Source organism: Streptomyces sp. NPDC014764 (assembly GCF_043082785.1).
GTDB lineage: Bacteria > Actinomycetota > Actinomycetes > Streptomycetales > Streptomycetaceae > Streptomyces > Streptomyces althioticus.
On record NZ_JBIBXY010000010.1, the window covers coordinates 1 to 56,614 of the forward strand.

52 protein-coding genes, 7 tRNA genes and 2 pseudogenes are annotated in these 56,614 nt (G+C 72.3%); 46 read left to right on the forward strand and 15 right to left on the reverse strand.

Annotation, left to right across the window (positions count from 1 at the left end; genetic code table 11):
* Window positions 1-146 precede the first annotated feature (146 nt).
* Window positions 147-821, reverse strand: coding sequence for a lysophospholipid acyltransferase family protein (locus ACF1AG_RS22835; RefSeq protein ID WP_093552317.1), 675 nt, complete (start codon window positions 819-821; stop codon window positions 147-149).
* 412 nt (window positions 822-1,233) lie between these two features.
* Between ACF1AG_RS22835 and ACF1AG_RS22840 the strand changes: the two genes are divergently transcribed.
* The 3 genes from ACF1AG_RS22840 to ACF1AG_RS22850 all read left to right on the forward strand — a co-directional run bounded on the left by ACF1AG_RS22840 (window position 1,234) and on the right by ACF1AG_RS22850 (window position 3,555).
* Window positions 1,234-2,412 carry a glycerophosphodiester phosphodiesterase gene (locus ACF1AG_RS22840; RefSeq protein ID WP_359603757.1) on the forward strand — a complete coding sequence of 393 codons (1,179 nt, stop codon included), beginning with the start codon at window positions 1,234-1,236 and terminating at the stop codon, window positions 2,410-2,412.
* A gap of 75 nt (window positions 2,413-2,487) precedes the next feature.
* Complete coding sequence (locus tag ACF1AG_RS22845; protein WP_359603758.1) at window positions 2,488-3,000, forward strand: sigma factor; 513 nt, start codon at window positions 2,488-2,490, stop codon at window positions 2,998-3,000.
* A 57-nt stretch (window positions 3,001-3,057) separates the two neighbouring features.
* Window positions 3,058-3,555 carry a GNAT family N-acetyltransferase gene (locus tag ACF1AG_RS22850; protein WP_359603794.1) on the forward strand — a complete coding sequence of 166 codons (498 nt, stop codon included), beginning with the start codon at window positions 3,058-3,060 and terminating at the stop codon, window positions 3,553-3,555.
* Window positions 3,556-3,602: 47 nt separating this feature from the next.
* On the opposite strand, the gene ACF1AG_RS22855 is transcribed toward ACF1AG_RS22850, so the two are convergent.
* Window positions 3,603-4,031, reverse strand: coding sequence for a hypothetical protein (locus ACF1AG_RS22855; protein ID WP_359603760.1), 429 nt, complete (start codon window positions 4,029-4,031; stop codon window positions 3,603-3,605).
* Between the two features lies 1 nt (window position 4,032).
* Window positions 4,033-4,392 carry a hypothetical protein gene (locus tag ACF1AG_RS22860; RefSeq protein WP_122214976.1) on the reverse strand — a complete coding sequence of 120 codons (360 nt, stop codon included), beginning with the start codon at window positions 4,390-4,392 and terminating at the stop codon, window positions 4,033-4,035.
* A 94-nt stretch (window positions 4,393-4,486) separates the two neighbouring features.
* Between ACF1AG_RS22860 and ACF1AG_RS22865 the strand changes: the two are divergent.
* The 9 genes and pseudogenes from ACF1AG_RS22865 to ACF1AG_RS22905 all read left to right on the forward strand — a co-directional run bounded on the left by ACF1AG_RS22865 (window position 4,487) and on the right by ACF1AG_RS22905 (window position 16,693).
* Window positions 4,487-5,148: pseudogene (locus ACF1AG_RS22865) on the forward strand (HAD family hydrolase).
* A gap of 390 nt (window positions 5,149-5,538) precedes the next feature.
* The gene (locus tag ACF1AG_RS22870; RefSeq protein WP_387796768.1) at window positions 5,539-6,576 is read left to right on the forward strand and encodes a methionine ABC transporter ATP-binding protein; all 1,038 of its coding nucleotides are present in this window, start codon (window positions 5,539-5,541) and stop codon (window positions 6,574-6,576) included.
* On the forward strand, window positions 6,573-7,310 hold the full coding sequence (locus ACF1AG_RS22875) for a methionine ABC transporter permease (RefSeq protein ID WP_391810326.1): 738 nt from the start codon (window positions 6,573-6,575) through the stop codon (window positions 7,308-7,310). The genes ACF1AG_RS22870 and ACF1AG_RS22875 overlap by 4 nt, the downstream gene beginning before the upstream one ends.
* Before the next feature lie 81 nt (window positions 7,311-7,391).
* Entirely contained in the window at window positions 7,392-8,219 is an 828-nt protein-coding gene (locus ACF1AG_RS22880) for a MetQ/NlpA family ABC transporter substrate-binding protein (protein ID WP_391810327.1), read from the forward strand.
* A gap of 130 nt (window positions 8,220-8,349) precedes the next feature.
* Complete coding sequence (locus tag ACF1AG_RS22885; protein WP_359603771.1) at window positions 8,350-8,988, forward strand: GNAT family N-acetyltransferase; 639 nt, start codon at window positions 8,350-8,352, stop codon at window positions 8,986-8,988.
* Window positions 8,989-9,097: 109 nt separating this feature from the next.
* Entirely contained in the window at window positions 9,098-10,309 is a 1,212-nt protein-coding gene (gene cbiE / locus ACF1AG_RS22890; protein ID WP_391810328.1) for a precorrin-6y C5,15-methyltransferase (decarboxylating) subunit CbiE, read from the forward strand.
* A gap of 369 nt (window positions 10,310-10,678) precedes the next feature.
* Entirely contained in the window at window positions 10,679-14,419 is a 3,741-nt protein-coding gene (cobT, locus tag ACF1AG_RS22895; protein WP_391810329.1) for a nicotinate-nucleotide--dimethylbenzimidazole phosphoribosyltransferase, read from the forward strand.
* Between the two features lie 218 nt (window positions 14,420-14,637).
* Entirely contained in the window at window positions 14,638-15,873 is a 1,236-nt protein-coding gene (gene cobA, locus ACF1AG_RS22900; protein ID WP_391810330.1) for a uroporphyrinogen-III C-methyltransferase, read from the forward strand.
* Window position 15,874: 1 nt separating this feature from the next.
* On the forward strand, window positions 15,875-16,693 hold the full coding sequence (locus ACF1AG_RS22905; protein ID WP_359603779.1) for an RNA methyltransferase: 819 nt from the start codon (window positions 15,875-15,877) through the stop codon (window positions 16,691-16,693).
* A 299-nt stretch (window positions 16,694-16,992) separates the two neighbouring features.
* Here ACF1AG_RS22905 and ACF1AG_RS22910 read toward each other — a convergent pair whose 3' ends face one another.
* Window positions 16,993-18,267, reverse strand: coding sequence for a protein kinase (locus ACF1AG_RS22910; RefSeq protein ID WP_359603781.1), 1,275 nt, complete (start codon window positions 18,265-18,267; stop codon window positions 16,993-16,995).
* Window positions 18,268-18,471: 204 nt separating this feature from the next.
* Between ACF1AG_RS22910 and ACF1AG_RS22915 the strand changes: the two genes are divergently transcribed.
* The 4 genes from ACF1AG_RS22915 (at window position 18,472) to ACF1AG_RS22930 (ending at window position 20,654) form a co-directional block, all read left to right on the forward strand.
* On the forward strand, window positions 18,472-18,747 hold the full coding sequence (locus ACF1AG_RS22915; protein ID WP_033275046.1) for a hypothetical protein: 276 nt from the start codon (window positions 18,472-18,474) through the stop codon (window positions 18,745-18,747).
* A gap of 198 nt (window positions 18,748-18,945) precedes the next feature.
* On the forward strand, window positions 18,946-19,125 hold the full coding sequence (locus tag ACF1AG_RS22920; protein WP_019527115.1) for a hypothetical protein: 180 nt from the start codon (window positions 18,946-18,948) through the stop codon (window positions 19,123-19,125).
* A 216-nt stretch (window positions 19,126-19,341) separates the two neighbouring features.
* Complete coding sequence (locus ACF1AG_RS22925) at window positions 19,342-20,268, forward strand: aminoglycoside phosphotransferase family protein (RefSeq protein ID WP_359603783.1); 927 nt, start codon at window positions 19,342-19,344, stop codon at window positions 20,266-20,268.
* Between the two features lie 101 nt (window positions 20,269-20,369).
* The gene (locus tag ACF1AG_RS22930; protein ID WP_078492763.1) at window positions 20,370-20,654 is read left to right on the forward strand and encodes a zf-TFIIB domain-containing protein; all 285 of its coding nucleotides are present in this window, start codon (window positions 20,370-20,372) and stop codon (window positions 20,652-20,654) included.
* A gap of 50 nt (window positions 20,655-20,704) precedes the next feature.
* Here the strand turns inward: ACF1AG_RS22930 and ACF1AG_RS22935 are convergent.
* The 5 genes from ACF1AG_RS22935 to ACF1AG_RS22955 all read right to left on the reverse strand — a co-directional run bounded on the left by ACF1AG_RS22935 (window position 20,705) and on the right by ACF1AG_RS22955 (window position 21,188).
* Window positions 20,705-20,776 (reverse strand) — tRNA-Val (locus ACF1AG_RS22935).
* A gap of 43 nt (window positions 20,777-20,819) precedes the next feature.
* Window positions 20,820-20,891, reverse strand: a tRNA-Val gene (locus ACF1AG_RS22940).
* A 40-nt stretch (window positions 20,892-20,931) separates the two neighbouring features.
* Window positions 20,932-21,003 (reverse strand) — tRNA-Val (locus tag ACF1AG_RS22945).
* Window position 21,004: 1 nt separating this feature from the next.
* Window positions 21,005-21,078: transfer RNA gene (locus ACF1AG_RS22950), tRNA-Cys, on the reverse strand.
* A 37-nt stretch (window positions 21,079-21,115) separates the two neighbouring features.
* A tRNA-Gly gene (locus ACF1AG_RS22955) sits at window positions 21,116-21,188 on the reverse strand.
* 153 nt (window positions 21,189-21,341) lie between these two features.
* On the opposite strand from ACF1AG_RS22955, the gene ACF1AG_RS22960 reads away from it, so the two are divergent.
* Genes ACF1AG_RS22960 through ACF1AG_RS22970 form a run of 3 tightly spaced genes read left to right on the forward strand, consistent with a single transcriptional unit; the run spans window position 21,342 to window position 24,089 of the window.
* Window positions 21,342-22,394 carry a chorismate-binding protein gene (locus tag ACF1AG_RS22960; protein ID WP_359603785.1) on the forward strand — a complete coding sequence of 351 codons (1,053 nt, stop codon included), beginning with the start codon at window positions 21,342-21,344 and terminating at the stop codon, window positions 22,392-22,394.
* Window positions 22,391-23,212, forward strand: coding sequence for an aminotransferase class IV (locus tag ACF1AG_RS22965; protein WP_391810331.1), 822 nt, complete (start codon window positions 22,391-22,393; stop codon window positions 23,210-23,212). Before ACF1AG_RS22960 ends, ACF1AG_RS22965 begins: the two co-directional genes overlap by 4 nt.
* Before the next feature lie 52 nt (window positions 23,213-23,264).
* Window positions 23,265-24,089: a GNAT family N-acetyltransferase gene (locus ACF1AG_RS22970; protein ID WP_391810332.1), complete on the forward strand. Its 825-nt coding sequence runs from the start codon at window positions 23,265-23,267 to the stop codon at window positions 24,087-24,089.
* Window positions 24,090-24,119: 30 nt separating this feature from the next.
* Here ACF1AG_RS22970 and ACF1AG_RS22975 read toward each other — a convergent pair whose 3' ends face one another.
* On the reverse strand, window positions 24,120-24,644 hold the full coding sequence (locus tag ACF1AG_RS22975) for a DsbA family protein (RefSeq protein ID WP_359603790.1): 525 nt from the start codon (window positions 24,642-24,644) through the stop codon (window positions 24,120-24,122).
* 227 nt (window positions 24,645-24,871) lie between these two features.
* Here ACF1AG_RS22975 and ACF1AG_RS22980 point away from each other — a divergent pair, with 227 nt between their 5' ends.
* Complete coding sequence (locus tag ACF1AG_RS22980; protein WP_391810333.1) at window positions 24,872-25,324, forward strand: hypothetical protein; 453 nt, start codon at window positions 24,872-24,874, stop codon at window positions 25,322-25,324.
* A 149-nt stretch (window positions 25,325-25,473) separates the two neighbouring features.
* Entirely contained in the window at window positions 25,474-25,626 is a 153-nt protein-coding gene (locus tag ACF1AG_RS22985; protein ID WP_019523797.1) for a hypothetical protein, read from the forward strand.
* An 82-nt stretch (window positions 25,627-25,708) separates the two neighbouring features.
* Here the strand turns inward: ACF1AG_RS22985 and ACF1AG_RS22990 are convergent, their stop codons facing one another.
* Window positions 25,709-26,269, reverse strand: a complete 561-nt coding sequence (locus ACF1AG_RS22990; RefSeq protein WP_163089437.1) for a CGNR zinc finger domain-containing protein — start codon at window positions 26,267-26,269, stop codon at window positions 25,709-25,711.
* A gap of 379 nt (window positions 26,270-26,648) precedes the next feature.
* Window positions 26,649-27,062, reverse strand: a complete 414-nt coding sequence (locus ACF1AG_RS22995) for an SsgA family sporulation/cell division regulator (RefSeq protein WP_004002642.1) — start codon at window positions 27,060-27,062, stop codon at window positions 26,649-26,651.
* A gap of 191 nt (window positions 27,063-27,253) precedes the next feature.
* Between ACF1AG_RS22995 and ACF1AG_RS23000 the strand changes: the two genes are divergently transcribed.
* The 9 genes and pseudogenes from ACF1AG_RS23000 (at window position 27,254) to ACF1AG_RS23040 (ending at window position 35,452) form a co-directional block, all read left to right on the forward strand.
* Window positions 27,254-27,712: a TIGR02611 family protein gene (locus tag ACF1AG_RS23000; protein ID WP_359603792.1), complete on the forward strand. Its 459-nt coding sequence runs from the start codon at window positions 27,254-27,256 to the stop codon at window positions 27,710-27,712.
* A 100-nt stretch (window positions 27,713-27,812) separates the two neighbouring features.
* Window positions 27,813-27,884 (forward strand) — tRNA-Val (locus ACF1AG_RS23005).
* A gap of 367 nt (window positions 27,885-28,251) precedes the next feature.
* Window positions 28,252-29,541 (forward strand): ABC transporter substrate-binding protein, encoded by a 1,290-nt coding sequence (locus ACF1AG_RS23010; protein ID WP_387796781.1) that lies wholly within the window; start codon window positions 28,252-28,254, stop codon window positions 29,539-29,541.
* Window positions 29,541-30,541: pseudogene (locus tag ACF1AG_RS23015) on the forward strand (carbohydrate ABC transporter permease). Before ACF1AG_RS23010 ends, ACF1AG_RS23015 begins: the two are co-directional and overlap by 1 nt.
* On the forward strand, window positions 30,538-31,428 hold the full coding sequence (locus ACF1AG_RS23020) for a carbohydrate ABC transporter permease (protein ID WP_391810334.1): 891 nt from the start codon (window positions 30,538-30,540) through the stop codon (window positions 31,426-31,428). Before ACF1AG_RS23015 ends, ACF1AG_RS23020 begins: the two are co-directional and overlap by 4 nt.
* An 11-nt stretch (window positions 31,429-31,439) precedes the next feature.
* On the forward strand, window positions 31,440-32,018 hold the full coding sequence (locus tag ACF1AG_RS23025; protein WP_391810335.1) for a hypothetical protein: 579 nt from the start codon (window positions 31,440-31,442) through the stop codon (window positions 32,016-32,018).
* 102 nt (window positions 32,019-32,120) lie between these two features.
* Window positions 32,121-34,856 carry a Tat pathway signal sequence domain protein gene (locus ACF1AG_RS23030; protein WP_391810336.1) on the forward strand — a complete coding sequence of 912 codons (2,736 nt, stop codon included), beginning with the start codon at window positions 32,121-32,123 and terminating at the stop codon, window positions 34,854-34,856.
* 35 nt (window positions 34,857-34,891) lie between these two features.
* Window positions 34,892-35,341, forward strand: a complete 450-nt coding sequence (locus tag ACF1AG_RS23035) for an SRPBCC family protein (protein ID WP_359607255.1) — start codon at window positions 34,892-34,894, stop codon at window positions 35,339-35,341.
* Between the two features lie 39 nt (window positions 35,342-35,380).
* Window positions 35,381-35,452, forward strand: a tRNA-Val gene (locus ACF1AG_RS23040).
* A gap of 141 nt (window positions 35,453-35,593) precedes the next feature.
* Here ACF1AG_RS23040 and ACF1AG_RS23045 read toward each other — a convergent pair.
* A complete protein-coding gene (locus tag ACF1AG_RS23045) occupies window positions 35,594-36,319 on the reverse strand; it encodes a 3'-5' exonuclease (RefSeq protein WP_391810337.1) in 726 nt (241 codons plus the stop codon).
* A 168-nt stretch (window positions 36,320-36,487) separates the two neighbouring features.
* On the opposite strand from ACF1AG_RS23045, the gene ACF1AG_RS23050 reads away from it, so the two are divergent.
* From ACF1AG_RS23050 to ACF1AG_RS23065, 4 genes are all read left to right on the forward strand, one after another.
* Entirely contained in the window at window positions 36,488-37,054 is a 567-nt protein-coding gene (locus ACF1AG_RS23050; protein WP_391810338.1) for a DUF4365 domain-containing protein, read from the forward strand.
* A complete protein-coding gene (locus tag ACF1AG_RS23055) occupies window positions 37,051-38,274 on the forward strand; it encodes a hypothetical protein (protein ID WP_391810339.1) in 1,224 nt (407 codons plus the stop codon). Before ACF1AG_RS23050 ends, ACF1AG_RS23055 begins: the two co-directional genes overlap by 4 nt.
* 93 nt (window positions 38,275-38,367) lie before the next feature.
* Window positions 38,368-40,344 (forward strand): threonine--tRNA ligase, encoded by a 1,977-nt coding sequence (gene thrS / locus ACF1AG_RS23060; protein WP_359605782.1) that lies wholly within the window; start codon window positions 38,368-38,370, stop codon window positions 40,342-40,344.
* A gap of 79 nt (window positions 40,345-40,423) precedes the next feature.
* A complete protein-coding gene (locus ACF1AG_RS23065; protein ID WP_359605780.1) occupies window positions 40,424-40,972 on the forward strand; it encodes an HIT domain-containing protein in 549 nt (182 codons plus the stop codon).
* Window positions 40,973-41,023: 51 nt separating this feature from the next.
* Here the strand turns inward: ACF1AG_RS23065 and ACF1AG_RS23070 are convergent, their stop codons facing one another.
* Window positions 41,024-42,679, reverse strand: coding sequence for a hypothetical protein (locus ACF1AG_RS23070; protein ID WP_359605779.1), 1,656 nt, complete (start codon window positions 42,677-42,679; stop codon window positions 41,024-41,026).
* 217 nt (window positions 42,680-42,896) lie between these two features.
* Complete coding sequence (locus ACF1AG_RS23075) at window positions 42,897-45,095, reverse strand: elongation factor G-like protein EF-G2 (RefSeq protein ID WP_359605777.1); 2,199 nt, start codon at window positions 45,093-45,095, stop codon at window positions 42,897-42,899.
* A gap of 255 nt (window positions 45,096-45,350) precedes the next feature.
* Here ACF1AG_RS23075 and pgsA point away from each other — a divergent pair, with 255 nt between their 5' ends.
* From pgsA to secD, 12 genes are all read left to right on the forward strand, one after another.
* The gene (gene pgsA / locus ACF1AG_RS23080) at window positions 45,351-46,076 is read left to right on the forward strand and encodes a phosphatidylinositol phosphate synthase (protein ID WP_359605784.1); all 726 of its coding nucleotides are present in this window, start codon (window positions 45,351-45,353) and stop codon (window positions 46,074-46,076) included.
* Window positions 46,073-46,999, forward strand: a complete 927-nt coding sequence (locus ACF1AG_RS23085; protein ID WP_387796790.1) for a phosphatidylinositol mannoside acyltransferase — start codon at window positions 46,073-46,075, stop codon at window positions 46,997-46,999. Before pgsA ends, ACF1AG_RS23085 begins: the two co-directional genes overlap by 4 nt.
* Entirely contained in the window at window positions 46,996-48,159 is a 1,164-nt protein-coding gene (locus tag ACF1AG_RS23090; protein WP_359605773.1) for a glycosyltransferase family 4 protein, read from the forward strand. Before ACF1AG_RS23085 ends, ACF1AG_RS23090 begins: the two co-directional genes overlap by 4 nt.
* A 471-nt stretch (window positions 48,160-48,630) precedes the next feature.
* Entirely contained in the window at window positions 48,631-49,173 is a 543-nt protein-coding gene (locus ACF1AG_RS23095) for a hypothetical protein (protein WP_359605771.1), read from the forward strand.
* A 136-nt stretch (window positions 49,174-49,309) separates the two neighbouring features.
* Entirely contained in the window at window positions 49,310-50,221 is a 912-nt protein-coding gene (pdxS, locus tag ACF1AG_RS23100; protein WP_048458196.1) for a pyridoxal 5'-phosphate synthase lyase subunit PdxS, read from the forward strand.
* Window positions 50,221-50,826, forward strand: coding sequence for a pyridoxal 5'-phosphate synthase glutaminase subunit PdxT (gene pdxT, locus ACF1AG_RS23105; RefSeq protein WP_359605767.1), 606 nt, complete (start codon window positions 50,221-50,223; stop codon window positions 50,824-50,826). Before pdxS ends, pdxT begins: the two co-directional genes overlap by 1 nt.
* Window positions 50,827-50,874: 48 nt before the next feature.
* A complete protein-coding gene (locus ACF1AG_RS23110) occupies window positions 50,875-51,627 on the forward strand; it encodes a YebC/PmpR family DNA-binding transcriptional regulator (RefSeq protein WP_033275074.1) in 753 nt (250 codons plus the stop codon).
* A gap of 106 nt (window positions 51,628-51,733) precedes the next feature.
* Window positions 51,734-52,312 carry a crossover junction endodeoxyribonuclease RuvC gene (gene ruvC, locus ACF1AG_RS23115; protein ID WP_359605765.1) on the forward strand — a complete coding sequence of 193 codons (579 nt, stop codon included), beginning with the start codon at window positions 51,734-51,736 and terminating at the stop codon, window positions 52,310-52,312.
* Window positions 52,309-52,914 carry a Holliday junction branch migration protein RuvA gene (ruvA, locus tag ACF1AG_RS23120; protein WP_359605763.1) on the forward strand — a complete coding sequence of 202 codons (606 nt, stop codon included), beginning with the start codon at window positions 52,309-52,311 and terminating at the stop codon, window positions 52,912-52,914. The genes ruvC and ruvA overlap by 4 nt, the downstream gene beginning before the upstream one ends.
* Before the next feature lie 73 nt (window positions 52,915-52,987).
* Window positions 52,988-54,058, forward strand: coding sequence for a Holliday junction branch migration DNA helicase RuvB (gene ruvB / locus ACF1AG_RS23125; RefSeq protein ID WP_391810340.1), 1,071 nt, complete (start codon window positions 52,988-52,990; stop codon window positions 54,056-54,058).
* 165 nt (window positions 54,059-54,223) lie between these two features.
* Window positions 54,224-54,706, forward strand: a complete 483-nt coding sequence (gene yajC / locus ACF1AG_RS23130; RefSeq protein WP_359605759.1) for a preprotein translocase subunit YajC — start codon at window positions 54,224-54,226, stop codon at window positions 54,704-54,706.
* Window positions 54,707-54,841: 135 nt separating this feature from the next.
* Window positions 54,842-56,614, forward strand: coding sequence for a protein translocase subunit SecD (secD, locus tag ACF1AG_RS23135; protein ID WP_359605661.1), 1,773 nt, complete (start codon window positions 54,842-54,844; stop codon window positions 56,612-56,614).

Below are 56,614 nucleotides of genomic sequence, written 5' to 3' on the forward strand. Positions count from 1 at the left end.
ACACCCACCCCGTCGGTATGCGCCCCCCGGGGGGGGGGGTACGGGCGCCACACCCCCCCCCCCCCCCGCGGGTCACCCACAACCCGGGGGGGGCGCGGGGGTAAAACCCCCCGCGGGCCCCCGCCGAGAAGACGGCGTCGGCCCGACTAGGCCGCCTCTTTCGCCTTGCTGGCGTACATGTCCACGTACTCCTGCCCGGACAACCGCATCACCTCGGCCATCACCGAGTCGGTGACCGCCCGCAGCACGTACCGGTCGCGGTCCATCCCCTCGTAGCGGGAGAACTCCATCGCCTCACCGAACCGGACGGTGACCCGACCGGGGCGGGGCAGCCCCGCCCCGCCCGGCTGCAGCTTGTCCGTGCCGATCATCGCGAACGGCACCACCGGCGCGCCGGTCATCAGCGTCAGCCGGGCGATGCCGGTGCGGCCGCGGTACAGCCGTCCGTCGGGGGAGCGCGTGCCCTCCGGGTAGATCCCGAAGACGTTGCCCTCCTCCAGCACCCGGCGCCCGGTCATCAGCGCGGCCACGCCGCCCCGGCCGCCGTCGCGGTCGACGGGGATCATGCCGACGCCGGTGAAGAACCACGCCATCAGACGGCCCTTGAAGCCCTTGCCGGTGACGTACTCGTCCTTGCCGATGAAGAACACCTGCCGGTCGCAGACGAGCGGAAGGATCATCGAGTCGATGAACGTCAGATGGTTGCCGGCCAGGATCACCGGACCGTCGCCCGGGATGTGCTCCGCGCCCTCCACCCGTGGGCGGAACATCAGGCGCATGATCGGACCGAGCACTGCCTTGATGAGCGCGAAGCGGGACAACGGGCCCTCCGGTGGGAAGCGGACGTCGACGAATGCCGTACGAGTCTGTGCAGGTGAGGACATTACTCGCGGTCCGGGGAGTCGCGCACATCGGGCTCGTGGCAGTTAACCGAGGTCTTACGGACTCTTGACCAGGGTTCACCTGCGCGGCCGTGCCCGTGGGCGGCGCGCAACACGGCCGTCACGCTGTGACGCAGCTCGCCCGGACCCGCGCACCGCCCGGGTACCCGCGCCCGCCGGCACGAACCGGACGCGCCGTCACATCCTCGCCGGAATACGACAGACGTACGTCATCCGCAGGAGGGGCGTACGTCATGCGACACCACCCAAGTGTTCGGCCCGGGGTCTCCCGTGCGTCAACCGGGCGCACCTACGATCGGCCCGCACCGCACCAGCCACACAGGAGGCGTTCATGGCGACACCGGAGTCGAACGAACAGGCGAGCGGGACAGGCCGGCGGGCCGTGCTCGGAGCGGCGGTCCTCGGCGCCGGCGGCACCGTCCTCGGACTCGCCGGCACGGCCCGCGCGGCCCGGAACCCCGGACAGGGGCACGGACGCGGCCGGGGCCTCGACAGCCTGCCCGTGCCGACGATCATCGGTCACCGCGGCGCCAGCGGGTACCGGCCCGAGCACACCTTCGGCTCGTACCAGCTCGCCCTCGACATGGGTGCCGACATCGTCGAGGCCGGCGACCTCGTCCCCACCAAGGACGGCCACCTCGTCTGCCGCCACGAGCCGGAGATCGGCGGCACCACGGATGTCGCCGACCACCCCGAGTTCGCCGGGCGCCGCACCACCAAGACGCTGGACGGCGTCGAGGTCACCGGCTGGTTCACCGAGGACTTCACGCTCGCCGAGCTCAAGCGGCTGCGCGCCGTGGAGCGCATCCCCGCCAACCGTCCGCACAACACCCTCTACAACGGCCGCTGGGAGATCCCCACCTTCGAGGAGGTGCTGCGCTGGCAGGACGAGCAGACCCGCAGGCGCGGCAAGCAGGTGTGGATCTACCCCGAGCTCAAGCACCCCACCTACTTCCGCAAGCTGGGCCTCGGCCTGGAGGAGCGGGTGGCGAAGATCCTGCGCCGGCACGGCAAGGACCGCAGGAACTCGCCGGTCATCCTCCAGTCGTTCGAGCCGACGGCCGTCCAGAGGCTCGGCAAGCTGGTCGGCAACCCGCTCGTCGTCCTGCTCGACGCCGCGGGCACCCGCCCCTGGGACTTCACCGAGACCGGCGACCCGCGCACCGTCGACGACCTCATCACGCCCAAGGGCCTCAAGGAGATCGCCTCCTACGCGCAGGGCATCGGCCCCACCCTGAACCTGATCATCCCGCGTGACTCCGCGGACCGGCTCACCGAGCCCACCGGCCTGGTCCGGGACGCCCACCGCGCGGGCCTGATCCTGCACCCCTACACGATGCGCAACGAGAACCCGTTCCTGCCCGCGGAGTTCCGCAAGGGCTCCGACCCCGACGCCTACGGCGACGTCTTCGGCGCCTACCGCGCCTACTTCGCCACCGGCATCGACGGTGTCTTCACCGACCAGCCGGACACCGGGCTGCTGGCCCGCGAGGATTTCGTCAACCGCTGACCCGTCCCGCCCCGGAAGGGGTGAGCCACGCGCGCCCCGGGCAACCCCGCCCGGGGCGCGCGGGTCGTTGCGCACATGAGAACCCACGCGTCTCCCGCCGACGACCTGATCGTCCTGCTCGGCCCGCTCCTCGCCGCGGAGGCCGCCGCCGAGACCTCCGGCAGCGGCGCCGAACCGGACGACCTGGAACAGGCGGTCTGGCTCCGTCTTCTCGAGCACCTCCGCCGTGCCGGACCGCCCGCCGACCCGCCGCTCTGGCTGCGCCGCGCGATCCGTGCGGAGGCCCGCCGCATCCGCCGCACCGCCCGCCGCGAGACGGCACTGACCTGCGAACCCGCCGATGCCGGCCGGCACGACCCGGAGCGGCTCGCGCTCGTGGCCGCCCACCGCCGCGCCCTGCGTGACGCGGTGCGCCGGCTCCCCGGCCGCTGCCCCGGTCTGCTCGCCGCGCTGCTGTCCCCGCGCGATCCGACATACCGGGAAATCGCAGGGGAGTTGGGTATCTCACAGGGCAGTCTCGGCCCGGAACGCTCCAGATGCCTGGGATGTCTGCGTCGTTTACTCGCGGCGGAGGTTGCGGCGGGCTGAGGACGGGGATAGGAGTGGGGGACAACAGGTGATCAGGTGAGCGGGAGGCGTGCGCACATGGGCATGAGCGTGACCATCTCTGCGGCGGCCGAGCAGGACGCGGAGCAGATCTTCAGGTTGCAGTACCTGTGCTTCCAGAGCGAAGCGGCCCTCTATGGCAACTACCGCATCGATCCCCTGATCCAGACCCTCGACTCGGTCCGCGAGGAGGTCGCCCGGGACTGCGTGTTCGTCGCGCGCCTCGGTGACGAGATCGTCGGCTCGGTGCACGGCAGGATCACCGAGGACGGGGCCGCCGCGATCGGCAAGCTCTGCGTCCACCCCCGCCTCCAGGGCCACGGCATCGGCGCCCGGCTCCTCAAGGCCACCGAGGCGGCCCTCGCCGGCGAGCGCGGCGCCCGCACGTTCCGGCTGCACGCCGGTCACCGCAGCGAGAGCAACCTCAACCTCTACAGCAAGGTCGGCTACCAGCGCGTGGGCACGTCCCGCGGCGCCGACGGCGTACCGATGATCGTGCTGGAGAAGAAGGCGGAGACGTACGCGACGACCGCCTGACCGTGACGGCGTGACGTGGGTGGCCGCCCGGGAGGGCGGCCCGCCCGTCAGGCCGCCGGCTCCTGGGCGCGCGACCGGCGCAGCCAGTACACGGCGGTCAGCGGCAGCAGTACCGGGATGAAGAGGTAGCCCATCCCGTAGTCGGACCACACGGTGGCGTCGGGGAAGGCGGACGGCTCCACCAGCGTCCAGGTGCCGACGGTCAGCACGCCCACCAGCTCGGCCGCGCAGCACACCAGCGCCGCCTTGCGGGCCTTCTCCCCGCCGCGCACCAGCGTGTACGTGATGAAGCCGTAGACCACGCCGGCCAGCGCGGACAGCGTGTACGCGAGCGGGGCCCGGTCGAACTCGGTGGCGATCTGGTAGGCCGAGCGCGACACGGCGCCCACCACCATCACCCCGTACAGCCAGACCAGCAGCAGTCCGGGCCCGCTCGCCAGCCGCGTCCGGCCCGGCCTCTCCTGCGTCGCGGTCACCTCAGCCTCCCCAGATGTCGAACAGCCGCACCTCGAGCACGGCCAGCACCACGCCGCTCGCGGCGACGGTCACCGAGCCCCAGCGCGTGCGCTCGCCCAGCGACAGGAAGCCCGCCGCCGGGACGCAGGCGGCCGAGCCGAGCAGATACGCCACGAAGATCGTCGTGCCCTGCTCCGGCTTCTCGCCCCGGGCCAGCTGCACGATCCCGGCCACCAGCTGCACCAGCGCCAGCAGCGTGACCACGGCCATGCCGATGAAGTGCCAGTCCTTCGTCGGCTGGTCACGGTAGGCGGCCCAGCCGCACCAGGCGGCCAGCAGCAGCGCGGCGACAGCGGTCACCACGGTCAGGACATCCAGCATGGCAGGGAGCCTATTACGCCGGAAAAGCCGTGCTCACCCCGGCCCCGCGGCCGCCGTTCCCGGTCAGGGGCGACGGCCCCGTAGGGTCGATGGCATGACCATTCATGCGCGTGCCCTGCTGTTCGACAACGACGGGACCCTCGTGTCCTCCCTGGACTCCGTCAACCGCTGCTGGACCCGGTGGGCCGTGGAGTACGGGCTGACGGCCGAGGACTTCGCGCGGATCGAGCTGCACGGCCGGCCGGCCGCCGAGATAGCGGCCGACCTGCTGCCCGCCCACGTCGTGCCGCAGGCCGTCGCGCGCATCGAGGACCTGGAGGTGGAGGACGTCGCCGACGGCGGGGTGAGCCTGCTGCCGGGGACCAGGGAGTTCCTCACCGGGCTGCCCGCCGAACGCTGGGCCGTGGTCACCTCCGCCACCCGGCGGCTGGCCGAGGCCCGGCTCGGCGCCGTCGGCATCCTGCCCAAGACGCTGGTCGCCGCCGACGACATCACCCGCGGCAAGCCCGACCCCGAGCCCTACCTGCTCGCCGCGCGCACGCTCGGCGTCGACCCCGCCGACTGCGTCGTCTTCGAGGACGCCCCCGCCGGACTCCAGGCCGGCCGCGCCGCCGGCATGACGACCGTGGCCTTGGCCACAACCCACCGCGCCGAGGAGCTGACCGCCGACCTGGTCGTGAAGGACCTGTCGGCAACCTGTCGGCCCTGTCCGCACTGGTCACGGACGCCGGGATCGAGATCGCCGTACGCCCCTGACGTGCGCGCACGGGTGTCCACGGCTGTCCACTATGCGGACAGCCGAGTCCGTTCAGAAGTGAACGTCTGCTTTACTGACCGCATGACCACGACGAGCGACCGCATCCCTGCGACCGAGGCGACGATGACGCCCGGTGCTCGTTGTATGTGTCTTCTCCGAATGCGCGCCTTCTAGAGGGCCCCCGCACCGCCTGAGCCTCGCGCCCCGAAGCGAGAGCCGGCTCACGTCCGCTTCCGTGCCCCGCACGCGCGGCCGAGCCACGCCCCGCGCACGTCTCTCCCCGGACTTCCCCATGTCCACGAGAACCGTGCCGCCCTGCCGCCATTCCCTGCATGCCACGTGCCCGGCGCCCACGACGTGCCGCGCACTCGACAGTGACGGAAACCCACGTGATCACCACCTCGGGCCTCACCAAGGTCTACCGCTCGCGCGGTCGCGAGGTCACCGCCCTGGACGGCGTCGACCTGCACGTCCGCGAAGGCGAGGTCTACGGCGTCATCGGCCAGTCCGGCGCCGGAAAGTCCTCCCTCATCCGCTGCGTCAACCTGCTGGAGCGTCCCACCTCGGGCACCGTGACCGTGGCCGGCCAGGACCTCACCGCGCTCGCCGGCCGCGGCCCCCGCGCCGGCCGTGAGCTCCGCCGGGCGCGCAGCCGCATCGGCATGGTCTTCCAGCACTTCAACCTGCTGTCCTCGCGCACTGTGCAGGACAACGTCGAACTTCCGCTGGAGATCCTCGGCAAGAGCGGGAAGGAACGTTCCCGCAAGGCGCTGGAACTGCTCGACCTGGTCGGTCTCGCCGACAAGGCCAAGTCCTACCCGGCCCAGCTCTCCGGAGGCCAGAAGCAGCGCGTCGGCATCGCCCGCGCCCTCGCCGGCGACCCCAAGGTGCTGCTCTCCGACGAGGCCACCAGCGCCCTGGACCCGGAAACCACCCGGTCGATCCTCCAGTTGCTGCGCGACCTGAACCGCGGGCTCGGCCTCACCGTCCTGCTCATCACGCACGAGATGGACGTCGTGAAGTCGATCTGCGACTCGGCGGCCCTGATGGAGAAGGGCCGCATCGTCGAGTCCGGCACGGTCACCGACCTGCTGGCCACCCCCGGCTCGGAACTCGCCGCCGCGCTGTTCCCCGTCGGCGGCGAGGCGAGCGGCGACGACCGCACCGTCGTCGACGTGACCTTCCAGGGCGAGAGCGCCACCCAGCCGGTCATCTCCCAGCTTTCACGCACCTACAACATCGACATATCGATCCTCGGCGCCGCCATCGACACCGTCGGCGGGCTCCAGGTCGGCCGCATGCGCATCGAACTGCCCGGCCGCTACGAGGACAACGTCGTGCCCATCGGTTTCCTGCGCGAGCAGGGCCTGCAGATCGACGTCGTCGACCACGACGAGCCCACGCTGGTGAAGGAGGGCGCCAAGTGACCTGGTCCGAGATGCAGCCGCTGCTGGAACAGGCCTGTACCGAGACGCTGGTCATGGTCGGCTGGTCCACCCTGATCGCCGTCGTCGGCGGCCTTCCGCTCGGCATTCTGCTGGTCCTCACCGACAAGGGCGGACTGCTGCAGAACACCGTGGTGAACAAGGTCATCGGGCAGATCGTGAACGTCGGCCGCTCGCTGCCGTTCATCATCCTCATGGTCGCCCTGATGAACTTCACCCGCTGGGTCACCGGCACCACCATCGGCAGCGAGGCCGCGATCGTGCCGCTCGCCATCGGCGGCATCCCCTTCTTCGCGCGGCTCGTCGAGACCGCCGTGCGCGAGGTGGACCACGGGCTCGTGGAGGCCGTGCAGGCGATGGGCGGCAACACCTGGACCATCGTCCGCAAGGTCCTGGTCCCCGAGGCGCTGTCCTCGCTGATCGCGTCCACCACCACCACGGTCATCGCGCTCATCGGCTACTCCGCCATGGCCGGCACGGTCGGCGGCGGCGGACTCGGCGACCTCGCCGTCCGCTACGGCTACCAGCGCTTCGAGACCGGCCTGATGTGGATCACCGTGGCGATCCTCGCCGTGGTCATCTCGCTGATCCAGTTCGCCGGCGACTTCGCCGCCCGCGCCCTGCACCGCCGCGGCGCCCGCTCCGGACCCGGTCCGAAGCTGCGGCTGCTGAAGGGCGGGGAACCCGCCACCGCCGAGGTCGGCAAGGTCGCCTGACCCGGCCGCACCACTGCCCCGGCCCCCCAGACTCCCCGTGCACCGAGACGGGGTCGCACCACCCAAGGAAAGGCACTTTTCGTGCGTAACACCGCCAAGATCACCACCGCTGTCCTCGCCGCCGGAGCCCTCACCCTCGGGCTCTCCGCCTGCGGCTCGGACAAGGACGCCGCCTCCGACACCTCCGGCCCGCTGGTCGTCGCCGCGAGCCCCGTGCCGCACGCCGAGATCCTGAACTTCGTGAAGGACAACCTCGCCGAGAAGGCCGGCCTCGACCTCGAGGTCAAGGAGTTCACCGACTACGTCACCCCGAACACCGCGACGGAGGACGGCTCGGTCGGCGCCAACTACTTCCAGACCCAGCCGTACCTCGACGACTTCAACAAGAAGAACGGCACGCACATCGTGTCGGTCGTCGACGTGCACCTGGAGCCGCTCGGCCTCTACTCGCACAAGGTGAAGAAGGCCGACGAGCTGAAGAGCGGCGCCACGATCGCGATCCCCAACGACACCGTCAACGAGGGCCGGGCCCTGCAGCTGCTGGCCGCCAACGGCCTGCTCACCCTCAAGGACGGCGTCGGCACCTCGGCGACCCCCGCGGACATCACGGACAACCCCAATAAGCTCACCTTCAAGGAGCTCGAGGCCGCCCAGACCCCGCGCTCCCTGGACGACGTCGACGCCGCCGTGGTCAACGGCAACTACGCCATCGAGGCCGACCTGAAGCCCGCCGAGGACGCCCTGGTCCTCGAAGAGGCGCAGGACAACCCGAACAGCAACCTCCTCGCGGTCAAGGAGGGCCAGGAGAACGACCCGCGCGTCAAGAAGCTCGCGAAGCTCCTCACCTCGCCCGAGGTGAAGAAGTTCATCGAGGACAAGTACGCCGGCTCGGTGCTCGCCTCCTTCTGATCCGGCCTCGCGCCGGCCACGGGGTCCACTCCGCAGTGAGGGTGGACCCCGTGGTGCGTTCCGGTGCTTTCATGCTGCATGCTGGGCAGTTCAGCAGCACCCGACGGTCTCTCAGGTTACGGAGCGGCGCATGACGAGCACCTTCCCCGACATCTCCCTCAGCACGGAGCGGTTGGTGCTGCGTCCCCTCGACGCGGACGACGTCCCCGCCCTCGCCGCGATGATGAGCGACGAGCAGGTGGGCGCCTGGACCGGCGTCCCGCAGCCGTTCACCGAGGACACCGCCCGCACCTGGATCACCGAGTACGCCCCCGCCGAACGCGCCGCGGGACACGGCCTGGACCTCGTCGTCGCCGAGTTCCTCACCCAGCGCCTGGTCGGCCTCATCCGGCTCACCCGCACCAACTGGCACGTGCGGTCCACGGAGCTGTCGTACATCGTCGCCCCCTGGGCGCGCGGCGAGGGCTACGCCTCCGAGGCCGCGCTCGCCACCGCCCAGTGGCTGTTCCGCGACCAGAAGCTCCAGCGCGTCGAGCTGCGCACCGCCGCCGACAACACCGCCGCCCAGCAGGTGGCCCAGAAGATCGGCTGCATCAGCGAGGGCGTGCTGCGCAACGCCTGCATAGCCAGGGTCCGCGGCGAGGACGGCGGCTGGAGCGAGGTCCGCACCGACTACATCGTGTGGAGCCTGCTGCCCGAGGACATCGACAGCGCGGACGGACAACTGGCCGACAGCGGTGGCTTCCCCGGCTACACCGACTGGAACTGACGTCCGAGGGGCGTACGGCGGCCCGTGCCCGCACCAGGTAATCTCAGCAGACCGCCTCCGGGCGGAACAGCCGACGACGACCTGCGCAAACCTCAGGAGACTGACGACGATGGCCGACCGGGTCACGGTGATCGGCTGGGACGGCTCGCCGCTGACCGATGCGGCGCGCGCCGCGCTCGGCGCCGCCACGCTGGTCGCCGGCGCCGCACACCACCTGGCGCTCCCCGAGGTGCCCGCCGCGGCCGAGCGGATCCGCCTCGGCTCCGTCTCCCTCGCCGCCCGCCGCATCGCCGCCCACCGCGGCACCGCGGTCGTGCTCGCCGACGGCGACCCCGGCTTCTTCGGCGTCGTCCGCACCCTGCGCGCCCCGGAGTTCGGCCTGGAGGTCGAGGTTGTGCCCGCGGTCTCCTCGGTCGCCTCCGCCTTCGCCCGGGCCGGGATGCCCTGGGACGACGCGGAGGTGGTCGTCGCCCACCCGCGCACCCTGCGCCGCGCGGTGAACGTGTGCCGGGCCCACACCAAGGTGGCGGTTCTCACCTCGCCCGGCGCCGGCCCCGCCGAACTCGGCCTGCTGATGGAGGGCGTCCACCGCTCCTTCGTCATCTGCGAGGAACTCGGCACCGAGCGCGAACAGGTCACCGTCGTCACCTCCGACAAGGCAGCCGACCACACCTGGCGCGACCCGAACGTGGTCATCGTCATCGGCGGCCCGGTGGCCTCCGGCGACTCCGCCGGCTGGATCGCGGGACGCAGCCCTTCCGCGGGGCCGCGCGGCTGGACGCTGCCCTCCGGCGAGTACGGCGGCGACCTCGGCGAGGGCGAGCGGGAACCCGTGCGCATCGGCCAACTCGCCCGCCTGGGGCCGGGCCTGGGCGACCTCGTCTGGGACATCGGCTGCGGATCCGGCGCGTTCGCCACCGACGCCGCGCGGGCGGGAGCCGCCGTCATCGCCGTCGACCGCGACCGCCACGCCTGCGCCCGCACGGACTCCGCCGCGCGCCGTCACGGCGTCCAGGTGCAGGTCGTCCACGGCGCCGCGCCGCAGATCCTGGAGGACCTCCCCGAGCCGGACGTGGTCCGGGTCGGCGGCGGGGGAGCGGCCGTGGTCTCCGCCGTGGCCGACCGCCGTCCGCAGCGCATCGTCACGCACGCCGCCACCCGCGACGCGGCCGAACTGATCGGCCGGAACCTGACGGAGCACGGCTACCGCGTCGAGTGCGCCCTCCTCCAGTCCGTCGAACTCGACACCAGGGCCTGGACGGAGAAGGAACGGAGCGTCGCCTTCCTGCTCAGCGGGGTGCTGCCCGCCCGCGGCCGTTGAGCCCCATGGCCGTCCCCGTGATCGGTTTGTCGTACTGCGCGCGGTAAGCTGGCCGATCGTTGTACCGCACTGGTCACCCGACGCTTCGTCGGCCAATGTCCAAAAAGCGCGCCCGTTTTGGGGTGGGTCGTGGTACGGCAGGAACCGGAGGACGCGCAACGTGGCGCAGTCCACAGCGGAACCGTCGCCGATCAAGCTGACGCGACGGCGGTACGCCCGCGACAATGCCAGTGAATGGCTTTGTCGCCTTTTTCGGGCGGGCCGTTCGTGCCGCTGGGGACGCACGCTCGTTCTTCAGTGTGGGGCGGTCGGCGCGCCGTTCCGGGTGAGCTGGTCGTAGGAGCACCAACCGATGGGCGAGGGGTACGCATGACCGACACCGGCCAGGTCCCGGGCGAGGGACTGCCGGAGAACGCAGGCAGGGTGGAGCAGCCGGGCGTCGCCACGCCGGACGCGTACACCTACCTCTCCGACAGTCCCGCCGAGGACGAAGACCTGCTGCTGCCGGGCGCCCAGGGCGCCTGGGGCAACGAGATCGCGCCGCCCGCGCCCGCGCCGGTCGTCGAGACGGTCCACCAGCCGGGCCCGCACGAGACGGACGGCCGCGACAGCGGCTCCGTCGACCTCGGCGGCGTCCGCCCGCCCGAGCCGCAGCAGCAGGCGCCCGCGCCGGCCCCCGCCGCGCCGCGCCGTCCGCTGCACCTCGGCCCGCCGCTGCCCGACCTGTCCGCGAGCCCGGTCCGCTCCCTCGCCGACCGCGGCCCCGCCGACCTGCCGGCCCGCCAGCCGGGCCCGCCGACCCTCGGCCCCGAGTACCTCGACGTCCCGCACGCGCGGGAAGCCACCTCGCCGCAGGCCGCACCCTGGGTCGCCCAGGGCGCGCCGGCTCCGGCCGCCCAGGCCGTGGACGCGGCCCAGGCGGCCGTCGCCCGGGTCGCCACGCAGGCGGTCGGCACGGCGGTCGCCCCCGAGGGCGAGCAGACGCCCGAGGCGGCGTACGGCGAGCAGGGTACGCCGGTACCGGGACCGGGCGCGCCCGTGGACGCGACGGCCGGCGGCGGCGCGGGTGCGCCGACGCCGACGGACGCGGCTGCTGGTGAGGCGCTGGAGGACGCTCAGCCGGCCGGTGTCGCCGTTGCTCCGGAAGCCGTCGCCGACGGAACCAGGACGCCGGAGACCGGCCAGGCTCCGGGTGCCGCCGTGACCGGCCCGGGCGAGTCGCAGGACGCGCCCGCCGCGGAGACGGCGGACGCCGTCGCCTCCGTGCCGTCGCCCGAAAGCGCGGAGGCGCCGCAGGGCGAGGCGGCCCAGGAGCCGCAGGCCGACGCGTCGCTCATCCCGGAGACGGCGCAGGACACCGGAGAGACGGTGGTCGTGCCCGGGCAGGCCCGGGCTCCGGAGTCCGTCGTGGCGGACGGTCAGGACGACGCGGCCCAGGCGGCTGCCGCCGAGACGCCCGCATCGGGGACGGCGGAACCGTCGGCGACCGACGCGCAGGCGGCTGCCGACGAGACCGCCGGTGCGCCGGGCGCCGAGACGCAGGAAGCCCTTGCCGTGGCAGCGGACACCTCCGTGCCCGAGGCCGTCCCGGCCCCCGAGGCGCCCGAAGTGGCCCCGGCGCCGGACCCCGCCGCGGCGCAGGGCGCGCAGACGCCCGGGGCCCCGGCGACGGAGGTCCCCGGCACCGCCGTACCGGCCGTGGAGACTCCGGTGACCCCCGCGTCCCCGGAGCCCGCGCCGGAGGCCGAGGCCGTGGTGGCGGAGCACACCGAGGCAGTGGTCGCGGAGCACACCGCCGAGGCGTCCCCCGCTCCCGGAGCGCCGGTGACCTCCGAGCCCGCACCGGCCACTGCGGGAACCGCGGCTGCGCCTGAGACCCACGCCGTCGCCGAGCCCCGAGTGGTGACCGAGCCGCAGGCCGCCGGAGAGCCGGCGTCCGCCTCCGGGCCCGTGCAGGGCCCCCAGCAGACGCCTGCCCACGCGACCCCGCTCCCCGGCACCCTGCCGCTCGCGCCCGAGGCGGACCAGCCGCTGGGTCGGTTCGTCCCCGTGGACGGCACCCTGCCCTCCGCGCCGCACCTCGCCCCGACCCCGCCGCAGGGCGTGTCGATCCCGGAGGAGGCGGCCCCCGAGGGCGCGCCCGCCGATGCCGCCGCCGCGGAAGCCGCCGTACCGGGGGCCCCCGCCCCGCAGGCCCCCGCCCAGGAGGCCGCGCCCGAGGCGAACTCCGCCACCGCCGACGACCGGGCGCCCGCCGCCGTCGTGCCGCCGGCCCCCGCAGCCGACGCCGGGGCCGAGGTCGCGCAGAACGCCGACGACCTGGACACCCAGGGCGCCGGCGTGGAGCCCGAGCCGGCGCCGCAGGCGCAGCCGGCCGGTCCGGCCGCCCCGGGATACGCGGACGCCGAGCGCGAGGCCGTCCTCAAGGTGATGCGCGAGCGCCGGGACATCCGCAACGGCTTCCGCAGCGACCCGATCCCGCACGAGGTGCTGCTGCGGGTCCTGGAGGCCGCCCACACCGCGCCCTCCGTCGGGCACTCGCAGCCCTGGGACTTCGTCGTCATCCGCTCCGAGGAGACCCGGCGCCGGATGCACGAACTGGCGACGCGTCAGCGCGAGGCCTACGCCAAGACGCTCCCCAAGGGCCGGGCCAAGCAGTTCAAGGAACTCAAGATCGAGGCCATCCTCGACACCCCGGTGAACATCGTGGTCACCGCCGACCCCACGCGCGGCGGGCGCCACACCCTCGGCCGGCACACCCAGCCGCAGATGGCGCCGTACTCCTCGGCGCTCGCCGTGGAGAACCTGTGGCTCGCCGCCCGCGCCGAGGGCCTCGGCGTCGGCTGGGTCAGCTTCTTCGACGAGCGCGAGATGGTCCGAGCCCTGGACCTGCCCGATCATCTGGAGGTCGTCGCCTACCTGTGCGTCGGCTACGTCGACGAGTTCCCGGACGAGCCCGAGCTGATGCAGGCCGGCTGGTCCAAGCGCCGCCCCCTGTCCTGGGTGGTGCACGAGGAGACGTACGGCCGCCGCGCCCTGCCCGGAGAGGACCCCCACGACCTGCTTGCCGAGACCGTCGCGCAGATCCGCCCGCTGGACGCCAAGGCGCTCGGCGAGGCGTGGGAGCGCCAGAAGCGCATGACCAAGCCGGCCGGAGCGCTCGGCATGCTGGAGATCATCTCCGCCCAGCTGTCGGGGCTGTCCCGGCAGTGCCCGCCGCCGATCCCGGAGCCCGCGGCCGTCGCGATCTTCGCCGGCGACCACGGGGTGCACGCCCAGGGCGTCACGCCCTGGCCGCAGGAGGTCACCGCCCAGATGGTGGCCAACTTCCTCGGCGGGGGAGCGGTGTGCAACGCCTTCGCCGCCCAGGTCGGCGCCGAGGTCTGCGTCGTCGACGTGGGCGTCTCCTCCGACCTGCCGGCCACGCCCGGACTGCTGCCGCGCAAGATCCGCGCCGGTACGTCCGACATGACCGCCGGACCCGCGATGACCCGCGAGGAGGCCAAGCAGGCCATCGAGGTGGGCATCGAGACGGCCCGCGACCTGGTCGCCGCCGGCAACAAGGCCCTCCTCACGGGCGAGATGGGCATCGCCAACACCACGGCGTCCGCAGCCCTCATCTCCGTCTACACCGGCGCCGACCCGGCCGAGGTCACGGGCCGCGGCACCGGCATCAACGACGAGACGCTCGCCCGCAAGACCGACGTCGTGCGCCGCGCCCTCGACCTGCACCAGCCGGACCCGTCCGACCCGCTCGGCGTGCTGGCCGCGGTCGGCGGCTTCGAGCACGCGGCGATGGTCGGCCTGCTGCTCGGCGGCGCGTCCCTGCGGACGCCGGTCATCCTGGACGGCGTCAGCGCCGGCGCCGCCGCGCTCGTCGCCCGCGCCATCGCGCCGGAGGTCCTCGCGGCCTGCATCGCCGGCCACCGCAGCGCGGAGCCCGGCCACGTGGCCGCGCTCAACAAGCTCGGGCTGCGCCCGCTGGTCGACCTCGACCTGCGGCTCGGGGAAGGCACGGGCGCGCTGCTCGCGCTCCCGCTGGTCCAGAGCACGGCCCGCGCCATGCACGAGGTCGCCACGTTCGACTCGGCGGGCGTGACGGAGAAGTAGGAGACGGACGTCCCCGCCCGCCCCCCGTCGACCAGGGGCGGACGGGGACGCCGTGCGTGGCGGCCCCGCAGGCCCGCGCATCGAGGACGGGTGAGACCCGTCCCACTCCCCGGACCCTCCCCACCCCCGCCGCCCGCGGGCATAAAATGCCACGTCAGGCCCGCTCCGACGCCGCAGCGTGCCCGCTGACCCATCGCTCGTCCGAGGAGCCCCAGCTGATGGCCGAACACCCGCCCTACCCCGTAGGCCTCCGCCTCATCGGACGCCGGGTCGTCGTCCTCGGCGGCGGCCAGGTCGCCCAGCGGCGTCTTCCCGCCCTGATCAAGGCGGGCGCCGACGTCCACCTCGTGTCACCGGAGGCCACTCCCTCCGTGGAGGCGATGGCGGACGCCGGTGAGATCACCTGGCACCGCCGCCCCTACGCCGAAGGCGACCTCGCCGACGCCTGGTACGCGCTGATCGCCACCAGCGACCCCGACGCCAACACCGCCGCGTCTGCCGAGGCGGAGACCCACCGCGTCTGGTGCGTCCGCTCCGACGACGCCGACCGGGCCACCGCCTGGACCCCGGCGACCGGCCACAGCGAGGGCGTCACCGTCGCCGTGCTCACCACCGACGCCCGCGGACGCGACCCCCGGCACACCGCGGCCGTCCGCGACGCCGTGGTCGAGGGCCTGCGCGACGGTACCCTCGTCGCCCCGCACTTCCGCACCCGTACCGCGGGCGTCGCCCTCGTCGGCGGCGGCCCCGGCGACCCGGACCTCATCACGGTGCGCGGGCGGCGTCTGCTCGCCGAGGCCGACGTCGTCATCGCCGACCGGCTCGGCCCGCGCGACCTGCTCGCCGAACTCCCGCCACACGTCGAGGTGATCGACGCGGCGAAGATCCCGTACGGCCGGTTCATGGCCCAGGAGGCCATCAACAACGCGCTGATCGAGCACGCCAAGCAGGGCAGGTCCGTGGTCCGCCTCAAGGGCGGCGACCCGTACGTCTTCGGGCGCGGCATGGAGGAACTGCACGCCCTCACCGAGGCCGGCATCCCCTGCACCGTCGTCCCCGGCATCTCCAGTTCCATCTCCGTGCCGGGCGCGGCCGGCATTCCCGTCACCCACCGGGGTGTGGCGCACGAGTTCACCGTGGTCAGCGGGCATGTCGCCCCCGACGACGAGCGGTCCCTGGTCGACTGGCCGTCGCTGGCGAAGCTGACCGGCACCCTGGTGATCCTCATGGGCGTCGACAAGATCGGCCGGATCGCCGAGACCCTGGTTGCGCACGGCAAGTCCCCGGACACCCCGGTCGCGCTGGTCCAGGAGGGCACGACCTCCTCCCAGCGGCGCGTCGACGCCACCCTTGCCACCGTCGCGGAGACGGTCGTCGCCCAGGACGTGAAGCCCCCGGCGGTCATCGTCGTCGGCGACGTGGTGGCCGTCGGCCCGGACGGGACGGCCGGCTGACATGGGCGAGATCATCACCGTCGACGATCCGGCCGACCCGCGCCTGCACGACTACACCGACCTCACGGACGTGGAGTTGCGCCGCCGCCGCGAACCCGCCGAGGGCCTGTTCATCGCCGAGGGCGAGAAGGTCATCCGGCGCGCCGGGGACGCGGGTTACGGCATGCGGTCCATGCTGCTGTCGCAGAAGTGGGTCGACGTCATGCGGGACGTCATCGACCGCTCCGACGCCCCGGTGTACGTCGTGGAGCCCGCGCTCGCCGAGCAGGTCACCGGCTACCACGTGCACCGCGGCGCGCTGGCCTCCATGCGGCGCCGGCCGCTGCCCGACCCCGCCGGCGTGCTGCGCACGGCCCGCCGTGTCGTCGTCATGGAGTCGGTCAACGACCACACCAACATCGGCGCCATCTTCCGCTCGGCCGCCGCCCTCGGCATGGACGCGGTCCTGCTCTCCCCGGACTGCGCCGACCCGCTGTACCGCCGCAGCGTCAAGGTCTCCATGGGCGCCGTCTTCTCCGTCCCGTACGCCCGCCTGGAGATCTGGCCCAAGGACCTGACGACGGTCCAGGACCTGGGCTTCACCGTCCTCGCCCTCACCCCGGACGAACGCGCCCACACGCTCGACGAGACGGCCCCGCACCGCATGGACCGGGTGGCCCTGATGCTGGGCGCGGAAGGCACGGGCCTCTCGCCCCGCGCCCTGTCCGCCGCAGACACCTGGGTCCGCATCCCGATGTCCCACGGCGTGGACTCCCTCAACGTGGGCGCGGCAGCGGCGGTCGCCTTCTACGCGGTGACGGCGGGACGCCCACAGGAGTAGGCGCCCCTCGGAGGGACGGGCGGGCGACTCCACCTCGCCGGACGGGTGGGCGCCCCGAACCCGCCGGACGACCGGACGATCGCGCCCCTTGGGCGCGCGGCGACCACGCCCGTCGCCGCGAGGGGCGGCGCCGACCGGGCCGACGCATGAAGGGCTTCGCCCTGGGGGAGACTCGCCCGGCCCTCGGCCGGGGCTGCCGGCCTGCCGTACGGCTGAGAGGTCCGGCCCCGTGCGGGTGAAGGCGGGTGCAGCGACGGCCCCCCGCCGACCGGCTCGGCGCCCCGCCCGGCAGGCGTCCGTCAGGAGGGCCCCTGGCACCCCTGCACCAGCGCGATGCCGAACGCCACCACCAGCGTCACCACCACGAACACGAACAGCCGCTGCCTCAGCAGCCGTGGATTCGCCGGCCGAAGACCCGAGCCCGTGCGGGAGGCCGGGCGGCGGGCGCCCGTGCCCGGGCGGGTGCCACCTCGCGACGGGGTGCCGGTGCGTGGCCGGGGGCGGGCCGGTGTGCCCTGGCGGGGCGCCCCGTTGCGTCCGGAGCCGCCGCCCCGGGACGGGGGCACGCTGCGACCGCCCCGTGAGGACGAGGGGCCGCCGGCCCGGGAGGCGGAGCCGCCGCGCGGGGGAGTGGCCCGGCCACCCTGGCGGCGGGCGTCCCGGTCGGGGTAGGTGTCCGCGAGCCGGCCGCTCGCCCGTTCGGACTCGGGGGTGCGCGGCGCCGGCGGACGCACGTCGGCGAGCCCCTGGGCCTCCCGCGCGGCGATCTCCTTGAGCCGCAGCGACAGTTGCAGCGTGCTCGGCCGCTCCTCGGGGTCCTTGGCCAGACAGGCCCGCACGAGCGGGGCCAGCGCGTCGGGGACGCCCTGCAGCTGGGCCTCCTCGTGCACCACGCGGTACAGCATCACCTCGGAACTGCCGTGCCCGAAGGGCGAATCGCCCATCGACGCGTACGCGAGCGTGGCGCCCAGCGAGAACACGTCCGTGGCGGGCGTGACGGCCGCACCGCGCACCTGCTCGGGCGCGAGGAAGCCGGGCGAGCCGACGGCCGTGCCCACGTGCGTGAGCGTCGACGCGCCGGTGGCCCAGGCGATGCCGAAGTCGATGATCCGCGGCCCCTTCGGGGACAGCAGGATGTTGGACGGCTTGAGGTCGCGGTGCACCACCCCCGCCTCGTGCACCGCGACCAGCCCCTCGGAGAGCGCGGCGCCCACGGCGGCCACCTCGGCGGCGCTGAGCGGACCCTCGTCGGCGACCTTGTCGTGCAGCGACGGGCCGGGCACGTACTGGGTGGCGAACCAGGGGCGGTCGGCCTCCAGGTCGGCGGCGACCAGCCTGGCCGTGCAGCCGCCGCGGATGCGCCGGGCCGCCGACACCTCACGGGCGAACCGTGAGCGGAACTCCTGGTCCTCCGCCAGATCGGGGCGGATGACCTTCAGCGCGACCCGCTGCCCCTTCTTGTCGGAGCCCAGATAGACCACGCCCATCCCGCCCGCGCCGAGCCGTCGGTGAAGCCTGAAAGAGCCGACGACGCGCGGGTCCTCGCGCCTCAGGCGCATCATCGCCATGTTCATCCCCGCTGCCCGGTCCTGTGACGTGCCACAGCTTACGTTTCCACAGCCGTCCGTGCGCAGAGGCCGCGCCCTCTCCCATCGACGGATTGTCAGTGGCCGGTGGGAGACTTGAAGAGTGGTCAGGGAGGCCGTGAACAGGCCGGGTTCGCGCGAGGGCGGACCTGTCCGGTCCCAACCACCCGACGCCGAAGGGGGATTGATCACGTGAAGGGTGACCGGGTCGAGATCGTCGTGGACGCGGGGGACACGACGCGTACATACGAGGTGGTGGCCTCGCGGGCGGGCCGCAGGGTCGAGACGGCGGTACGACGAGGGGTGGTCGAAGTGAGCGAAGTCACCCGAACCGGGGCTGTGGTGCGGACCGCGCGTTTCATGGCGAACCGGGTGCTCGCCCTGGTGGAGCAGCCCGTCCCGCGCCAGGACACCTCGGAGGGAGCGGGCCGCGGCGGCCGTCCCCTCGGGGATGTCCCCGAGTCGTAGGACGCCGTCTCCACCCAGGGGAGTACGGCGCGGCGTCCCGCTCATCCTCGGGGAGGCCCACGGATCGGTACGAGGGCATGACGTGCAGTGAGCGGGAAACCCCTAGATTCGATGTCGAGCGGCGGGTGCAGCACTCGTCCCCCGAGGTCGGACGCCCGCCGCTGTCAAGGACAACAGAAACGGTCAGGAGAAGGGGCCATGGCGTACACGGCACCGCGGACACTGCTCCGCACGCGGGATCGCGGCGAGGGCCGCCGGCACCCGCTGGTGGCGACGCTCATGGCCCTGCCCCTGGCGGTCCTGCTCCTCCTCGTCTTCGACGGGTGGGAGCTGGTGACCACACAGGCGTCGTCCGTGGGCGAGATGCTGGGGCGCTGACTTCAGCGACCCCCAGGCCCGGAAGAGCGGTCCGGGCGGGGACATCCACCCATGAAACCCCGTGGGGACGGGGGTGCGGCGGACGGCAAGATGCCGGCGCAGCTGGGGAGCTGCGCCGGCATTGCTTTTCCCCGGCGTCTCTTGCCGGTGCCCGCGAGGGCGTCCGTCTTCCGCCGGTGCCCGGGAGGCGCCCGTCCGTCCGCGTAGCCTCACCCCGTGACCGAGGACCTCCTCCCCGCCCTGACCGCCCGCGCCGCGGAGGCGGCCCACACCCGCGACCCGGCCTGCCCGTGCACCACGGCCACCCTCGCCCACCGCGAGGACACCACCGTCGTCCGGCACGCCGCCACCGTGGCCAAGGCGCACGCCCCGGACACCGACACCGCCGCGCTGGCCGTACGGACCACTGTCGCCGCCCGGCTCGCCGGCATCCTGCTGCCCCCGCTCGCCCCGGCCCCGGACGAACTGCACGCCCGCCCGGTCACCTACTGGCCGTACGGCACGCCCGTGGACCCGGAGGATCCCGACGCCGCCCCCTGGGAGGAGGCGGGTGTCCTCCTCGCCCGCCTGCACCGGACCCCGCTCCCCGAGACCGTCCCTCCCATGCGCGGGCCGGAGAAGGCCGCCCGAGCCGTGGCGCTCCTCGGGGACCTCACCCCGCGCCACCCGGCGGCAGCCGCCGTGCTGGACGCCTGGGCGGACCTGCCGCCGTGGGCCCGTGGCGAGGCGCCCGCGCCGGGACCCGTACGCCTCTGCCACGGCGACTTCCACCTCGGCCAGCTGATACGCGACCCGGCGCCCGGCAGCCCGTGGCTGCTGATCGACGTGGACGACCTCGGCGCGGGCCCGCCGGTCTGGGATCTGGCCCGCCCCGCCGCCTGGTACGCCGTGGGGATGCTCGACCCCGACGCCTGGCACCGCTTCCTGACCGCGTACCGCGCCGCCGGCGGCCCCGCCGTACCGCCCGACGGCGATCCCTGGCCCGCACTGGACGTCCCGGCCCGCGCCCTCACGGCGCAGACCGCCGCCCGCGCCGTCACCAAGGCGGCCGCGGCGGGCCGGCCGCTGGACGAGGTGGAGGAGTGGCTGGTCGACGCCTGCACCCGTATGCGGTCCGTGCCGGCCGCCGCCCCGGCGGACTGAGACGAATATCCCCGACGTAGGGTGCAACCGGCCCGCGGCCGGACAGAGTCTGTCCAGCTGATACGCGAAGCAGGAACGACCGGCGAGGAGTTGACCCGACCATGCAGTGTCCGAAGTGCCGTGCCCCCATGCACACGTACAACCGCAACGGTGTCCAGATCGAGCAGTGCAGCGGGTGCCGGGGGATCTTCCTCGACTACGGCGAGCTGGAGGCGCTGACCCGGCTCGAGTCCCAGTGGTCGCAGCCCGCCCCGCCCCCGCCGGCCGCGCCCCAGGCGTACCCGGCCGCGGCACCGCAGGCCCCGGCGTGGGGTGCGCCGCACGGCGGTCACTACGGCGGTCACCGACGCCACAAGAGCTTCGGGCACATGCTCTTCTCCAGCTGACGGGCACACGAAGAAGCCCCCGGTCGCAGGACCGGGGGCTTCGAGCCGTGTGGACGATACTGGGATTGAACCAGTGACCTCTTCCGTGTCAGGGAAGCGCTCTCCCGCTGAGCTAATCGTCCTCGGGACCACGACCACTCCGCGGAGCGGATCATGGGCACTGCGTGCGCGATACTGGGATTGAACCAGTGACCTCTTCCGTGTCAGGGAAGCGCTCTCCCGCTGAGCTAATCGCGCGGGGTTCGGATCTTCGCAGATCCAGGATCCGGAGATCCAGTGGACGATACTGGGATTGAACCAGTGACCTCTTCCGTGTCAGGGAAGCGCTCTCCCGCTGAGCTAATCGTCCTTGGAGGTGGAGACGGGATTTGAACCCGTGTAGACGGCTTTGCAGGCCGTTGCCTCGCCTCTCGGCCACTCCACCAGGAGTGCAGGGGGCCGGGAAGCCCCCTCTTCCTTCGAGCGGACGACGAGGCTCGAACTCGCGACCTCAACCTTGGCAAGGTTGCGCTCTACCAACTGAGCTACGTCCGCCTGTCGTTTCGGTCCGCTTCCGCGTCCCGGCGACGAACTGAACTCTAGCGGATTCCGGGGCCAGTACAAAAACCCGTTTGCGCAGCGTGCTGCGCTGCGCCTGCTCACGGGCGTGGTCACGTCACCCGGGCGCCCCCGCCATAGACTCGAGGCGTGCTCGACCTGCCACCTCTCGCGCGCTTCGGTGACCGCGTCGCCACCGGCCTCGCCGACGTCACCGACGACCCCGCCGCCCTGGACTCCTCGGGCTTCTGGGCCGTCGCCGCCGACTTCGAGGGGCGCCTGACCTGCGCCCGGTTCCGGGACGTCCGCACCGAGCCCGTGCCGCCGCCCGCCCCGGGCGCCTGGCGGGGACCGGCGGCCGGCGACTGGACGTCCTCCCTCGACCGCGCCGCGTACACGGCGGGCGTGCGCCGCATCCGCGAGCACATAGCGGCGGGCGAGGTCTACCAGGCCAACCTCTGCCGCGTCCTGTCCGCGCCGGTGCACGCGGACGCCGACGTGGACGCCCTCACGGCCCTGCTGGCCCGCGGCAACCCCGCACCGTACGCAGGAACGATTCGGCTGCCGTGGCACGGCGTGGAGATCGCGACCGCCTCGCCCGAGCTCTTCCTCCGCCGGGACGGCCGGGTCGTCGAGTCGGGCCCGATCAAGGGCACCGGCCGCACCGAGGCGGACCTGCTGGAGAAGGACTACGCCGAGAACGTCATGATCGTCGACCTGGTCCGCAACGACGTCGGACAGGTCTGCGCCACCGGCACCGTCACGGTCCCCGACCTCTGCGCCGTCGAGAAGCACCCGGGCCTCGTCCACCTCGTCTCCACGGTCCGCGGCGAGCTGCGCGACGGCGAGGGCTGGCCCGGGCTGCTGCGCGCCGCCTTCCCGCCCGGCTCCGTCACCGGGGCGCCCAAGTCCAGCGCGCTGCGGATCATCGACGCGCTGGAGACCGCGCCGCGCGGCCCCTACTGCGGCGGCATCGGCTGGGTCGACGCCGACCGCGGCACCGGCGTGCTCGCGGTCGGCATCCGCACCTTCTGGATCGACCGGGACGCGGACGGCGCGGCCGTGCTGCGGTTCGGCACCGGCGCCGGCATCACCTGGGGCTCCGACCCCGCGGGGGAGTGGCGGGAGACCGAACTGAAGGCTTCCCGGCTGCTCGCGGTAGCGTCGGGGACGTACCAGGTGAGCGAAAGGATCCAGCCGTGAAGATCTGGCTCGACGGCGCGCTGCGGGACTCCGAGTCCGCCCGCGTCTCCGTCTTCGACCACGGACTGACCGTGGGCGACGGCATCTTCGAGACCGTGAAGGCCGCGGCCGGCCGGCCGTTCGCCCTCACCCGGCATCTCGACCGGCTGACCCGCTCGGCCCGGGGCCTCGGGCTTCCCGACCCCGACCTCGACGAGGTCCGCCGCGCCTGTGCCGCCGTCCTCGAGGCCAACCCCGTGCCGCTCGGCCGGCTGCGCCTCACCTACACCGGCGGACACGGCCCGCTCGGCTCCGACCGGGGGGACAAGGGCCCGACCCTCGTCGTCGCCCTCGGCGAGACCGCCCGCCGCCCGGACACCACGGCCGTCGTCACCGTGCCCTGGACCCGCAACGAGCGCGGTGCGCTCACCGGCCTGAAGACCACCTCGTACGCCGAGAACGTCGTCGCCCTCGCCCGCGCCCACGAACACGGCGCCACCGAGGCGCTGTTCGGCAACACCGTCGGACAGCTCTGCGAGGGCACCGGGTCGAACGTCTTCGTCGTCCTCGACGGCGAGATCCACACCCCGCCGCTGCACTCCGGCTGTCTCGCGGGCATCACGCGCCAGTTGGTCGCCGAGTGGACCGGCGCCAAGGAGACCGACCTGCCGCTGGACGTCCTGCGCGAGGCCGACGAGATCTTCCTCACCTCCACCCTGCGCGACGTGCAGGCCGTGCACCGCGTCGACGGCCGTGAACTGTCCGCCGCGCCCGGCCCGGTGACGGCCAAGGCGATGCGGATCTTCGACGAGCGGTCCGCGGCGGACATCGACCCGTGAGGGGCCGGAAAACCGGCTGAAGCCGGGGGCGCGGCGGGGTAGAACTCCGGTGATGACCACCACCCTGCGGCCGACCGAGCCGCTCCAGCGGAACCCCGACGGGACGCGTTCGCGTCATTTCCACATCTGCGTGAACAGCCGTCCCGTGGGGGAGGTGCGCCTCGGCACGGACCCCGTCTTCGGCGACGCCGTGGCCCGGATCGCCAGCCTGCGCATCGACGAACCCGACCGTCGGCGCGGCCGGGGCACGGTGGCCGCCCTCGCGGCGGAGGAGGTGGCCCGCGGCTGGGGCTGCCGCCGCATCGAGGTCACGGTCCCCGCCGAACCGGGCACCCCCCTCGCCCTCGCCACCGCGCTCGGCTACGTCGTGCGCAACCGGAACATGGAGAAATCCCTCGGCGGCACCCCGCCCGCCCTGCCGGACTCCACCCGCGCCCGGCCCATGACCGAGGACGAGTACGTCACCTGGCAGGCCGAGAGCTCCGCCGACTACGCGCGCGAGTGGGCGCGGCGCGGGGTGCCCGAGGCGGAGGCGCGCGCCAAGGCCGCCGCGGACCAGGCGGCGCTGCTGCCCGACGGCCTCGCCACGGAGGACATGGTCCTCAGCGTCCTCGAACACGAGGGCGCCGTCGTCGGCACCCTGTGGCTCGCCGTGCGCGGGGAGCGCGCGTACGTCTTCGACGTGGAGACCCTGCCCGCCCACCGGGGCCGGGGCCACGGGCGCAGCCTCATGCTGCTGGCCGAGGCCCAGGCGGCCGCCTCGGGCAACCGGACCATCGGCCTCAACGTGTTCGCGGGCAACACCCCGGCCGAGCGGCTTTACGACGCGCTCGGCTACACCACGACCCGGTACTCGCTGTACAAGCCGCTGGTGTAGCCCGCCGGGGCGTAGGGGGCGGACGCCGGGTCAGGCGTCCTGCCCGGCCAGCAGCCGGTCCGTGATCTCCTCGATCCGCTCGCGCAGCCCTTCCTGGCTCTTGCCGCCGTCGAGCCGCTCCCCGCCCACGACGTACGTCGGCGTCCCGGTCACCCCGATCGCCTTGCCCTCGGCCTGGTCGGCGTCGACGACCAGGATGTGCCGCCCGTCGATCAGGGCGGTGTCGATCTCGTCGGCGTCGAGTCCCAGCTCACGGGCGACGTCGACCAGGACCGCCTCGCCCCGGCGCTCCAGCTCCTCGACCCGGCCGAGCACGGCCTCCGCGTAGTCCCAGCCCCGGCCCTGCTCCCACGCCTCCTCGGCGGCCTGGGCCGCGGCGAAGGCGTGCTTGTGCTTCTCCAGCGGGAAGTGCCGCAGCCGGATGTCCAGCCGGTCGCCGTACCGGGCCCGCAGGGCGCGGAGGTCGTCCAGGGCGGTCCGGCAGTCGGAACACTGCAGCTCGCACCACACGTCGAGGACGGGGGCGGCGGGGCGGGCGGGGGAGGAGTCACTCATGGCCGACAGTCTTCCAGCCGCGCCCCGGCACCACCCAATCCGGCCCCGGACCCGCGTCCTCGCACCCTCCAGGTGTGCGTCCACCGGCACCTGCGGAGGAGCCCGGACCCGGAGATGTCCCTGATGTCCGCCCCGGGCATGGCCGCTCGGGGCCCGGCGGGTGCAGGATGGAAGGGACGGAGCCGCACCCCGTCGTGACCGCACGCACGCTGCCCTGGAGGACCGGGATGATTGCCGAGACCGTCTGCTCCGCCGTCGCCGCGGCAGGCCTGGGCATCGCGGTGGTCACGGCCTACCGCAAGCGCTACCTGACGGCGACCCGCATCGCCGCGTACGCGCTGGTGCCGCTCGGTCTGGTGATGACCGGCGTCGTCGAGTGGCTCGCGGACACCGCTTTCAGTCCGGTCGCCTGGGCGGGCTTCGGCGTGCTGGGCCTGTCCTGGCTGATGTTCGCCACGACCCGCACGGTGGAGCGCCGGCGCGGCGGCACCCGCAAGGAACGCAAGGCCGCAGCACGGGAGGCGTCCGCCCCAGCCGCCACGGCGCCCGGCGCCTCGGCGCCCGCACTGGGACAGACGTCCACCGCCGGTCAGAGCCCCGCACCCCGGCAGAAGCCGGCCGCACAGGGGGACGACGACTTCAGCGACATCGAGGCCATCCTCAAGAAGCACGGCATCTGACCACCCGGGACCACATACGTCACAGGGCGCCCCGGACCGCGCGGAAGTGATCACGCTCTGACCGGTAGACCGCGCTTTCCGTGTGCGCGGAAGCTTTCCACGAGTGTTGATCGCGTCCGGCCCGTCCGATGCGTCATCATCGCGGCGAGATGCTGGACACGACACAGAGCGATGCCGCGCCGCAGCAGGACGAGCCGCGCGGATGCCTCTTCGCCCTATCCCAGCCACCGCTGATGATCTTCCTTGCGGTGATCGGGTGTCTGCTGCTCACGGCCGCCTTGCACGACCTGCTGTGGCTGTGATCCGTACCCGCGGCTCCCGGCGTCACCCGTCGGGGCCGCGTCGGCGGCATCTCCCGTCACTCCCCGTGGCGGACGGGGCGGATCAGCCCGCCGCCTCCTTGCGGCGCGCCCGGTAGGCGGCGACGTGCAGCCGGTTGCCGCAGGTACGGCTGTCGCAGTAGCGGCGCGAGCGGTTGCGGGACAGGTCCACGAACGCGTGCCGGCAGTCCGGGGCCTCGCAGCGGCGCAGACGCTCCTGCTCGCCTGCGACGACGAAGAACGCCAGCGCCATCCCGCAGTCGGCGGCCAGGTGGTCGGCCACGGAGGCGCCGGGGGCGAAGTAGTGCACGTGCCAGTCGTAGCCGTCGTGGTCGGTGAGCCGGGGTGTGGTGCCGGCGGCCGCGATCAGCTCGTTGATCATCGTGGCGGCGCTGCGGGCGTCGGGAGCGGCGAACACCGCGGCGAACCGGGCGCGGATCTTGCGCACCGCGGCCAGGTCGAACTCGGTGAGCACCCCGACCTCGCTGACCTCGTGGTCCCGAACGAACGCCTCGAGGGCGGAGACGTCCGCCAGTCCGTCCGGAGTCGTGTCGTCCTCCGGTGCGGTGTTCACCAGATCCACCACGGTGTCCAGCGCGCACCGGGTGTCATGGGTGATCAGCACGATTCGCTCCCTGGCCTGAGGGTCGGGCGGGCGCCCGCCGATGCTGGCCGATGGTAGTGGCTCCACGCCACCCAGCACCTCTCCGCTCCGCACACGGCTTCGATTCCAACGCGGAAGGCACACCAGGGGTTCCCACCCCAACGCAGGAGCGACGCCCCGAACGGGCGCGGGGAAACTGCGCCCCCAGCCCCCGACGGCCCGCAGCCGCCGGCGAATCCCGGACCATCCGCCCCCTGGGCGCACCTGCGTGCACGCCCCCGCACGGCACACCGGCGCCGACCCACGGCAAGAAGGCCCGTGGCGTCGACGCCGGTGCATCCAACTGGTCCAGGCCCGCGCCGTCACCCCGAGTCGACGGCGCCGGGCGGCTTCGAGGCGGCTAGCTCTCCGCCAGGATGTGCGAGAGCTCCTGATCGAGATCGAAGTGCCGGTGCTCCGTGCCGGGCGGCACGGCGGCGTCTGTGCGCTTCAGGAAGGACTCCAGAGCCCGCGCCGGGGCCTCGAGCAGGGCCTCCCCCTCCGGGGAGCTCAGGGCGATGCACACGACGCCCTGACCATGACTGCGCGACGGCCAGACGCGGACGTCGCCGGTGCCCGTGGGGCGGTGAAGTCCCTCGGCGAGGAGGTCGCGGGCGAACACCCACTCGACGGTTTCCTCGGCTCCGGTGTGGAAGGTGGCGTGCACGGCGTAGGGGTCGGCCGTGTCGTACCGCAGGCCTGCGGGGACAGGCAGGGAGGACTCGCTCGACACAACGAGGCGCAGGTGCAGCTCGCAGCTGACCGTGGTGTTCATAAGCGCCAGGGCCTTTCGCTCAGTGTGCGCTCGGGGATTCGCACGTCGGCGAAATCGACATGCCACCTACGGTGCCGTTGTAAACCCCTCTGCGTGTTTTGCGTGGGATTACGTAACTCTTCCGGCCGAGAGATCGTTCGGGCCCTGCGCCCATTCCGGTGATGTGTTCGGCTCCGGTAGTGTTGGGCTGCATGAACACGGGGAGTAACGAGACCGGCGAGGTCGTGACCGCGGCCCACGGGGTGACGGTGGACGAGGGCGAGCGTCGGGACGAGCGGGGGCTCGGGTCGAGGGCGCCCGAGTTCGTGAAGGCGCGGCGTGCGCTGCATCTGAGCTGGCAGGTGGGGGTCTTCGTCGTCGGTCTGGCCGTGGTGGTGACCGGCGTGATCATGCTGCCGCTGCCCGGCCCGGGCTGGGTCGTGATCTTCGGCGGCATGGCGATCTGGGCGACCGAGTTCGTGTGGGCCCAGCTCGTGCTGCGCTGGACCAAGCGCAAGGTCACCGAGGCTGCCCAACGGGCGCTCGACCCGCGGGTGCGTCGCCGCAACATCATCCTGACGTCGGTCGGCCTGGTGATCATGGCCGCGCTGGCCGGCTTCTACCTGTGGAAGTTCGGTCTGCAGATGCCCTGGAAGATCAAGGATCAGTGACCCGGGCCGGAGGGCGCGCGAGCTCCACGAGCTCCCGCCCTTCGTCGGTCGAGGTGGTCACGGGCACCCCCTGACATGGGGTAATGTTCTCCCTGCGCCCGGGCGATTAGCTCAGTGGGAGAGCGCTTCGTTCACACCGAAGAGGTCACTGGTTCGAACCCAGTATCGCCCACCGGGATCAGGCGGCCCGGCTCACCGACAGTGAGCCGGGCCGCTTCGTCGTTCCCGCGGCGGCCTGACGGCGCCGCCCTCCGCCCCGTTCCGCTTCGCCCGCGCGTCACCCGACCGTGACCTGCCGCGGTCCCCGCCACGGCCGCCGCCGTTCTGTTCGACCGGTCGGCCGCGACGCCAGGGACCTGCCGCTTTCCTTCCCGGCCCGGACGAGTGCCGGACACCTCCGCCGCCCGGCGCCCGCGAGGCTTCGCCACCAATTCCTGTCCGAATCATTGACGCGCCCCAGGGCCCTCCGTACCTTGTGCCAGCAAGCGCTTACTTGAAACGATTCATGAAGCGGTCGGGACCGTCGCGGGGAGGCTCGTATGCAGCAGCGCAAGGGTGTGGAGAGGCGGACGGTCCTCAAAGCGGCGGGGGCCTCGCTCGCCGTCACGGGGCTCGGCGCGACGGCGACCGCCTGTGGCGGCGGAAGCGGTTCCGGAGACGGAACGGTGACGATCCGTTATGCGTGGTGGGGTGCCGAGGACAGGGCGCAGCGCATCAACAAGACCATCGATCTCTTCGAGAAGAAGTACCCGAAGATCAAGGTCAAGACCGACTTCCAGCCGTACACGGATTTCTGGAAGAAGTTCAACACGCAGGCCTCCGGAGGGAATCCGCCGGACGTCTTCCAGAACGCCGTCGGATTCCTCCGCAAATACGATGCGAAGAATGTGCTCCTGGACCTCCATGAGCAGGTGAAGGCCGGCAACCTGCGCATGGAGGGATTCCGGGCGGGCCTGGAGAAGTTCGGCGAGATCGACGGCAGACTCCTCGGCGTGCCCGTGGGATCCAACTCCATGGCCCTCGTCATCGACAAGCCTGTCTACGCCCGCGCCGGAGTCACCCCCGAAACGGGCTGGACCTGGGACGACTTCGACGAGGCGATGGCCCGGGTGCGCGACCGCACGGGCCGCGCCGGCGACAGCGGCATGTACGGCGTCATGTACCTCTACGACCTGTACCTGCGTCAGAACGGCAAAGCGTTCTTCACCGAGGAGGGTCTCGGTTTCGCCGAGGCGGATCTGACCCGGTGGTGGACGAAGGCCGAGAAGGGCGTGAGGTCCGGCCTGTTCGCCGACCCCAAGAAGGTCGCCCAGATCAAGCCCAAGTCGGCGCTCTCCGCCGAACTCGCGGGCTCCGAGTTCACCTGGGACAACTTCACCGTCCGCTACACCTCCGAGGGCAGGAGCGAGTACGGTCTCGCGCCCATCCCCACCACCGACGGCAAACGGACAGGCCAGTACCTCGGCTCGCTGATGCTGAGCGCCTCCAGGCGCACCCAGCACCCCGTGGAGGTCGCGAAGTTCATCGACTTCATGGTGCACGACCCCGAGGTCGCCAAGATCATGGGCTACGACCGGGGCGTCCCCGCCACCACGGCGCAGTACGAGGCGTACCGGCCCACCGACCCGGTGAACAAGGCGATCGCCGCCTACGAGGAGTCCCTCGTGAAGGCGGGCGTGCTGGAGCCCATCACCCCGCACCCGAACGGCGCCGACATCTGCGAGGCCGCCTTTCTGCGCATCGGCGAGGAGCTGGGGCTGGGCAAGCGGTCGGTGGCCGATGCCGTCGAGCAGTTCTTCAACGAGTCGAAGACCGCCCTCAGCAGCTGATGGGAACCGCCGTGACACACGCCCCCGCGACGGATGCCCGGGCGAAGGACACCGAGCCGCGGCACGGTCCGGGCACACCTCCCCGTCCCGCCGGCCCGAAGCGGCGGGGCCGCCGGGAGAACCTGGCCGGCTATCTCTTCATGTCACCGTGGATCGCCGGGTTCCTGCTGCTGACGGCGGGCCCGATGGCCGCCTCGCTGTATTTCGCGTTCACCGACTACAACCTGTTCGACGCCCCGCGCTGGATCGGACTGGACAACTTCTCCGAGATGTTCGGCGACCCGCGCTGGCGCCACTCGGTGCGGATCACCCTCTGGTACGTCGTCGTCGGCACGCCGGTCAAGCTGCTCGTGGCGCTCGGCGTGGCCCTGCTGCTCGCGCAGAAGCGGCGGGCCAGGCCTTCTACCGGGCCGCCTTCTACGCGCCGTCGCTGATCGGGGCGAGCGTCTCCGTCGCCATCGTCTGGAAGGCCATCTTCTCGGACGACGCGATCGTCGACCGGACGCAGAAGGTCTTCGGCATCGACGCCGGCGGCTGGACCGGCGACCCGGACCTCATCATCTACAGCCTGGTCGCCCTGACCGTCTGGCAGTTCGGCGCGCCGATGGTCATCTTCCTGGCCGGGCTGAAGCAGGTGCCGCGGGAGCTGTACGAGGCGGCCGACGTCGACGGGGCAGGCAAGCTGCGGCAGTTCTGGAACATCACCCTGCCGATGATCTCGCCGGTGCTGTTCTTCAACGTCCTGCTGGAGACCATCCACTCGTTCCAGATCTTCAGCTCCGCCTACATCGTCGGCGGCGGTGCGGGCGGCAACGCCTGCGGTCCGGCGGACGGCTCCATGGTCTACACCTGCTACCTGTACGTCCAGGGCTTCGAGAACAGCCGGATGGGCCTGGCCTCCGCCATGGCGTGGATGCTGCTGATCGCGGTCGCCATGGTCACGGCGGTGCTGTTCTGGTCCCAGAGGCGCTGGGTGCACTACGAGGAGGGCGGCCGATGACCGCACAGGCCGGCGACATCACCCGCACCCCGTCGGCGAAGGGCGCCCTGCGCCGCCGGCTGCCCGGCTCGCTCGCCTGGCACATCGGGGCGCTGGCACTCCTCGCGGTGATCCTCTACCCGGTGGTGTGGGTCGTCGGCGGGTCGTTCAAGGCGAGCGAGGACATCGTCGGCAGTCTGGACCTCTTCCCGGCCGACCCGATCGTGTCCAACTACACCAGCCTCGCCGACGGCATCGCCGACATCTCCGTCTTGACCTTCTTCTCCAACTCGCTGTTCCTCGCCGTGGGTTCGGTGATCGGCATCCTGATCTCCTGCTCGCTCACCGCGTACGCCTTCGCCAAGATCCGGTTCGCGGGACGCAATCTGCTGTTCACGCTGATGATCGGCACGCTGCTGCTGCCGTACCACGTGCTGCTGATCCCGCAGTACGTGCTGTTCCGCAACCTGGACATGATCAACACGTACACCCCGCTGCTGCTGGGGAAGTACCTGGCGACGGAGGCGTTCTTCGTCTTCCTGATGGTGCAGTTCATGCGGAACCTGCCGCGGGAGCTGGACGAGGCGGCCCGGCTCGACGGGTGCGGGCATCTGCGCATCTACTGGTCGATCGTGCTGCCGCTGTGCCGGCCGGCGCTGATCACCAGCGCCATCTTCACCTTCATCAACGCCTGGAACGACTTCATGGGCCCGCTGATCTACCTCAACGAGCCGGGCAAGTACACGGTCTCCCTGGGGCTGAAGATGTTCGTCGACCAGGAGGGACTCGCCAACTACGGCGGCATGATCGCCATGTCGCTGGTCGCGCTGCTGCCCGTGCTGGCCTTCTTCCTCGCCTTCCAGCGCTATCTCATCGACGGCATGGCGACCTCCGGACTGAAGGGCTGAGTGAGCTGACGATGTCCCTGGCACGCACCGATTCGAGGGCCTGGGGGAGGTTCGCGCTCTTCGCCGAGTGCCTGCTGACCGGCGTGTGGATCGCGCTGGCCGCGCTGCCGCTGGTCACCTACCCCGCCGCGCTGGCGGCGGGGACCCGGCACCTGCGCCGTCACCTGGCCCACGAGCCGGGCGGATGGCGGGAGTTCGCGGCCGACTTCAGGACCGCGGTGCGCGGCGGCTGGCTCGTCGGGCTCGCCGGATGGGCGGCCGTGGCCGTGGTGTGGACCGACCTGCGCGCCGTACGGGCCGGACTGCCGGGAGGTCCGCTGGTCGGAGCCGTCGGGGTGCTGGCCCTCCTCGGAGCCGCGGCGGCGCTGCTGCGGGCGGCGGCGCTGTGGCGGCCCGGCGTGTCCTGGCGGCCGCTGATGGCACGGGCCGGGCGGCACACCGCCCGTGACCCCGCCGGGTCCTTCCTGCTCATCGGGGGACTGGCCGTCACGGTCTGCTCCGCCTGGTTCAGCACGCCTCTCGCGGTCCCCGTGCTGGGGGCCGTCGCGGCGGCCGCCGTCGCCGTGGAGGAGCGTCACCGGCACCGCTGACGGGCGGTGCCCCCCGACAGGGTGGGCGCTTCGACGCCACACCTCTGTGTGTCATGCACCTGACAGCAATCGTGCACCCCGCAGCCATGGAAAGGACCGGCCATGTCCCCCGTTCCCCGCAGAACCCTCATCAAGGCGGCCGCCGTCGCCGGAGCCGCCACCCGGACCGGCTGGACCCTGGGTGAGAGGGAGGCCGCCGCGGCGCCCGCCGCCGCGCCCACCGGCGCCGACCCGGTGACCCTGGACTGGCTGGAGGAGGGCGGCCTCGGCGCCGCCCCCGGCTCCACCGTCGGCGTCCCCTGGCCACGCGGCGCCCACCCGGAGGACCGCACCTTCGCCGTCACCGACGCCGACGGCAACGCCGTCCCCGTCCAGACCTGGCCGCTCGCCTACTGGCCCGACGGTTCCCTCAAGTGGACGGCGCACGCCGTCAGTTCCGGCACCGGCCGGCTCACCCTGACGACTGGCACGCCCGCCGCGCCGGGCAAGGAGGTCACCGTCATCCGGCGCGGCGCCACCGTCACCGTCTCCACCGGCGTCATCACCGCCCGGATCGGCACCGGCGGCGACACCCTGGTCCGCTCGGTCACCCGCGGCTCCACCGAGATCGCCCGCGACGGACGCCTGGTCGTGCTGCGCCAGCCCGAGATCGAGGACGGCGACCGCACCGCCGTCCGCACCGAGCGGTTCGACGGCACCGTCTCCGGCGTCACCGTCGAGCAGGACGGCCCCGTCCGCGCGGTCGTCCGAGTCGACGGCACCCACCGCAAGGGCCGCGACACCCTGCTGCCCTTCTCCGTGCGCCTCTACTTCTACGCGGGCGCCGAGTCCTTCCGCATGGTGCACACCATCACCTATGACGGGAAACAGGAACCCGGGCGCGCCAAGGGGGACTTCGTGCGCGGCATCGGCGTCCGCTTCTCCGTACCGCTGCGCGACGCGACGTACGACCGGCACATCCGGCTCGGCGGCGAGGGCGACGGGATGCTCCGGGAGGCCGTCAAGGGCATCACCGGACTGCGCCGCGACCCCGGGATCGCCGTGCAGGAGGCCCAGTTCGAGGGTCGCAAGCTGCCCGACCCGACCACCTGGGACCAGCGCGTCACCAGCCGCCTGCAGTACATCCCCGAATGGGGCGACCACACCCTCTCCCAGCTCTCCGCCGACGGCTTCACCGTCCGCAAGCGCACCAGCACGGGCCATGGCTGGATCGGCGCCGGCGGCGGGCGGCGCGCCTCCGGCTTCGGCTACGTCGGCGGCGTCAGCGGCGGCCTCTCCTTCGGGCTGCGCGACTTCTGGGAGAAGCACCCCGCGCAGCTCGACGTCCGCGACGCCCACACCGGCACCGCCGAGGTCACCCTCTGGCTCTGGTCACCCGAGGCCCAGCCCATGGACCTGCGCTTCTACCACGACGGCATGGGCCAGGACACCTTCCCCGAACAACTCGAGGGCCTCAACATCACCTACGAGGACTACGAGCCGGGCTTCGGCACCCCCTACGGCATCGCCCGCACCTCCGAGCTGCTGTTCTGGGCCGAGGCCGCCACCCCGGACGCCGAGCAGCTCGCCGCCCGCGCCCGCGCCGTGCGCGTGCTGCCGCAGCTCGCCGCGCCTCCCGCGCAGCTGATCGCCGCCGGCGTCTTCGGCAAGGGCCTGTTCGCCGAGCCCGACCGCTCCACCCCCGCCAAGGAGAAGATCGAGAACCACCTCGACTTCCTCTTCACCTACTACAAGGACCAGGTGGAGCAGCGCCGCTGGTACGGCTTCTGGGACTACGGCGACATCATGCACACCTACGACACCGTCCGGCACCAGTGGCGCTACGACGTCGGCGGCTACGCCTGGGACAACAGCGAACTCTCACCCGACCTGTGGCTCTGGTACGCCTACCTGCGCTCCGGCCGCGCCGACATCTTCCGCTTCGCCGAGGCCATGACCCGCCACACCGGCGAGGTCGACGTCTACCACCTCGGCGAATGGGCCGGACTCGGCACCCGCCACGGCGTCCAGCACTACGCCGACAGCGCCAAACAGCAGCGCATCGCCAACACCACCTACCGGCGCTTCTACTACTTCCTCACCGCCGACGAACGCACCGGCGACCTCATGCACGCCAACGTCGACTCCGACGAGACCTTCCTCGCCCTCGACCCGCTGCGCAAGATCCGCACCGAGCCCTACACCCCTGACCGCAACGCTCTGTCCATCGGCTTCGGCACCGACTGGAGCGGCCTGGTCTCCGCCTGGCTCACCGAGTGGGAGCGCAAGGGCCCCAAGTGGCGGAAGGCCCGGGCGCGCGTGCTCTCCACCATGGAGACCATCGCGGCCCAGCCCAACGGCTTCGTCCAGGGCAGCGGCCTGTACGACCTCGACACCGGCCGGTTCGCAGTCGCGGACACCCCGAAGGTGGAGGTCTCCCACCTGTCCGCCGTCTTCGGCCTCAACGAACTGTGCGCCGAACTCGTCGACCTCGTCGACATGCCCGAGTTCGAGGAGGCGTACTACGACTACTGCCGTTACTTCAACGCCACCAAGGCCGAACAGACCGCCCGCTACGGCTCCGACTTCGGCAGCCTCATCCTCTTCCAGGGCCACTCCCGCCTCGACGCCTACGCCGCCGTACGCACCGGCGACGAGAAGCTGGCACAGCGGGCCTGGGCGAAGTTCTACGACTCCGACGGCTACAAGGAGTCCGCGCCCTGGAAGACCGAGAAGGTGAGCGGCCCCACCGCCCTGGTCGCCGGCAGCGAGGCCCCCTGGGTCTCCACCAACGACACCGCCCTCTACGGACTCGCCGCCATCGAGAACCTCGCACTCCTCGGAGACCGCATGCCGTGACGCACGAGGAGGGCGCGGGCGGGCACACTCCGTACATGGACCGGAACCATTACCGCTTCCGCACCGTGTGGACGCTGTCCGCGCCGGCCGCCACCGTGTACGGCGTGCTGGAGCGGATCGAGGACTACCCCCGGTGGTGGCCGCAGGTGCGGGAGGTCGCCCGCCTCGACGACACCACCGGCATCGTCACGATCCGCTCCGTCCTCCCGTACGACCTCACCTTCTCCCTGCGGGAGGGGCGCCGGGACCGGGAGGACGGCGTGCTGGAGGCGGGGCTGTCCGGCGACATCGACGGCTGGGCGCGGTGGACCGTCACCGACCTGGGCGCGCACGGCTGCCTCGCCCACTACGAACAGGAGGTCGACGTCCGGGCGCGGCTGCTGCGGCTGCTCGCCGTGCCCGGACGGCCGCTCTTCCGGGCCAACCACGCGCTGATGCTGCGGGCCGGGCGGCGCGGACTGGCGGCGCACCTGCAAGCAGTTTGAACGAAGCCAACCAGGACCTGTATTGTTCAGTGCGTTCCCGGGCGATTAGCTCAGTGGGAGAGCGCTTCGTTCACACCGAAGAGGTCACTGGTTCGAACCCAGTATCGCCCACGCTCGGGAGAGCGACGTGTGTCCGCCGAAAACGCGGACCACGTCGCTCTCTTTGTGTTCTGCGCGGCCTCGCCGTGCGTTGTGGGGGCTCCGTTACCCAGTCCCCGCCCACGGCGTTCTCGCGGGCCGGAGACACAAGGGTCACGCCGCCGCCGGCAGGTCCGGGCGCAGGGGCCAGGCCGGGTCGACGATCTCCTCCGTGCCCGTGCGCGCGAACCACGCCTGGAGGCCCCGCGCCTGCGCCGCGTGCCACACCGCCTGCAAGGTGTGCAGCTCACCCGGTGACAGACGCTCCAGCCGGGACGCGAACCGGCGGCCCACCGCCCGCGTGACCTCCAGCGCGGCCGCCGCGTCCGCCGCCGCGTCGTGCGCCTCCTCCAGCTCCACCTCGTACTGCGCGCACAGGTCGGCCAGCGTCCGGCGGCCCTTGCGGTAGCGGTCCAGATGCTTGTCCAGCACCCGCGGGTCCAGCACCAGCAGCGGCGACCGCTCGAACCAGCGGCTCAGCGAGGACGCCCGGTGCCGGCGCAACTCGCGGTCCAGCAACGTCAGATCGAACGGCGCGTTCATCACCACCACCGGACGGCCCACCGCCGCCTGCTCCGACAGCGCCTGCGCCACCTCGTACATCACCGCCGCCGGCCAGCGGCCGTTGCGCTGCAGATGCTCCTGCGTCAGCCCGTGCACCTCGGTCGCCGCGGCCGGCACCGGCACGCCCGGATTCACCAGCCAGCGGGTCGCCCGCGGCCGGGTGCCCGGCGCGTCCTGGACGACGAGCGCGGCCGACACGATCCGGTCGGTCTCGACGTCCACACCCGTGGTCTCCGTGTCGAAGGCGGCCAGCGGCCCCTCGTACCAGCACGTCATACCCACCAACCCCTCGCTCACCACGAGCAGTTGACGTGCCGTCCACTGCTCGCAGCGGTGATACCCGCCCTGTTTGCGCACTACGCAGGGAGGAGACAACAGGAGTACGGGTCTTTGCAGTTCAGCGACCCGCGCATGGGAATCGACTGTCCTGGAAGGCTGTTGGTCATGGCCATCGCGCAGCCCGAACGGGGCGGGCTGCTGCCGGAGCGCACACCGGCCGCTCGCGGCACCCTCGCCACCACCGCCTGCATGGAGACCCTGCAGGTCGGCTATCTCCACGCCGTCGCCGCGGCGGCGGGCTGCTCGCTGTCCCAGCCCTTCCCGGACAACGGCATCGACTGGCACGTCAGCCACAGCGCGCCCGGACACCTCGTCGACGACGAGGTCACCATCAAGGTGCAGCTCAAGGCCACGTCACAGATCGCCCCGCACCCCCGGGGACGCTCCTTCTCCTTCACCCTGGAAAACGCCCACCTGGAGAAGCTCGCCCGCACCCCGGTCTCCGTGCACAAGATCCTCGTCGTGATGATCCTGCCGCGCTCCCAGGACGACTGGCTGCGCGCCGGACACGACCGGCTCGACCTGCGCCACTGCTGCTACTGGGTCAACCTCGCCGGGCACCCCGTCACCGGCCGCCGCCGCACCACCGTACGGATCCCCACCTCACGCATCTTCGACGACCGGGCGCTGTGCGAGATCATGACCCGCGTCGGCAGGGGAGGCAGACCGTGACCCACCGCCCCACCGGCGAACCCGCCCGGCCCGTACGCCCGCACCCCGCCGACCCCTTCCCCGACACGCGGCCGTCCGAGGCCGCCGGCGCCGACCCCGCGGTGCTCACCGCCCTGCTGCGCCGGCACGGCTGGCAGCGGCGCGGCGGCGCCCCCGGACGCTACGGCCGCTGGGCCCCGCCCGGCCCGGGCACCGGCACCAGCCTGCTCGTCCCGGCCGGCCGCACCTTCCCGGACAGCGAGGACCTGCTCGCCGAAGCGCTGGACGCGCTGTCCCGCAGCGGCACGCCCTCCGCCCGCGAGATCCTGCTCGCCCTCGCCGTGCCCAGCGACGAGATCCGCTGGTCCCGCGACCTGCCGCCCGGCCCCGGCGACGCCGTCGCCTGGACCGCGGAGGAACAGCTGAGGACCGCGGCCCGCCGCACCCTGCTCGCTGCCGCGCTCGCAACCCGCGCCCGCGCCGGCTATCACGGCGCGCGTCACCGCCGCCCGGCCGCCGCCGCGCTGGACGGTGTGCTGGTGGGCCCCGCCACGGACGGCCGCGGCCTCACCGCCTTCGTGCCCGTCGCCGCCGGCCGTCCACTCACCGTGTGCCTGTTCCACGCCTTGCGCGCCGCCCGCGAGGCCGTCGACCACAGTCGGGCCACCGGCTCGACGGACGCCTTCGCCGCCGCCGTCGGCGCGGGCGTCAGCCACGAGCTCACCGAGGCCCTCGTCGCCCTGGCGCGGGGGACCCGGGGCGCCCGGGTCGGCGTGGACTGGGCGCCGGCGGCAGGGGTGCCCGACGGGTGCGCGGCCACCGGGCCCGTGGAGTTCTCGCCCGGCGACCTGCCCGTGCTCCTCGAGGCCGGGCGCCTCTACCGGCGCGCGGAGCCCTCCGTCACCGTCACGGTCACCGGGGCGGTCGTGCGGATGTACCGGGCACAGGCAACGGGCGACGGCCTGGTGCGGCTGCGGGTGCTCGCGGGCGCCGAGGTCGGGCACCTCCGGGTCACGCTGAGCGGGGAGGACTACCGCATCGCCGGCCATGCCCACCTCATGGGGCTGCCGGTGCGGATGCGCGGGCGGCTGGCCGGACGCAGCGGGTTCCGGCGTCTCACCGAGGTCCGCGAGGTCGCTCCGGTCCAGGTCGACGAGGCCGAACGGGACCGGCTGCTCAAGGTGCTCCAGGAGAGCGCGGACGACTTCGGCCAGGCCTTCGGCCCGGCCCGCGACGGCTGATTTCGCCTGCACCGGTCCCGGGTCGGTACGATCGCACCCATGCGTGCGCTCCGGTATGGCGCCGCGACCACAGCCTTCAGTCAGGAGAGACCGGTGTCAGACGTCCGTGTGATCATCCAGCGCGATTCCGAGCGGGAAGAACGCGTGGTGACGACGGGCACTACGGCCGCCGAGCTCTTCGCGGGCGAGCGCTCGGTCATCGCCGCTCGGGTGGCCGGCGAGCTCAAGGACCTCTCGTACCAGGTCCAGGACGGCGAGATCGTCGAGGGCGTCGAGATCTCCTCCGAGGACGGCCTCAACATCCTGCGCCACTCCACCGCGCACGTGATGGCCCAGGCCGTGCAGGAGCTGTTCCCCGAGGCCAAGCTGGGCATCGGTCCGCCGGTCCGGGACGGCTTCTACTACGACTTCGACGTGGAGAAGCCCTTCACGCCCGAGGATCTCAAGGCCGTCGAGAAGAAGATGCAGGAGATCCAGAAGCGCGGCCAGCGCTTCTCCCGCCGCGTGGTGACCGACGAGGCCGCCCGCGAGGAGCTCGCCGACGAGCCGTACAAGCTGGAGCTGATCGGCCTCAAGGGCTCCGCCTCGCACGACGACGGCGCGGACGTCGAGGTCGGCGCCGGTGAGCTGACGATCTACGACAACATCGACGCCAAGACCGGCGAACTGTGCTGGAAGGACCTCTGCCGCGGTCCCCACCTGCCCACCACCCGGAACATCCCGGCGTTCAAGCTGATGCGCAACGCGGCCGCCTACTGGCGCGGCAGCGAGAAGAACCCGATGCTCCAGCGCATCTACGGCACCGCCTGGCCCTCCAAGGAGGAGCTGAAGGCGCACCTGGAGTTCCTCGCCGAGGCCGAGAAGCGCGACCACCGGAAGCTCGGCAGTGAGCTCGACCTGTTCTCCATCCCGGAGCAGATCGGCTCCGGCCTCGCCGTCTTCCACCCCAAGGGCGGCATCATCCGCCGGGTCATGGAGGACTACTCGCGCCGCCGGCACGAGGAGGAGGGCTACGAGTTCGTCTACACCCCGCACGCGACGAAGGGGAAGCTCTTCGAGACCTCGGGCCACCTGGACTGGTACGCCGACGGCATGTACCCGCCCATGCAGCTCGACGAGGGCGTGGACTACTACCTCAAGCCCATGAACTGCCCGATGCACAACCTGATCTTCGACGCGCGCGGCCGGTCCTACCGCGAACTGCCGCTGCGTCTCTTCGAGTTCGGGACCGTGTACCGGTACGAGAAGTCCGGCGTGGTGCACGGCCTGACCCGTGCCCGCGGCTTCACCCAGGACGACGCGCACATCTACTGCACCCGCGAGCAGATGTCCGAGGAGCTCGACAAGACCCTCACCTTCGTCCTGAACCTGCTCCGCGACTACGGCCTCACCGACTTCTACCTGGAGCTGTCCACCAAGGACCCGGAGAAGTTCGTCGGCTCGGACGAGGCCTGGGAGGAGGCGACCGAGACGCTGCGCCAGGTCGCCGAGAAGCAGGGCCTGCCGCTGGTCCCCGACCCGGGCGGCGCCGCCTTCTACGGCCCGAAGATCTCCGTGCAGGCGAAGGACGCCATCGGCCGTACCTGGCAGATGTCGACCATCCAGCTCGACTTCAACCTGCCGGAGCGCTTCGACCTGGAGTACACGGCCGCGGACGGCACCAAGACCCGCCCGGTCATGATCCACCGCGCGCTGTTCGGCTCCATCGAGCGGTTCTTCGCGGTGCTCCTGGAGCACTACGCGGGCGCCTTCCCCGCGTGGCTCGCCCCGGTCCAGGCGATCGGCATCCCGATCGGCGACGCCCACGTCGAACACCTGGAGAAGTTCGCGGACGCGGCCCGCAAGCAGGGTCTGCGCGTCGAGGTCGACTCGTCCTCCGACCGCATGCAGAAGAAGATCCGCAACGCCCAGAAGCAGAAGGTGCCCTTCATGGTCATCGCGGGCGACGAGGACATGGCGAACGGCGCGGTGTCCTTCCGCTACCGCGACGGCTCGCAGGAGAACGGCATCCCCGTCGACGAGGCCATCGCCAAGATCGCGAAGGTCGTCGAGGAGCGGGCGCAGGTCTGACCCGCGCACGCGAAAGCCCCCGGGAGCGATCCCGGGGGCTTTTTGCCGCGGTCCCGCGGTCACGCCATATGCTGCACGCATGACGAGTGAGCCGGAGCAGCAGTTGGGAGTGGGGACGCAGGACGCGTTCCAGCGTCTGTGGACGCCCCACCGGATGGCCTACATCCAGGGCGAGAACAAGCCGAGCGGCCCCGGCGCCGCCGACGGCTGCCCCTTCTGTTCCCTTCCGGCCCGGTCCGACGAGGACGGGCTGATCCTGCGCCGCGGGAAGCTGGTGTACGCGGTGCTCAACCTGTACCCGTACACCGGCGGCCATCTGATGACCGTGCCGTACCGGCATGTGGCCGACTACACCGAACTCACGGTCGAGGAGACGGCGGAGCTCGCCGCGCTCACCAAGCAGGCGATGACGGCGCTGCGCACGGCGTCGGGCGCGCACGGCTTCAACATCGGCATGAACCAGGGCACGGTGGCGGGCGCGGGCATCGCCGCCCATCTGCACCAGCACGTCGTCCCGCGCTGGGGCGGCGACACCAACTTCATGCCGGTCATCGGCCACACCAAGGTCCTGCCGCAGCTGCTGGCCGACACCCGCAAGATGCTCGCGGAGGCCTGGCCCGCGGCCTGACGCCCTCACCGGAGGGAGGCGGGGCCCGCAGCGGCGCACCCCGCCGGCCGTCTACGCGTCGTACAGGTCGGCCTTGCTCGGCGTCGCCTCCTGCACCGCCGTGGACAGGGAGGACGAGCGGGAACCGAACTTGGTGGTGTCCACGCCGTTCTCCTCGAGCACCTTGATCGCCGCGGAGTGGACGACGCGCAGCACCGGTGTCGCCGCCCGCAGCGCGTCGTCCGCCATGAAGCGGTGCCGCCAGGGCTTGTCCGCCCAGGCGTGCCGCAGCCCGAAAGGCTCGGGCAGGGTCAGCTTGCCGCCGAGCCAGTACAGCAGCGGCGGGTACTTGGTCAGCGGTGCACGGGCGGTCAGCCGTACCACCTCGTCCGAGTCGACCAGCGGGAGCTTGATCTTCCGGGTCTCCCAGAACTTGATCGACTTCTGGACCTCCTTCTCCTTCGCCGCCGGTTTGGTGGTGAAGAGGGGGTGCACGGGACCCAGGGCGTGCCCGGTGACCTCGATGCGCAGTGTCTCGTGCAGCACGGTCACGGTGATCAGCATCGTGATCACCAGCTGGCCGTCCCACAGGGTCCACTGCACGCCCAGGTAGTGCCGGTCGCCCGCGCCGAACTGCTGCTTGTTGCAGATCTCCTGCACGGCGTGCTGCTTCACCTGGTACGCCTCGACGTCCGTGCCCTCGGGCCGGGTGACCGCCGTGGCGTTCTCCCCGATGGGGGTGACGATCCAGTGGCGTATCGACGGCTTGGGGAAGCCGCCCGTGTTCAGCGGGCCGCGCTCCAGCATGCGCAGCCGGTCGTGGATGGCCTTGATGACGTCCCAGCTGCGGAACGGGTGGATCTCGCGGTCGGCGTCGGCCGGCACCAGGTCCTCGGCCAGTTGCCAGCTGCCCCAGCGGGTGCCCATCCCGAGGATGCCCTTGGGGCCGGCGTAGAAGACGGAGTTGGACTGCTGTTCGGCGCTGAGCCGGGCCAGCGACTGGCGCAGCTGCTCGGCCGCCGTCTCGCCGGGGCTGCTCGGCACCGCTTCGGGCACCTTGGCGCCGATGCTGCTGCCCGACAGCAGACTGTCCCAGCGTTCCCGCAGGTCACGGGCGGTGCGCTCGCAGATCTGCTTGGCCCAGAACCAGCCCAGCACCGGGGCCACGACCGACGCGCGCGCGTACCAGGCCCAGAACCCGGTGAACGGCATACGCAGCAGGAACAGCACGGCCAGGGCGCCGACGCCGACCAGCAGGGCGGTGGCGAGCGCGCCGGCCCGCTTGTCGTCGCGCTTGGTCATCGTCGTGCGGATCTGGAAAACCAGCAGCCACACGAGCAGGCCGGGCAGGAACAGCAGCCCGCACAGCACCATCACGGCGGTCAGCCAGTTGTCGCGCTCGCGGCGGATGCGGTGGGCCGCCAGCGAGTGCTCCACCACGACCTGGGGCTGGGTGCCGAAGGACTGGATGAGCGGGGCGCGGCCGGAACCCAGCATCCGGTCGATGATCGCCCGGGAGAACGCCTCGCCCAGATTGGGCCGGAACAGCTTGACCCGGGGCTTGCCGACCTCCGACTTGTGCCACTCGCTGTTGGCCTTGAGTATCTCGTCGGCCTCGTTGTCCCGGTAGGCAGCCGAGGCCAGGGCGAACGTGGGCGTCTGGCCCTCGTCGCCCGTGCGCGGCACCTGCGGACCGAAGAAATCCGCGTAACCGCTCTCAACGGTCATTCCCGCCCCCGATCGCCGCGACTGTCGTCTTGCGGCCTTCCCGACTTCCGTGCTGCGCACACCTGTTGATCAGGTCTTCAGCGTATAGGCAGCCACCGCCGTCCGCCGGGGGTCGTTCCAAGCCGTTCTCCGGTACGGGGGAGGTGTCGAGGAGTGAAGCGGAAGCGCGACCGCGCACACGAGCGCCCGCCGGAGTGAGCGGCGGGCGCCCGGCGCGTCAGGAGGCCGCGTGCGCCTCCCCCTTGACCCGTTCCGCGACCTGCGGCGGCATCGGTTCGTGGCGGACGTAGCGGCGGCTGAAGCGTGCGGTGCCGTGCGACAGCGAGCGCAGGTCCACGGTGTACCGGCCGATCTCGATCTCCGGGACCTCCGCCCGGATCAGCGTGCGCCCGCCGGGCGACTGCTCGGTGCCCAGGACCCGGCCGCGGCGCCCGGACAGGTCGCTCATCACCGCGCCCACGTAGTCGTCGCCGACCAGCACGGACACCTCGGCCACCGGCTCCAGCAGATGGATCCTCGCCTCCGCGGCGGCCTCCCGCAGCGCCAGCGCGCCCGCCGTCTGGAACGCGGCGTCGGAGGAGTCCACCGAGTGCGCCTTGCCGTCCAGCAACGTCACCCGCACGTCGACCAGCGGATGCCCCGCCGCAACTCCCTTCTGCGCCTGGGCCCTCATGCCCTTCTCCACCGACGGGACGAACTGCCGCGGCACGGCGCCGCCGACGACCTTGTCCACGAACTCGATGCCCGAGCCGTTCGGCAGCGGCTCCACCTCGATCTCGCAGATCGCGAACTGCCCGTGCCCGCCGGACTGTTTGACGTGCCGGCCGCGTCCCGACGCCCTGCCGCCGAACGTCTCCCGCAGCGACACCCGGTGCGGCACCACGTCGACCTGCACGCCGTACCGGCTGCGGAGCCGCTCCAGGGCCACGTCCGCGTGCGCCTCGCCGAGACACCACAGCACCACCTGATGGGTGTCCTGGTTCTGCTCGAGCCGCATCGTCGGGTCCTCGGCCACCAGCCGCGCAAGTCCCTGGGACAGCTTGTCCTCGTCGGCCTTGCTGTGCGCCTCGATGGCCAGCGGCAGCAGCGGGTCGGGCATCTCCCACGGCTGCATGACGAGCGGGTCGTCCTTCGAGGACAGGGTGTCGCCGGTCTCCGCGCGGGACAGCTTCGCCACGCACGCCAGGTCGCCCGCGATCACGTGCGACACGGGCCGCTGCACCTTGCCGAAGGGCGTGGACAGCGCGCCGACCCGCTCGTCGACGTCGTGGTCCTCGTGGCCCCGGTCGGTCAGTCCGTGCCCGGAGACGTGCACGGTCTGGTCGGCGCGCAGCGTCCCGGAGAAGACCCGGACCAGCGACAGCCGTCCCACGTAGGGGTCGGACGACGTCTTCACGACCTCCGCGACCAGCGGGGCGTCCGGGTCGCACGGCTTCAGCTCGCGCGGCCTGCCGTCCAGCGTGGTCACCTGCGGGGTGCCGTGCTCCAGCGGGGTGGGGAAGCCGTTCGTGACCAGGTCGAGCAGCTCCACCGTGCCGAGTCCCTGACGGGCGCCGGGGGCGGCGGGCGCGGCGGCCAGGACGGGGAAGAAGACGCCCCGCGCCACCGCGCGTTCCGCGTCGTCGATCAGCGTCTTGACGTCGACGTCCTCACCGGCGAGGTAACGGTCCATGAGGGTCTCGTCCTCGCTCCCGGCGATGATCCCCTCGATCAGCCGGCCGCGCGCCTCCTCGATCAGCGGCACCTGGTCCCCGACCGGCTCGTTCGCCACGCGCTCGCCGCTGGAGTAGTCGAACAGCTTGCGCGTCAGCAGCCCGATCAGCCCGGTCACCGGCGCGTGCCCGTCCGGCCCCTCGGGGCCGCGCAACGGCAGGTACAGCGGCAGTACGGCGTCCGGGTCGTCCCCGCCGAAGGTCTCCGCGCAGATCCGGGTCATCTCCTCGAAGTCGGCGCGGGCCGCCTCCAGGTGTGTGATCACGATCGCGCGCGGCATGCCGACCGCCGCGCACTCCTCCCACACCATGCGGGTCGAGCCGTCCACGCCGTCCGCGGCCGAGACGACGAAAAGGGCCGCGTCCGCCGCTCGCAGACCGGCCCTCAGCTCCCCGACGAAGTCGGCGTAGCCGGGGGTGTCGAGAAGGTTGACCTTGATGCCGTTCCACTCCACCGGCACCAGGGAGAGCTGCACCGAACGCTGCTGCCGGTGCTCGATGTCGTCGTGGTCGGAGACGGTGCCGCCGTCCTCCACGCGGCCCGCCCGGTTCACCGCCCCCGCGGTCAGCGCGAGGGCCTCCACCAGCGTCGTCTTGCCCGATCCGGAGTGGCCGACCAGCACCACGTTCCGTACGGACGTGGGACGGTCGGCCGCCTGTGCCCTGCCGGCGGCCCCGGGGTGTGTGTGCGCCTTGTCGCCCATGATCCTGCCTCCCGTGCACGGTGAGGTCACTGTGGGCGCGGACCCGTGGAAGCCTTCCCCGGACCCCGTCCGGGGGCATCGCCTGCGGTGCGGCTCCGGCGGCGCCCGCGGTCCTTCGAGCTTTCCACTCCCGTCACGGCGCGTCCATACGAAGGACGTGATCCCCGCCTCGGCCCCGGCCGGGTGGACACTCCGCGACGCCCCGCGCGCGGCGGTCCGGGTGCCCCGCAGCCACGCCCCCGCGCGGTGACTACGATGGGCCCGCCGGTGGCCAGCAGGGGCCACGCGGCCACACCGACCGTCGGGAAGGCCATGCTGAACAAGTACGCGCGTGCATTTTTCACGCGTGTCCTCACACCGTTCGCCGCGTTTCTCATCCGGCGGGGGGTCAGCCCCGACACGGTCACGCTCATCGGCACCGCGGGCGTGGTGGCCGGCGCGCTGGTGTTCTATCCGCGCGGCGAGTTCTTCTGGGGCACGGTCGTCATCACGCTGTTCGTGTTCTCCGACCTGGTCGACGGCAACATGGCGCGCCAGCTGGGCCGTTCCAGCCGCTGGGGCGCCTTCCTCGACTCCACCCTGGACCGGGTCGCCGACGGCGCGGTCTTCGGCGGCTTCGCCCTCTGGTACGCGGGCTCCGGCGACGACAACGTGCTGTGCGCCGTGTCGATCTTCTGCCTCGCCAGCGGCCAGGTGGTGTCGTACACCAAGGCGCGCGGGGAGTCGATCGGGCTGCCTGTCGCCGTCAACGGGCTGGTGGAGCGGGCCGAGCGGCTGGTGATCTCCCTCGTGGCGGCCGGGCTCGCGGGCCTGCACGCGTTCGGGGTGCCCGGCATCCAGTACCTGCTGCCGATCGCCCTGTGGGCGGTCGCCGTCGGCAGCCTCGTCACGCTGGTCCAGCGCGTGGTCACCGTGCGCCGCGAATCCGCCGAGGCGGAGGCCGCCGAGCATCAGGCGCAGGGGAGCGAGGCCGCCCAGTGAGCGCCCAGGAGCGGCTCACCGACGCCCTGTACGGCGCGGGCTGGGGCACCGTGAAGAAGCTGCCCGAGCCGGTTGCGGTGCGCCTCGGGCGGACCATCGCCGACGTGGCCTGGAAGCAGCGCGGCAAGGGCGTGCTGCGGCTGGAGAGCAACTACGCGCGCGTGGTGCCCGACGCCGGCCCCGAGCGGCTCGCCGAGCTGTCCCGCGCGGGGATGCGGTCGTACCTGCGGTACTGGATGGAGTCCTTCCGGCTGCCCGCCTGGAGCCCGGAGCGCATCGCCGACTCCTTCGGCCCGAAGGACCTGCACCATCTCACCGAGGGCATGGCGGCCGGCAAGGGCGTGATCCTCGCGCTGCCGCACCTCGCCAACTGGGACCTCGCGGGCGCCTGGGTCACCACCAAGCTCGGCATACCGTTCACCACCGTCGCCGAGCGCCTGAAGCCGGAGACGCTGTACGACCGGTTCGTCGCCTACCGCGAGGGCCTCGGCATGGAGGTCCTTCCGCACAGCGGCGGCTCCGCCTTCGGCACGCTCGCCCGGCGGCTGCGCGACGGGGGCCTGGTCTGCCTGGTCGCCGACCGCGACCTGTCCGCGTCCGGCGTCGAGGTGAGCTTCTTCGGCCACGCCGCCCGCATGCCCGCGGGGCCCGCCCTGCTGGCCCAGCACACCGGCGCGCGGCTGCTGCCCGTGACGCTCTGGTACGACGGGCCCGTGATGCAGGGCCGGGTGCATCCCCCGGTCGGGGTTCCGGCGTCAGGTACGCGCGCCGAGAGGACGTCCGTGATGACACAGGCGCTGGCCGACGCCTTCGCCACGGGAATCGCCGAGCATCCGGAGGACTGGCACATGCTGCAGCGCTTGTGGACCGGGGACCTCGACCCCGCGCACGCCCCCGAGCACGACCGGGAGGGCACGGCGTGAGGATCGGCATCGTCTGCCCGTACTCCTGGGACGTGCCGGGCGGCGTCCAGTTCCACATCCGCGACCTGGCCGAGTACTTCATCCGCCAGGGACACGAGGTGTCCGTCCTCGCCCCGGCCGACGACGACACCCCGCTGCCCCCGTACGTCGTCTCCGCGGGCCGCGCGGTGCCCGTGCCGTACAACGGCTCGGTGGCCCGGCTGAACTTCGGGTTCCTGTCCGCCGCGCGGGTACGGCGCTGGCTGCACGACGGCTCCTTCGACGTGGTGCACATCCATGAGCCGTCCTCGCCGTCCCTGGGCCTGCTGACCTGCTGGGCGGCGCAGGGCCCGCTGGTGGCGACCTTCCACACCTCCAACCCGCGCTCCAAGGCGATGATCGCCGCGTACGCCATCCTCCAGGCCGCCCTGGAGAAGATCAGCGCGCGGATCGCGGTCAGCGAGTACGCCCGGCGCACCCTCGTCGAGCACCTCGGCGGCGACGCGGTGGTCATCCCCAACGGCGTCGACGTCGACTTCTTCGCCAAGGCCGAGCCCAGACCCGAGTGGCAGGGCGGCACCATCGGCTTCATCGGCCGCATCGACGAGCCCCGCAAGGGCCTGCCGGTGCTGATGCGGGCCCTGCCGAAGATCCTCGCCGCCCGCCCGGGGACACGGCTGCTGGTGGCCGGGCGCGGCGACGAGGAGGAGGCCGTCGAGTCGCTTCCCGCGGAGCTGCGGTCGCGGGTGGAGTTCCTCGGCATGGTCAGCGACGAGGACAAGGCGCGGCTGCTGCGCAGCGTGGACCTGTACGTGGCGCCCAACACGGGCGGCGAGAGCTTCGGCATCATCCTGGTCGAGGCGATGTCGGCGGGGGCGCCGGTGCTGGCCTCCGACCTCGACGCCTTCGCCCAGGTCCTCGACCAGGGCGCGGCGGGCGAGCTGTTCGCCAACGAGGACGCGGACGCGCTCGCCGACGCGGCGGTGCGACTCCTGGGCGACCCCGAGCGCCGTGAGGAACTCCGCGCGCGGGGCAGCGCGCATGTGCGCCGTTTCGACTGGTCGACGGTCGGGGCGGACATCCTCTCCGTCTACGAAACGGTCACCGCGGGCGCGGCGGCCGTCGCCACGGACGACCGCGCCACGGGACTGCGGGCGCGGCTGGGGCTGGCGCGGGACTAGCCCTCGAACAGGGGGGCCTGTCCGCGGACGCCCGTGGGGGCGCGGGGAACTGCGCGACCGGCCAGGGCCGGCCTGCAGTGGGCGTACGGCGCTGTCGGCGGGGCCCGCCGAGGGGGTGCCGCCTGCGCCCGCCCGTGCCGCCCTTGCGGGACGATTGCCCGCGGTCGGCGGGGGGTGAACGCCCTTCAGGGGCGCGGGGAACTGCGCAACCGGCCAGGGCCGGCCCGCACTCGGCGTACGACGGCGGGAGGCAGGCTCTTGGCCGCGGGTGCGGTGCGGCAAGCGGGGCCCGCCGAGGGGGTGCCGCCTGCGCCCGCCCGTGCCGCCCTTGCGGGACGATTGCCCGCAGTCGGCGGGGGGTGAACGCCCTTCAGGGGCGCGGGGAACTGCGCGACAGGCCAGGGCCGGCCCGCACCCGGGGCGCAGCCCCAGGGACAGCAACCGGCGCCGCCGGTACTAGCCTTGCCGCCCGTGACCCCAACCCTCATCTGGATCCTCGTCGTCCTCGTCGCCGTCGGCCTGTACCTGAGCTGGACGGCCGGGCGCCTGGACCGGCTGCACGCCCGGATCGACGCCGCCCGTGCCGCGCTCGACGCGCAACTCCTGCGCCGCGCCTCCGTGGCGCAGGAACTGGCCACCTCCGGGGTGCTCGACCCCGCCGCCTCGATCGTGCTGTACGAGGCCGCGCACGCGGCACGGCAGGCCGTGGAGGAGCAGCGCGAGGTCGCCGAGAGCGAGCTGAGCCAGGCGCTGCGGGCGGTGTTCGCCGACGCCCAGCAGGTGGACGCGGTCCGGGAGGCGCCCGGGGGAGAGGAGGCCGCCCTCGAGCTCGCCGAGGCCGTCCGCAGGGTCCCGATGGCCCGCCGCTTCCACAACGACGCCGTGCGCGCCGCCCGCGCCCTGCGGCTGCACCGCAAGGTGCGCTGGTTCCGGCTGGCCGGACACGCCCCGTTCCCGATGGCCTTCGAGATGGACGACGAGCCGCCGGCGGCGTTGATCGAGCGGGCCGCCTGACAGCGGTTTCCGGCCACGCGGCCCGCCGTCCCCGACCGAAAACGAGCCACAGGCTCATCATTGGCCCTTGCTGTGGCCTGCTCCGGTCACGTTTCCTCAGTGCTGCAGAATCCCCTTCACCTCAGCGAGGTCATTCGTGTCCAGCACGCTCTCCGAAAACCAGGGTCCCGAGACCGGCACCGCGCGCGTGAAGCGCGGCATGGCCGAGCAGCTCAAGGGCGGCGTGATCATGGACGTCGTCACGCCGGAGCAGGCGAAGATCGCCGAGGACGCGGGCGCCGTCGCCGTCATGGCCCTGGAGCGCGTCCCGGCCGACATCCGCAAGGACGGCGGTGTGGCCCGTATGTCCGACCCGGACATGATCGAGGGCATCATCGACGCCGTGTCCATCCCGGTGATGGCGAAGTCCCGCATCGGCCACTTCGTCGAGGCCCAGGTGCTCCAGTCCCTCGGCGTCGACTACATCGACGAGTCCGAGGTGCTCACCCCGGCCGACGAGGTCAACCACTCGGACAAGTGGGCGTTCACCACTCCCTTCGTCTGCGGCGCCACCAACCTGGGCGAGGCCCTGCGCCGCATCGCCGAGGGCGCTGCGATGATCCGCTCCAAGGGCGAGGCCGGCACCGGCAACGTCGTCGAGGCCGTCCGCCACCTGCGGCAGATCAAGAACGAGATCGCCCGTCTGCGCGGCTACGACAACCACGAGCTGTACGCCGCCGCCAAGGAGCTGCGCGCCCCGTACGAGCTGGTCAAGGAGGTCGCCGAGCTGGGCAAGCTGCCCGTCGTGCTGTTCTCCGCCGGCGGTGTCGCCACCCCGGCCGACGCCGCGCTGATGCGCCAGCTCGGCGCCGAGGGCGTCTTCGTCGGCTCCGGCATCTTCAAGTCCGGCGACCCCGCCAAGCGCGCCGCGGCCATCGTGAAGGCCACCACCTTCTACGACGACCCGAAGATCATCGCGGACGCCTCCCGGAACCTGGGCGAGGCCATGGTCGGCATCAACTGCGACACCCTGCCCGAGACCGAGCGCTACGCCAACCGGGGCTGGTGATGACCGCTCCCGTGATCGGAGTGCTCGCACTCCAGGGCGACGTACGGGAGCATCTGACGGCCCTGGCCGCGGCGGACGCCGTGGCCGGGCCCGTCCGCCGCCCCGAGGAGCTCGCCGAGGTCGACGGCCTGGTGATCCCGGGCGGGGAGTCCACCACGATCTCCAAACTGGCCGTGCTTTTCGAGCTGATGGAGCCCCTGCGCGCCCGCGTGCGCGCCGGTATGCCCGTCTACGGCACCTGCGCCGGCATGATCATGCTCGCCGACAAGATCCTCGACCCGCGCTCCGGGCAGGAGACCGTCGGCGGCATCGACATGATCGTGCGCCGCAACGCCTTCGGACGGCAGAACGAGTCCTTCGAGGCCGCCGTCGAGGTCGAGGGAGTCGCCGGGGGACCCGTCGAGGGCGTCTTCATCCGCGCCCCCTGGGTGGAGTCCGTCGGCGCGTCCGCCGAGGTGCTCGCCGAGCACGGCGGACACATCGTCGCGGTCCGCCAGGGCAACGCGCTGGCGACGTCCTTCCACCCGGAGCTGACCGGGGACCACCGGGTGCACCGCCTCTTCACCGACATGGTGCGGGCCGTCCGGCGGGGCGAGTCCTTGTAGGATTCCTGCGTTCGTTGCAGAGATGGGTTACGCGAAGGAGACAGGCAGATGTCCGGCCACTCTAAATGGGCCACGACGAAGCACAAGAAGGCCGTGATCGACGCCAAGCGCGGCAAGCTCTTCGCGAAGCTCATCAAGAACATCGAGGTCGCGGCCCGGATGGGCGGAGCCGACCCCGAAGGCAACCCGACGCTCTACGACGCCATCCAGAAGGCGAAGAAGCAGTCGGTCCCCAACAAGAACATCGACTCGGCGGTGAAGCGCGGCGCCGGCCTGGAGGCCGGTGGCGCCGACTACGAGACGATCATGTACGAGGGTTACGGCCCCAACGGCGTCGCGGTGCTCATCGAGTGCCTCACCGACAACCGCAACCGCGCCGCCTCGGACGTGCGCGTCGCGATGACGCGCAACGGCGGCTCCATGGCCGACCCGGGTTCCGTGTCGTACCTGTTCAACCGCAAGGGCGTGGTGATCGTCCCCAAGGGCGAGCTGTCCGAGGACGACGTCCTCGCCGCCGTCCTCGACGCGGGCGCCGAGGAGGTCAACGACCTCGGTGAGTCCTTCGAGGTGCTCAGCGAGGCCACCGACCTGGTCGCCGTGCGCACCGCGCTGCAGGACGCCGGCATCGACTACGAGTCCGCCGACGCCAACTTCGTCCCGACCATGCAGGTCGAACTGGACGAGGAGGGCGCCAAGAAGATCTTCAAGCTCATCGACGCGCTGGAGGACAGCGACGACGTGCAGAACGTCTTCGCCAACTTCGACGTGAGCGACGAGATCATGGAGAAGGTCGACGCCTGACGCGTATCGGGGCGGCGGGCCGACGGGACACACCCCGTCGGCCCGCCGCTTTGTCGGTGGCACCCGATAGCCTGCACAAACAGGTGATCGAGCAAGGGGGCGACGCGTGCGCGTGCTGGGGGTGGACCCGGGGCTGACCCGGTGCGGTGTCGGCGTCGTCGAGGGGGTTGCGGGACGCCCGCTGACCATGCTCGGCGTGGGCGTGGTCCGCACGCCCGCCGACGCCGACCTCGGGCACCGTCTGGTCGCCGTCGAGCAGGGCCTGGAACAGTGGCTCGACGAGCACCGCCCGGAGTTCGTCGCCGTGGAGCGCGTCTTCAGCCAGCACAACGTGCGCACGGTGATGGGCACCGCCCAGGCCAGCGCCGTGGCGATCCTCTGCGCCTCCCGCCGCGGCATTCCCGTCGCGCTGCACACGCCGAGCGAGGTCAAGGCCGCCGTCACCGGTTCGGGCCGCGCCGACAAGGCCCAGGTCGGCGCCATGGTGACCCGCCTGCTGCGGCTCGACGCACCGCCGAAGCCCGCCGACGCCGCCGACGCCCTGGCCCTCGCCATCTGCCACATCTGGCGCGCCCCCGCCCAGAACCGGCTCCAGCAGGCCGCCGCCGCCCACGCGGCGCGGACCCCGCCGACCACCCCGCGGACCCCCGCGGCCCGCCACGCATCGAAAGGCCGTACGGCATGATCGCCTTCGTCAGCGGCACGGTCGCCGCCCTCACCCCCGACACCGCGGTGGTCGAGGTCGGCGGTGTCGGCATGGCCGTCCGGTGCACGCCGGACACGCTGTCCACGCTCCGCGTCGGACAGCCCGCGAAGCTCGCCACCTCCCTCGTCGTCCGCGAGGACTCCCTCACGCTGTACGGCTTCGCCGACGAGGACGGCCGCCAGGTCTTCGAGCTGCTCCAGACCGCCAGCGGCGTCGGCCCCCGGCTGGCCCAGGCCATGCTCGCCGTGCACAGCCCCGACGCCCTGCGCCGCGCGGTGGCCACCGGTGACGAGAAGGCGCTGACCGCCGTCCCCGGCATCGGCAAGAAGGGCGCTCAGAAGCTCCTCCTCGAACTGAAGGACAGGCTCGGCGAGCCCACCGGCGCCCCCGCCGTCGGCGCGCCCGTCACCACCGGCTGGCGCGACCAGCTGCACGCCGCCCTGATCGGACTGGGGTACGCGACCCGTGAGGCCGACGAGGCCGTGGCCGCGGTCACCCCCCAGGCGGAGGCCGCCGAGGGCGCCGTACCGGTGGGGCAGCTGCTCAAGGCGGCCCTCCAGACGCTGAACCGCGCCAGATGACCGCGGACCGCGACCGCCGCCCGCGGGTCCACGAACGCGCCCGAGTCCGTACGGAGAGCTGAGGCACACGCACATGAACTGGGACGACACGAACGACACCACCGCCTCCGAGCGGCTGGTGGAATCGGTCGCCGACCGCGAGGACCAGGCCGTCGAGGCCGCGCTGCGCCCCAAGGACCTGGGCGAGTTCATCGGCCAGGAGAAGGTCCGCGAGCAGCTCGACCTGGTATTGCGCGCCGCCCGCGCCCGCGGCGCCACCGCCGACCACGTGCTGCTCTCCGGCGCCCCCGGCCTCGGCAAGACCACCCTCTCCATGATCATCGCGGCCGAGATGGAAGCCCCCATCCGCATCACCTCGGGCCCCGCCATCCAGCACGCGGGCGACCTCGCGGCGATCCTGTCCTCCCTCCAGGAGGGCGAGGTCCTCTTCCTCGACGAGATCCACCGGATGTCCCGGCCCGCCGAGGAGATGCTGTACATGGCGATGGAGGACTTCCGCGTCGACGTGATCGTCGGCAAGGGCCCCGGCGCCACCGCCATTCCCCTGGAGCTGCCGCCCTTCACCCTGGTCGGCGCCACCACCCGGGCCGGCCTGCTGCCGCCTCCGCTGCGCGACCGCTTCGGCTTCACCGCGCACATGGAGTTCTACGAGCCGGGCGAGCTGGAGCGCGTCGTCCACCGCTCGGCGGCCCTGCTCGACGTGGAGATCGACGCCGCGGGGGCCGCCGAGATCGCCGGACGCTCCCGCGGCACGCCCCGCATCGCCAACCGCCTGCTGCGCCGGGTCCGGGACTACGCGCAGGTCAAGGCGGACGGCAGGATCACCCAGGACGTCGCCGCCGCGGCCCTCGCGGTGTACGAGGTGGACGCCCGCGGCCTCGACCGGCTGGACCGGGCGGTGCTGGAGGCGCTGCTGAAGCTGTTCGGCGGCGGTCCGGTCGGCCTGTCCACGCTCGCCGTCGCGGTGGCGGAGGAGCGTGAGACCGTGGAGGAGGTGGCCGAGCCCTTCCTGGTGCGGGAGGGTCTGCTCGCCCGTACCCCGCGGGGACGGGTGGCGACGCCCGCGGCATGGTCGCATCTCGGCCTCACGCCGCCGCGCTCGCAGGCAACCGGAAACGGACAAGGGGACCTGTTCGGGGCGTGACGGCGAGCACGCTGGCCCGGGCAGGAACCCCGGTGCCATGCTGAGCGTTGTTCCCTTGGTGCGGACTCGCTTAGACTCCGCCGATGCCGCCCTTGTCGGCGGCACCACATACCCCCAACCATCAGGCCGTTCACCATCGCGGTCGTGTGAAGGAAGTTCCGACCCGTGAGTCTCCTGACCCTCCTCCCGTTCATTGTGCTCATCGGGGCCATGTTCCTGATGACCCGGTCGGCCAAGAAGAAGCAGCAGCAGGCCATCGAGATGCGGAACCAGATGCAGCCCGGTTCCGGCGTCCGCACGATCGGGGGCATGTACGCCACGGTCAAGGAGGTCAGCGAGGACACCGTCCTCCTCGACGCCGGGCCGGGTGTGGAGCTGCTGTTCGCCAAGAACTCGATCGGTGCCGTCCTGACCGACGAGGAGTACAACCGCATCGTGCACGGCATCGAGCACGACCTGCAGTCCGACGCCGACGTCGTCCCCGACGACGCCTCCTCCCTCACCGAGACCGACGACGCCTCCGACGCTGCCGCCGACTCCGACGACACGCCTGTCGACCTCGGCAAGAAGGACGCGGACGACGAGCCCGCCGACGCCACGGCGGACTCGCGCGCGAAGAAGTCCGACGGCGACTCCGACGCGAAGTAGCCGCGTTCCGGGGCGCGCGGGTACGGCCCGCGCGCCCCGGGGCATGCCCGGCTCGCACGGGACCATCCCGACATAACGTCATGGCCGCCGGCCTCCCGACCGGGGACGAGGCGGCCCGAGAGGGAGTACGAGAAGGTGGCAGCACTCAAAAAGGGACGGAACGCGAGCGCCACAAGCAAGCCGTGGCGCTCGCTGGCTCTGATCCTGATCGCCATCGTGGCACTCACCGGAGGGATGTTCGCCTCCGGGCACACCACTCCGCGTCTCGGCATCGACCTGGCCGGCGGAACGAGCATCACGCTGGCAGCGGTCCCCGAGGCGGGCCAGGAGTCCGCGATCAACAAGACCAACATGGACACCGCGGTCTCCATCATGGAGCGGCGTGTCAACGGTCTGGGCGTCTCCGAGGCCGAGGTCCAGACGCAGGGCGACCGCAACATCATCGTCAACATTCCCAAGGGCACGAATTCCAAGCAGGCCCGGGAACAGGTCGGCACCACCGCCAAGCTCTACTTCCGTCCCGTGATCGCCACCGAGCTGGCCGGGGGCGGCGCCGCGCCGCAGCCCAGCCCGACCGGCGAGCCCTCCGCCGATCCCTCCGGTGACAAGTCCGGCGACAAGGCGACGGACGGCGCGAGCCAGGAGGCCACCGACGGCTCCTCGGCGTCCGCCGACCCCTCGGCGAGCGCCACCACCCAGGGCCGCGCGGTCACCGACGCCCTGAAGGCGGACGAGAGCCCGGCCGCCACGGACAAGGCCAGCCCCTCCCCGTCCGCGACGGGCGGTGCCGCCGACCCCGACGCGAAGCTCCAGGAGGCGTACGCCAAGCTCGACTGCACCAAGGAGAGCGTCCGCGCCACGGCCGGTGACGGCGCCAAGGCCACCGACCCCACCGTCGCCTGCGGCCAGAACTCCGAGGGCCAGTGGCAGAAGTACATCCTCGGCCCGGCCGCCGTCGACGGCACCGACGTCGACGAGGCCGATGCCCTCCTGAACACCACCTCCGGCGCCGGCTGGACCGTGACCATGAAGTTCACGGGCGAGGGCTCCAAGAAGTTCGCCGACATCACCGGCCAGCTCGCGCAGAAGCAGTCCCCGCAGAACCAGTTCGCGATCGTCCTCGACGGCGAGGTCGTCTCCGACCCGTACGTCCGCCAGGCCCTGACCGGCGGCAACGCCGAGATCTCCGGAAACTTCACGCAGCAGTCGGCGCAGGACCTGGCCAACATGCTGTCCTACGGCGCCCTGCCGCTGACCTTCCGCGAGGACAGCGTCACCACCGTCACCGCCGCCCTCGGCGGCGAGCAGCTCCAGGCCGGTCTGATCGCCGGCGCCATCGGCCTCGCGCTGGTGATCCTGTACCTGCTCTTCTACTACCGCGGTCTGTCGTTCATCGCCATCGCGTCGCTGCTGGTCTCCGCGGCCCTCACCTACGTCATCATGGCGCTGCTCGGCCCGACCATCGGCTTCGCGCTGAACTTGCCGGCCGTCTGCGGCGCCATCGTCGCCATCGGCATCACGGCGGACTCGTTCATCGTCTACTTCGAACGGGTCCGGGACGAGATCCGTGAGGGCCGCTCCCTGCGCCCCTCCGTGGAGCGGGCCTGGCCGCGCGCCCGGCGCACCATCCTGGTCTCCGACTTCGTGTCCTTCCTCGCCGCCGCGGTGCTCTTCGTGGTCACCGTCGGCAAGGTGCAGGGCTTCGCGTTCACCCTGGGGCTGACCACCGTCCTCGACGTCGTGGTGGTGTTCCTCTTCACCAAGCCGCTGCTGACGCTGATGGCCCGCCGCAAGTTCTTCGCGAGCGGCCACAAGTGGTCCGGTCTCGACCCGAAGGCGCTGGGCGCGAAACCGCCGCTGCGCCGCACCCGCCGTCCCTCCGCCCCTGCCCAGACGAAGGAGGCGTGA

Coding starts and splice junctions, on each gene's coding strand:
- ACF1AG_RS22840 (WP_359603757.1), top strand. CDS start 1,234: ATGGCGACACCGGAGTCGAACGAACAGGCGAGCGGGACAGGCCGGCGG.
- ACF1AG_RS22845 (WP_359603758.1), top strand. CDS start 2,488: ATGAGAACCCACGCGTCTCCCGCCGACGACCTGATCGTCCTGCTCGGC.
- ACF1AG_RS22850 (WP_359603794.1), top strand. CDS start 3,058: ATGGGCATGAGCGTGACCATCTCTGCGGCGGCCGAGCAGGACGCGGAG.
- ACF1AG_RS22860 (WP_122214976.1), bottom strand. CDS start 4,392: ATGCTGGATGTCCTGACCGTGGTGACCGCTGTCGCCGCGCTGCTGCTG.
- ACF1AG_RS22885 (WP_359603771.1), top strand. CDS start 8,350: ATGACGAGCACCTTCCCCGACATCTCCCTCAGCACGGAGCGGTTGGTG.
- cbiE (WP_391810328.1), top strand. CDS start 9,098: ATGGCCGACCGGGTCACGGTGATCGGCTGGGACGGCTCGCCGCTGACC.
- cobT (WP_391810329.1), top strand. CDS start 10,679: ATGACCGACACCGGCCAGGTCCCGGGCGAGGGACTGCCGGAGAACGCA.
- cobA (WP_391810330.1), top strand. CDS start 14,638: ATGGCCGAACACCCGCCCTACCCCGTAGGCCTCCGCCTCATCGGACGC.
- ACF1AG_RS22905 (WP_359603779.1), top strand. CDS start 15,875: ATGGGCGAGATCATCACCGTCGACGATCCGGCCGACCCGCGCCTGCAC.
- ACF1AG_RS22910 (WP_359603781.1), bottom strand. CDS start 18,267: ATGAACATGGCGATGATGCGCCTGAGGCGCGAGGACCCGCGCGTCGTC.
- ACF1AG_RS22920 (WP_019527115.1), top strand. CDS start 18,946: ATGGCGTACACGGCACCGCGGACACTGCTCCGCACGCGGGATCGCGGC.
- ACF1AG_RS22930 (WP_078492763.1), top strand. CDS start 20,370: ATGCAGTGTCCGAAGTGCCGTGCCCCCATGCACACGTACAACCGCAAC.
- ACF1AG_RS22970 (WP_391810332.1), top strand. CDS start 23,265: ATGACCACCACCCTGCGGCCGACCGAGCCGCTCCAGCGGAACCCCGAC.
- ACF1AG_RS22975 (WP_359603790.1), bottom strand. CDS start 24,644: ATGAGTGACTCCTCCCCCGCCCGCCCCGCCGCCCCCGTCCTCGACGTG.
- ACF1AG_RS22980 (WP_391810333.1), top strand. CDS start 24,872: ATGATTGCCGAGACCGTCTGCTCCGCCGTCGCCGCGGCAGGCCTGGGC.
- ACF1AG_RS22985 (WP_019523797.1), top strand. CDS start 25,474: ATGCTGGACACGACACAGAGCGATGCCGCGCCGCAGCAGGACGAGCCG.
- ACF1AG_RS22995 (WP_004002642.1), bottom strand. CDS start 27,062: ATGAACACCACGGTCAGCTGCGAGCTGCACCTGCGCCTCGTTGTGTCG.
- ACF1AG_RS23000 (WP_359603792.1), top strand. CDS start 27,254: ATGAACACGGGGAGTAACGAGACCGGCGAGGTCGTGACCGCGGCCCAC.
- ACF1AG_RS23010 (WP_387796781.1), top strand. CDS start 28,252: ATGCAGCAGCGCAAGGGTGTGGAGAGGCGGACGGTCCTCAAAGCGGCG.
- ACF1AG_RS23020 (WP_391810334.1), top strand. CDS start 30,538: ATGACCGCACAGGCCGGCGACATCACCCGCACCCCGTCGGCGAAGGGC.
- ACF1AG_RS23025 (WP_391810335.1), top strand. CDS start 31,440: ATGTCCCTGGCACGCACCGATTCGAGGGCCTGGGGGAGGTTCGCGCTC.
- ACF1AG_RS23030 (WP_391810336.1), top strand. CDS start 32,121: ATGTCCCCCGTTCCCCGCAGAACCCTCATCAAGGCGGCCGCCGTCGCC.
- ACF1AG_RS23035 (WP_359607255.1), top strand. CDS start 34,892: ATGGACCGGAACCATTACCGCTTCCGCACCGTGTGGACGCTGTCCGCG.
- ACF1AG_RS23045 (WP_391810337.1), bottom strand. CDS start 36,319: ATGACGTGCTGGTACGAGGGGCCGCTGGCCGCCTTCGACACGGAGACC.
- ACF1AG_RS23050 (WP_391810338.1), top strand. CDS start 36,488: ATGGCCATCGCGCAGCCCGAACGGGGCGGGCTGCTGCCGGAGCGCACA.
- ACF1AG_RS23065 (WP_359605780.1), top strand. CDS start 40,424: ATGACGAGTGAGCCGGAGCAGCAGTTGGGAGTGGGGACGCAGGACGCG.
- ACF1AG_RS23070 (WP_359605779.1), bottom strand. CDS start 42,679: ATGACCGTTGAGAGCGGTTACGCGGATTTCTTCGGTCCGCAGGTGCCG.
- ACF1AG_RS23075 (WP_359605777.1), bottom strand. CDS start 45,095: ATGGGCGACAAGGCGCACACACACCCCGGGGCCGCCGGCAGGGCACAG.
- pgsA (WP_359605784.1), top strand. CDS start 45,351: ATGGGCCCGCCGGTGGCCAGCAGGGGCCACGCGGCCACACCGACCGTC.
- pdxT (WP_359605767.1), top strand. CDS start 50,221: ATGACCGCTCCCGTGATCGGAGTGCTCGCACTCCAGGGCGACGTACGG.
- ACF1AG_RS23110 (WP_033275074.1), top strand. CDS start 50,875: ATGTCCGGCCACTCTAAATGGGCCACGACGAAGCACAAGAAGGCCGTG.
- ruvA (WP_359605763.1), top strand. CDS start 52,309: ATGATCGCCTTCGTCAGCGGCACGGTCGCCGCCCTCACCCCCGACACC.
- ruvB (WP_391810340.1), top strand. CDS start 52,988: ATGAACTGGGACGACACGAACGACACCACCGCCTCCGAGCGGCTGGTG.